This window comes from Serratia bockelmannii (genome assembly GCF_008011855.1).
Classification (GTDB): Bacteria; Pseudomonadota; Gammaproteobacteria; order Enterobacterales; family Enterobacteriaceae; genus Serratia; species Serratia bockelmannii.
Map to the genome: position 1 here is coordinate 1 of NZ_VOUX01000004.1, position 57462 is coordinate 57462.

Below are 57462 nucleotides of genomic sequence, written 5' to 3' on the forward strand. Positions count from 1 at the left end.
CTGAAATACAAAACGCCCGATGAGGTTCATCGGGCGCTATCAGGCTGAAAAGTGTCAACCTATATCAGGACTAGTCATCAAGAACTTACTGGAACAGGTTCAGGTGTTCTTTGGCGTAAGCTTCGAAATCGGTGCAACCGCCGATGTGCTTCTCATCCAGGAAGATCTGCGGCACGGTTTCAACCGGTTTACCGACGGTTTTTTCCAGATCGGCCTTGGTGATGCCTTCCGCGTGGATGTCAACGTAACGGAAGTTGAAATCGTCGCGTTCTTCAGTCAGTTTTTCCGCCAGTTCTTTAGCGCGGACACAATAAGGACAGCCAGGACGCCCGAAGATTACTGCAAACATGCAACGCTCCTTAATTGGATTTTCAATAAATGGTTCGCTATTGCAACGACATCCCGTCACCGAAAAAGTCATTACCTGCGTCAGATGGCGCCTACTATGCCCGTTGAGGCCATGAAAAAAAAGCAGGAATTACCTGTTAATCTGATTCATGTAACCAATTAGTCAGCCGGGGCTGTCGCCGTCGGCGGGAATTCACTACACTGGGGGCAGACCTTCTGGAGAAGAAAAATATGCGTTCATTCGGTGACTTACCACGCCCGGTGCTGGTGTTGGAAGGGCTGGGTATCGTGATGTTGGTGCTGGCCTACCTCAGCATTCACGGCCACCTGCAGCTGCCTGGCTGGCTGGCATCGCAGCAGGCGGCGGTCGGCATGATTTTCCTCGGCGTGGCGTTGATGGTGCCGGCGGCGTCATTTCTGGTGTGGCGCGTGGTGCAGGGCTTTGGCCCGCTGATGCGCGGCGGGTTGCCGCCGGAAAACGATCGCCGCAAACCGCGAGATGCGGATGCATCGAAAGATAATCAGGACCGCGATCCGCGCGCCTGAGTGCCGCGGCCGCTAACCCGCCTGCCGGGCAGGCGTTGGCTTTTGGGGTGACGAGTGAAAATTGCCATTCTTTCTCGCGACGGAACGCTCTATTCATGCAAGCGGCTGCGTGAAGCGGCGGAAGATCGCGGGCACAGCATCGATATCATCGATCCGCTTTCCTGTTATATGAACATCAACCCGGCGGCGCCGACCATTCACTATCGCGGCCGCCAGCTGGAACGCTATGACGCGGTGATCCCGCGCATCGGCTCCGCCATCACCTTTTACGGCACCGCGGTGCTGCGCCAGTTCGAGCTGCTTGGCAGCTACCCGCTCAACGAATCCGTGGCCATTACCCGAGCTCGCGATAAGCTGCGTTCGCTGCAACTGCTGGCGCGGCAGGGCATCGATCTGCCGATCACCGGCTTTGCCCATTCGCCGGACGACACTGGCGACCTGATCGAGCTGGTCGGCGGCGCGCCGCTGGTGGTCAAGCTGGTGGAAGGCACGCAGGGTATCGGGGTGGTGCTGGCGGAAACCCGCCAGGCGGCGGAAAGCGTGATCGACGCCTTTCGCGGGTTGAATGCCCATATCCTGGTGCAGGAATACGTGCGCGAGGCGCAGGGGCGCGACGTGCGCTGCCTGGTGGTGGGCGGCCGGGTGGTGGCCGCCATCGAGCGGCAGGCGAAGCCCGGCGAGTTTCGCTCCAACCTGCATCGCGGCGGCACCGCCCGCAAAGTGACCATCACCGCCAGGGAGCGGGCGATTGCGGTCAAAGCGGCGAACACGCTGGGGCTGGACGTCGCCGGGGTGGATATCCTGCGCGCCGAGCGCGGCCCGCTGGTGATGGAGGTCAACGCGTCGCCGGGGCTGGAAGGGGTGGAGACCACCACCGGGTTGGACATTGCCGGCATGATGATCGAATACATCGAGCAGCGCGGCCGGCCGGGGTTCCGCCTGAAATCGGGCGGCTGACGGTACGCGCGTTGCGCTTTTCCCGCCGAGCAATATCTTAATTAGTGAATTAAGCCGCATTGATCGTGGCGTATCGGGTGAATATTCCGTAAGCTATGCGCCTTTTCGCGTTTTGAATATTGTGAGGCTGGTTATTATGGATTCACTCATTGTCCCCGATTTGGCGCTGTTGCGGCGCTGGCTGGATCAGTCGGGCATTTCTTTCTTTGAGTGCGATTCCTGCCAGGCGCTGCACCTGCCGCACATGCAGAACTTCGACGGCGTGTTCGACGCCAAGATAGATCTGGTGGACAACGTCATCCTGTTCTCCGCGCTGGCCGAGGTGAAGCCGACCGCGCTGATCCCGCTGGTGGCGGACCTGAGCCAGATCAACGCCAGTTCGCTGACCATCAAGGCCTTTGTCGACATTCAGGACGACAACCTGCCGAAGCTGATCGTCTGCCAGTCGTTGAGCGTGGCGGTGGGCATCACCTACGAGCAGTTCACTCATTTCATGCAGCAGGGCGAAGAGCAGGTCTCGATGGTGATCCTCGAGGCGCGGGCGAACGATCTGCTGTTTATGGGTGACGAAGAAGAGATCCCCGCTGGCGCCGTGCGTCAGCCGATGCTGCACTGATCCTCGCCGTACCTTAAGCATGCCGTCGCTCCGGCGGCATGCTGCCGTTATTCCCTTCAGCAATAAAATATTCTGCACTTTGGCCTTTGCCGCCCGATCTTTCTCGTCTTTTGTGCCGTTAATGGCGTATCACATAGAGAAAAACTGCATAAAAAATCGATAAATGGCGTTTTTTACCCTGGGGGCTGGCGGGTTGCGATGGCAGCGGCTATGCTGCTGATTCTGCAAAGGGCTTGCGATTTCCCTTGTAACCACGCGAGCAGGGCAGTGCAAAAAGGCGCATGCAATCATATGCATAGCCATTCATTTCGCGGTTGCAACGATTGCGCTCAATCAGGAAAGGTTTTGTATCGCTGCAGATACAAGTTCAATTCTATGATTTACCCTGTTTTGGAGGAAGTTACGGATGGTCACCCAACGTAAAAAGTGGTTATCGGGTGTGGTTGCCGGTCTGTTGATGGCCGCGTCCGTCACGGCGTCAGCCGAAGAGAAAACGCTGCACGTGTATAACTGGTCCGACTATATCGCGCCGGATACCCTGGCCAAATTCCAGAAAGAAACCGGCATCAAAGTGGTGTACGACGTCTTTGACTCCAACGAAGTGTTGGAAGGCAAACTGATGGCGGGCAGCACCGGTTATGATCTGGTGGTTCCTTCATCCAACTTCCTCGAGCGCCAGTCGCAGGCCGGCATCTTCGAGCCGCTCGACAAGAGCAAAATGCCCAACTACAAGAATCTCGATCCCGAGATGCTGAAGCTGGTTGCACATAATGACAAAGACAACAAATACGGCATCCCATACCTGATGGTGACCACCGGCATCGGCTACAATGTCGACAAGGTGAAGGCGGCATTAGGCAAAGACGCGCCGGTCGACAGCTGGGATCTGATCCTCAAGCCGGAAAACCTCGAGAAGCTGAAAAGCTGCGGTGTCTCCTTCCTCGATGCGCCGAGTGAGGTTTACGCCACCGTGCTGCACTACCTGGGCAAGGATCCCAACAGCACCAATGCGGCGGACTATACCGGCGCGGCCAACGATCTGCTGCTGAAGCTGCGGCCGAGCATTCGTTACTTCCACTCTTCACAGTACATCAACGATTTGGCTAACGGCGATATCTGCGTGGCGATCGGCTGGTCCGGCGACGTGATGCAGGCGGCCAACCGCGCCAAAGAGGCGAAGAACGGCGTGAACGTGGCCTATGCGATCCCGAAAGAAGGGGCGCTGACCTACTTCGACATGTTCGCCATGCCGGCGGACGCCAAGAACAAAGACGCCGCGTACCAGTTCCTGAACTTCCTGATGAAACCTGACGTGATGGCGGGCATCAGCAACTATGTCTATTACGCCAATGCGGTGAAAGATTCCACGCCGCTGGTGAAGGCCGAGGTGCGCGAGAACCCGAACGTCTATCCGCCGGCCGATCTGCGCGCCAAGCTGTTCACGCTCAACGTGCAGTCGCCGAAGCTGGATCGTGTCATTACCCGCGCATGGACTAAAGTTAAAAGCGGGAAGTGATGATGGGGGGATACCCCCGATCGTCGGTAAACCGGCAGGCGGGCGCTCCCCGCCTGCACTGCTGTTTTGGGCCACGGCACTCGCCGTGGTTTTGTGCCGCTTTACGCCGGAGAGCACCCCGATTGAACGACGCCATCCCTCGTCCTCAAGCCAAGTCGCAGAAGGTCTTCACCCCTCTGCTGGAAATCCGTAACCTCACCAAAACCTTCGACGGGCAGAATGCGGTCGAAGACGTCAGCCTCACCATCTACAAGGGCGAGATCTTTGCGCTGCTTGGGCCGTCTGGCTGCGGCAAGTCAACCTTACTGCGCATGTTGGCCGGCTTTGAACAGCCGACGGAAGGGCAGATCGTGCTCGACGGGCAGGATATGTCGCACGTGCCGCCGTACCAGCGGCCGATCAACATGATGTTTCAGTCTTACGCGCTGTTCCCGCACATGACGGTAGAGCAGAACATCGCCTTCGGCCTGAAGCAGGACAAAATGCCGCGGGCAGAAATCGCCGAGCGGGTGGCGGAAATGCTGGCGCTGGTGCACATGCAGGAGTACGCCAAACGCAAACCGCACCAGCTTTCCGGCGGCCAGCGGCAGCGGGTGGCGCTGGCGCGCAGCCTGGCCAAGCGGCCCAAGCTGCTGCTGCTGGATGAGCCAATGGGCGCGCTGGACAAGAAGCTGCGCGATCGCATGCAGTTGGAAGTGACCGATATTCTCGAGCGCGTCGGCGTCACCTGCGTGATGGTGACGCACGATCAGGAAGAGGCGATGACTATGGCGGGGCGCATCGCCATCATGAACCGTGGCAAGTTCGTGCAGATCGGCGAGCCGGAAGAGATCTACGAGCATCCGAATAGCCGCTTCAGCGCCGAATTTATCGGTTCGGTCAACGTCTTCGACTGCGTATTGCAGGAGCGCCACGACGATGCGCTGATCCTGCAAAGCCCCGGATTGCGCCATGCGATCAAAGTAGATCCGGACGCCTCGGTGGTGGACGGCGTGCCGATCCAGGTCGCGCTGCGGCCGGAAAAGATCCTGCTGTGCGAACAGGTGCCGGAAGACGGCTGCAACTTCGCGGTAGGGGAAGTGGCGCACATTGCCTACCTGGGCGATCTGTCCATTTATCACGTGAAGCTGCACAGCGGGCAGATTATCAGCGCCCAGCTGCAAAACGGCCACCGTTTCCGCAAGGGGATGCCGACCTGGGGCGATGAAGTGCGTCTGTGCTGGGAAACCGACAGCTGTGTCGTGTTGACGGTGTAGCGGAGCTGCTGAGGAGTAACCCATATGACCCTGCTTTCTGAACGCACGCCGGAGCCGCCGGCCAAAACGCCCGGCACCCTCAAGGCGCTGTTCCACCGCCTGCTGATGGCTCACGGCCGCAAGCTGGTGATCGCATTGCCGTATTTATGGCTGACGCTGCTGTTCATGCTGCCGTTCCTGATCGTGTTCAAGATCAGCCTGGCGGAGCTGGCGTTGGCGGTGCCGCCTTACACCGAGTTGATGAGCTGGGTGGACGGCAAGCTGAACATCGCGCTCAACTTCGCCAACTACCTGCAACTGACCGACGATCCGCTGTATATCGACGCCTATCTGCAGTCGCTGCGCGTGGCGGCGGTCTCGACGCTGTGCTGCCTGATCATCGGCTATCCGCTGGCCTGGGCGGTGGCCCACAGCAAGGCGTCGACTCGCAACATTCTGCTGCTGCTGGTGATCCTGCCTTCCTGGACCTCGTTCCTGATCCGCGTCTATGCCTGGATGGGGATCCTGAAAAACAACGGCATTCTGAATAACTTTCTGATGTGGCTGGGGGTGATCGACCAACCGTTGGTGATCCTGCACACCAACCTGGCGGTGTATATCGGCATCGTTTATTCCTACCTGCCGTTTATGGTGCTGCCGATCTACACGGCACTGATCCGGCTGGATTACTCGCTGGTGGAGGCGTCGCTGGATCTGGGCGCCCGGCCGCTGAAAACCTTCTTCAGCGTAATCGTGCCGCTGACGCGCGGCGGCATCATCGCCGGTTCGATGCTGGTATTCATTCCGGCGGTAGGGGAGTTCGTGATCCCGGAGCTGCTCGGTGGGCCAGACAGCATCATGATCGGCCGCGTGCTGTGGCAGGAGTTCTTCAATAACCGCGACTGGCCGGTGGCTTCGGCGGTCGCCACCATCATGCTGCTGTTGCTGATCGTGCCAATTTTGTGGTTTCACAAACACCAGAACAAGGAAATGGGGGGGCAGGAATGAACAACTTGCCGGTAGTGCGTTCACCGTGGCGCATCGCCATCCTGACGGTCGGCTTTACCTTCCTGTATGCGCCGATGCTGATGTTGGTGATCTACTCCTTTAATAGTTCCAAGCTGGTGACGGTGTGGGCCGGCTGGTCCACGCGCTGGTATACCGAACTGTTTCACGACTCGGCGATGATCAGCGCGGTGGGGCTCAGCCTGACCATCGCCGCCGCCTCCGCCACCGCCGCGGTGGTGCTGGGCGCCATCGCCGCCGTGGTGATGGTGCGGTTCGGCCGCTTTCGCGGTTCGACCGGCTTTGCGTTTATGCTGACTGCGCCGCTGGTGATGCCGGACGTGATCACCGGCCTGTCGCTGCTGCTGCTGTTCGTGGCGATGGGGCACGCTTTCGGCTGGCCGTCGGAGCGCGGCATGTTCACCATCTGGCTGGCGCATGTCACCTTCTGTACCGCTTATGTGGCGGTGGTGATCAGCTCGCGTCTGCGCGAGGTGGATCGCTCGATTGAAGAGGCGGCAATGGATCTGGGGGCGCCGCCGCTGAAGGTGTTCTTCGTTATCACCTTGCCGATGATTGCGCCGGCGCTGATCTCTGGCTGGATGCTGGCGTTTACCCTGTCGCTGGACGATCTGGTGATTGCCAGCTTCGTCTCCGGCCCGGGCGCCACTACGCTGCCGATGCTGGTGTTCTCCAGCGTGCGTATGGGGGTGAATCCGGAAATTAACGCACTGGCCAGCCTGATCCTGCTGGTGGTGGGCATTCTCGGCCTGATCGCCTGGTGGTTTATGGCGCGCTCGGAAAAACAGCGATCGCGTGAATTGCAGCGGGCGGCCCGTAGCTGAATCGTAACAAACCTGCTATTTTTGCAATCAATAAGTATTGCAACTAACTACCTGACTTTACATGCGCCATCTGTATTGGTGGCGCGTCGTAGCGGAACACGGATATGTCAGACATGCTGAAAAGCGGGCAGGGAATGAGATCGACTTCGGATGCGCCGGTGCCGGTGATGGTGGCGGGCACCGCCATGGTGGCGATCAAGTGTATCAGCGTGGTGTTGTTGTTGGGCGAACTGGGCGTCGACGGCGCACAGGAGTTCGTTAACACCAGCGCGCAGGCGTGGGATTCTACCTTTATCTTTCTGGCCGGCCTGATGCTGCTGTGCCTGCAAATCAGCTGTGGCTTTGCGGTGATGCGCGGCCGCAACTGGGGACGCTGGGGCTATGTGGTCTGCCAGTGCATCGTGGTGCTTTACCTGCTGTTGGCCACCATTGGCAGCGTCTTCCCCGAGGTGTTCACCGTGGAGGGGGAAACCAGCGGCCAAATCCTGCACGTTCTGATCCTGCAAAAGATCCCCGACGCGGTGATCCTGGCGTTGCTGTTCGTTCCTGCCGCCAGCCGCCGCTTCTTCACCGTGCGCAAGTGAGATTTTAGGCGTGCGGAGTGGTAAACTCTGCGCCCTTAATTCGTCATCCTGAACTTCACGGTAATCTTCATGCATTGCGCTTTGTATACGGCGGGTACCTGCCGTTCCTGTCAGTGGCTGGAAAAGCCCTATCCGCAGCAACTGGCTGACAAACAGCATCACCTGCACTCGCTGCTGGCCGGGCGCGACGTCGCGCAGTGGCTGCAGCCGATGGCGGGGGAGCTGAGCGCATTTCGCAATAAAGCCAAGATGGTGGTCAGCGGCAGCGTGGAGCGCCCGCTGCTCGGCATGCTGCACCGCGACGGCACGCCGGTCGATCTGAGCGACTGCCCGCTGTATCCCGCCGGCTTTGCGCCGATGTTTGCGGTGCTGAAAAGCTTCATCGCCCGCGCCGGCCTGACGCCGTATAACGTGGCGCGCAAACGCGGCGAGTTGAAATACCTGCTGCTGACCGAAAGCACGCTCGACGGCGGCGTGATGCTGCGTTTCGTGCTGCGCTCGGAAACCAAGCTGGCGCAGCTGCGCGCTGCGCTGCCGTGGCTGCAGCAGCAGCTGCCGCAGCTCAAGGTGATCTCCGCCAATATTCAGCCGGTGCACATGGCGATCATGGAAGGGGAGCGCGAGATCGCGCTGACCGAACAGCAGGCGCTCGAGGAACAGTTCAATCAGGTGCCGTTGTTCATCCGCCCGCAAAGCTTCTTCCAAACCAACCCGCAGGTGGCCGCCGATCTGTACGCCACCGCCCGCGACTGGGTGCGCGCGCTGGGTATCGACAGCATGTGGGATCTGTTCTGCGGCGTCGGCGGTTTCGGCCTGCACTGCGCGCAGCCGCAAACGCGGCTGACCGGCATCGAAATCAGCGCGGAAGCGATCGCCTGCGCGCGCCAGTCGGCGCAGCGGTTAGGGTTGTTGCACGTAGATTTTCAGGCGCTCGACTCCACCCGCTTCGCCACCGCCGAAGGCCAGGTGCCACAGCTGGTGCTGGTTAACCCGCCGCGGCGCGGCATTGGCCAGGCGCTGTGCGACTACCTGAGCCGGATGGCGCCGGACTATATTCTCTATTCCAGCTGCAACGCCGAGAGCATGGCGAAAGATATCGAGACGTTGCCAGGGTACCGCATCGAACGGGTGCAGCTGTTCGACATGTTCCCGCATACCGCGCACTACGAAGTGCTGACGCTGTTGGTGCGGCGTTTATAAAACATAAGGCCCGGTTATCCGGGCCTTATTGCTTATTGCGGGAACCACTTGTCGTTGATGGCCTTGTAGGTGCCGTCGGCCTTGATGGCGTCCAGCGCGGCGTTCAGCTTGGCCAGCAGCGCCTGGTTGTCGGGGCGCACCGCGATGCCGAGGCCGGTGCCGAAGTATTGTGCATCGGTGATGTGCTCGCCGACCGGCGCCAGCTGCGGGTTGGTTTTCAGCCACTCGTTCACCACGGCGGTGTCGCCGAACACGCCGTCGATACGGCCGTTTTTCAGCTCCAGAATGGCGTTCTGGTAGCTGTCGTAAGAGACGGTGTTAATCTCCGGGTGCTTGTCCTGCATGTATTTCTGGTGGGTGGTGCCGTTTTCCATGCCGAGCTTTTTGCCTTTCAGATCCGCCAGCGAGCTGAACTTGCCTTTTTGCGCGATCACGATCGCCGAGTTGGCGTAGTAAGGCTGGGTGAAAGCGACCTGTTTGCTGCGTTCCGGCGTGATGTCCATACCGGAAATCACCGCATCGTATTTCTTGAATTTCAGCGCGGCGATCAGGCTGTCGAACGCCTGGTTGGTGAAGGTGCACTGCGCCTGCATCTGTTTGCACAGCGCGTTGGCCAGATCGATATCGAAGCCGACGATCTGGTTGTTGGCGTCCAGCGATTCGAACGGCGGGTAGGTGGCGGAGGCGGCGAAGCGGATGGTCTCGGCCGCGGTGGCGTTAAAGGTCATCCCGGCCAACATCGTCGCGGCAAGCAGCAGTTTTTTCATGCGTAGAGCTCCTGTCTGGATCCTGAAAGTGATTATTCGCTATCGTTTGTTTTTACTGGTAATCGCCAGAGTTTTTTGCGTGTGCGCCTGCTGATAACCCTGCCATTGAGTGAATTAAAATGCAATATAAATGATTAAATATTGCCGCAGAGATAAAAAAAGCCCCGCACGATGGCGGGGCTCATGGGGAGAGGCGGTCTCAGTTGCGGCGCTCAAACGCCAGCGCGCGGCGCTCCACCAGCCGCATCAGCAGCGTCAGCAGGCCGTTGACGCACAGGTACACCAGGCTCGCGGCGCCGAACACCATGACGTCGTAGGTGCGGCCATACATCAGCTGGCTGTAGCCCATCACTTCCATCAGCGTGATGGTGTAGGCCAGCGAGGTGCTTTTGAACACCAGCACCACTTCGTTGGAATAAGACGATAGCGCGCGTTTGAAGGCGAACGGCAACAGGATGCGCAGCGTTTGCCGGCGCGACATGCCCAGCGCTTCGCACGACTGCCACTGCCCGGCGGGAATGGCGCGCACCGCACCGTAGAACAGCTGCGTGGTGTAGGCCGCGCTGTTCAGCGCCAGCGCAATCATCGCGCACAGCCAGGGCTGCGACAGCAGGTTCCACAGCCACGGGTAGTCGCGGATCGCCGGGAACTGGCCGGGGCCATAGTAGATCAGGAAGATCTGCACCAGCAGCGGCGTGCCGGTGAACAGCGTCACGTAGATCTTGACCAGCGGCGTCAGGATCGGCGTTTTCAGCGTCAGGATCACCGTCAGCAGCAGCGACAGCAGCAGCGCGACGATCAGCGCGGCGACGGTCAGGGTTAGGCTGGTGTGCAGCCCTTTGAGGATTTCCGGTAAATACTCAATCATCAGACCGGCCCCCGCTCAAAGCGCGTGGCGCGCAGCTCAATGCGTTTGATGACGTATTGGCTGAACAGCGTCACCAGCAGGTAGATGGCCGCCGCGATCACATACCAGGTAAAAGGCTCCTGGGTGCGGGTGGCGATGCTCTTGGTTTGCAGCATCAGATCGTTCACGCTGATCAGCGACACCAGCGCGGTGTCTTTCAGCAACACCAGCCACTGGTTGCCGAGGCCGGGTAGGGCGTGGCGCCACATCTGTGGCATGATCAGGCGAAAGAAGATCGCCGCCTTGCCCAGTCCCAGCGCCTGGCCGGATTCCCACTGCCCCTGCGGCACCGCTTTGAGCGCGCCGCGCAGCGTCTGCGAAGCGTAGGCGGAATAGAGCAGGGCCAGAGCGATCACCCCGCACAGGAACGGACTGACTTCGAAATTGTCTATCGCCAACTGAATCGGCAACTGGAACAGACCGAGGTTGAGGGTAAAGCCGTCGGAGAGCATCAGCAGCAACTGCGACGAGCCGAAATAGATAAACAGCACCACCAGGATTTCCGGCAGGCCGCGCAGCACGGTCACCCAGGCGGTGCCGAGCCAGCTGACCGCTTTCCAGCGGGACGATTCCCATACGGCGAACAGCATCGCCAGAATCAGCCCGAGGATCAGGGCGCAAACGGCAAGGCCGACGGTCATGCCGGCGGCGCTTGCTAAAGGTTGTAATTCATTCATCGGGGCGTATTACTGCTGGAACCATTTTTTGTAGATGGTTTCATAGGTCCCATCCTGCTTAATCTTGTCCAGAGCGGCATTGAACTTGCCCTGCAGATCGGTATTCTTCTGGCGCACCGCGATGCCGAGGCCGGTGCCGAAGTAGTCTTTATCCGTCACTTTGGTGCCCACTGCCGCCAGCGCGTCATTCTGCTTCAGCCACTCGTTGACCACCGCGGTATCGCCGAACACCGCATCAACGCGGCCATTCTTCAGATCTAAAATGGCGTTCTGGTAGCTGTCGTAAGGCACGGTGGTGATTTCCGGGTGCTTGTCGGTCAGGTATTTCTGGTGGGTGGTGCCGTTTTGCACGCCCACCTTCTTGCCTTTCAGCGCCGCCACGTCGGCGATTTTGCCTTTCTGCGCGATGAACAGCGCCGAGTTATCGTAGTACGGCTTAGTGAACAGCACCTGCTTTTCACGTTCTGGCGTAATGTCCATGCCGGCCATGACCGCATCGAAACGCTTGAACTTCAGGCTAGGGATCAGGCTGTCGAACGCCTGGTTGGTGAAGGTGCACTCGGCCTGCATCTCTTTGCACAGTGCGTTGGCCAGATCGACATCAAAACCCTGAATCTTGTTGCTGGCGTCAATAAATTCAAATGGAGGATAGGAGGCTTCGGTAGCGAAACGGATGGTTTCGGCTGCGGAGGCGGAAACGCTGATGCCGGCCAGAACGGCGGCGATTATTAGTTTTTTCATCGCAAAATCCCCAAATTACAGCAAGTTAATTGTTAGTGTGATAAGTAGTTGGCAAACTCGGTGGTCTGTGGCTGCGCAAAGTGGCTGCTGTCGCCTTGCTCCACAACGTGGCCGTTTTCCATGTACACCACGCGGCTGGCGGTCTTGCGCGCCACTTCCACTTCGTGGGTGACGATCACCTGCGTGATGCCGGTGCCGGCCAGTTCGCGAATGATGCTAACGATCTGAGCGGTGATTTCCGGATCCAGCGCCGCAGTCGGTTCATCGAACAGCAGCACCTGCGGTTCCATCATCAGGGCGCGGGCGATCGCCACGCGCTGCTGCTGGCCGCCGGAAAGGTGCAGCGGGAAGCGATCGGCGAAGTCGGTCAGGCGCAGACGCTTGAGCAGCTTGTCGGCGCGCTCCATCGCCTGAGCTTTGGTCAGACCCAGTACGCGGCAAGGTGCCTCGATCAGGTTCTGGACCACAGTGAGGTGAGGCCACAGGTTGTATTGCTGGAAAACCATGCCGACGTTTTGACGCAGTTCGCGAATGGCTTTCTCGCCCGGCGCCTGTTTGAAGTCGAATTGGTTGCCGGCGATCTGCAGTTGGCCCGAACGCGGCATTTCCAGCAGGTTTAGCACCCGCAGCAATGAGCTTTTCCCGGCGCCGCTTGGGCCAAGCAGCACCAGGGTTTCCCCAGCTGGACAATCCAGCGTGATGTCAAACAGCGCCTGGTGAGCGCCGTAATAGCAATTGATACCGTTAAGTTGAATACTCATGCGCCAGAATTGAATAGACATTGATGCCGCAAATGTTAACTTCCACAGAATACTTATGCAATCTTTGTGCGTTAAAATTTATGAGTGTGCGGCGGGAAAGTAAAAGATTAGCACAAGATACCGCGACTCAGGCCGAGGGAGGGGATTTGTGGCGCAGGCTGTGATATCGGTAGCGAAATTTTTTCTATTGGACGAAATTTGAGCTGTTGACTGACGGCGGGGATGACCGACGCGGCAAGCCCGCGTCGGCCTGGGTATCGCGGGTTACTGGTTTTCCAGCACCTGGCGCACGCTGCCGTTGGTGGCATGTGCTGGAACATTCAGGTAGCGAATATCATCAACCACCCAGCAGGTACCTTCGCGCACCATCAGCACTTCGTCCTGCCAGTTCACGGTGCTGTTGGCGTCTTTTTGATAGCTTAAGTCGACGCGCAGCGGAATATTTTTCGCATCGGTGTTAGGAATGGTCGAGGCGCTGGCGACGGAGGCGCTGCTTGGCCCTTGCGCATTGCCGGAGAACAGATCGCCGGTTATCTGATGCTTGCCCGGATTTTGAGCGGCGCTGACCAGATCCTGATACAGCACTTTGCTCAGATAAGGCTGCAGCTGCGCCAGGCGGTTGCTGTCCGGCAGGCTGGAGCCTTGCTGGATGCGCAGGTCATAGAACTTTTGCGCGACCGTATCCGGGCCGCCTTCCACACAGCTGCCGCTGCGGGTGCCGATATCCTTGTATGCCGGTTCCACCGTGGTACAGGCACTCAGCAACAGCGCTAAGGGTAAAACAGCCGCAATCGTTTTTGTTTTCATCTTATTACCTTATGTGAAAGTCTCTACCATGAAGACCGATAGCTTACAGTATAAATGCGTTTTTTGGCCTTGCATTCGTACTGCGTGCCATTGATTAAGCGAACATAACGCCAATCTTCTGGTCATAGATACGTTGAATTAATCAAACAAGGAGTTCTGATGCAGCTTTCAACTACCCCGACCCTGGAAGGGTTCACCATCACCGAATACTGCGGCGTCGTCACCGGCGAAGCGATCCTCGGCGCCAACATTTTTCGTGATTTCTTCGCCGGCGTGCGCGATATCGTCGGTGGCCGCTCGGGCGCTTATGAGAAAGAGCTGCGCAAGGCGCGCTTGATTGCGTTCGAAGAGCTGGAAGATCAGGCAAAAGAGCTGGGCGCCAACGCGGTGGTCGGCATTGATATCGATTATGAAACCGTAGGTAAAGACGGCAGCATGCTGATGGTGACCGTCAGCGGCACCGCGGTGAAAGTCAGCCGCTAACGCCATTCCCTGCGCCCCGGCCGTTCCGCCGGGGCGACATCCTGTAGGTTCATCCCACCTTGTGCTGCTCGACGATCGGGCGGTGTTCCTGCGGTTTCACCGGCGCCGGCGCTTGGCGATGCGGCATCGGCTGAACGGGCGGCTGATGGATCTGCGGCGCCGGGGCAGGATGCGGCATGATGCGCGCTTGCGGCACTGCCAACGGGCTTTCTATCGTCGGATGCTGTGGCGCTGCCGGTTCACGAACTATCGGCGGCGCAGCGTGCGGCGCGACCTGAACCTGTGGCCGCACGGCGGATTGATGCACTGGCGCGGCGGTCTGCATCGGAGGCGTCCGTACCGACGCAGCATGCACGGCCATCGGCTGCTGCGCGTGGGGCGCTGCCGGCGCGGCATGTGTGAACGTCGGCATGCTCCTCGGTTGTTGCACATGGGGCGCGTTGACCGACTGTTGCACGTGCGGCGCGGCCGCTACCGGCTGGGTGTGTGCAAAGGTTGGCAGGGTCATCGGCGCATGGGCCGCAGGCGCGACGCGCGGCTGCGCGTTAGGCGTCGGCGGGTTGAAATGCGGCGTCGGTGCGGCGGTCGTATTGTTGTAGTTATTCACTGTATGGGTGCTGCGATTCACATTGTTCACGTTGTTATATTGATTGATGTTGGTGACGCGATTCACCACGGTGGTGGAATGCGATACGTAGGGCGCATCGCGGTAGACCACCGGTTGGCGTCGATCGTCCCAGCGCATATCCCAGTTGTGCCAGCCGCTGTTGTGCTGATTGAACAATGAGGCGACCGCAATGCCGACACCGAAGCTGATCACGCCGGCCGCCAACATGTCGCTGCCGCTGTAGCCCGAAGGTTGATACCGATAGCTCGGATAGGCTGGGATCGGCGTGCCGTAGGCCACCCAGGGATCGTAATGCGGGACGTAAACCGTATCCGGCTGGCTGGGTTCGATGACGATGGTTTCGCCCGGCGCCGCTACCACGCGCTGGCGATAGGGCTGCTGCTCAACGTAACGGGTGGTGGGGGCCACGACGATGCGCTGCTGCGGGGTGTTTTTCAGCGTGCCTTGGCTGGCCGCCCGTTGACGCATCACCTGAATGGCGTTCATCACGTCGGTGGGATCGTTCAGGTAGGCGCTGCCCAGGGCGGTGGTCCAGGGGATGTTTTTCGCCATTTGATCGAGCACGTCGGGGAATTGCACCAGGCCGCGCACGCTGGGATCCCAGGGCTGAGCGTCGGCCGCCGAGCTGAGCGCCGCCGGTTGCAACCCGCGGTTTTGCGCCAGCCAGGCATCCGCGGCGTTGATTTGGTCAGGATAACCCGCGCCGGCCAACACCTGCGCCAGCAGCTTGTCGGGGAACAGCGCCATCGGGCTGACCAACTGGTACAGCTGGTCGGCAGTCAGCGGCGTATAGGCCGGCGTACTGGCACTCGCGATGGGCGCGGCCGGGGACGGTGCGCTTGCCCCCATCGCGTCAGCGACTTTTTGCCGATCGCAGCCGCTGAGCGGCAGCATGGCGGCACAGAGCAACCAGGACAGATAGCGTGGCGTCAACATGTTCGACTCCGCTCTTTCGGCGCAGATGATACTTTGAGACTATCATGGGCGGGAAAGGCCGCCAGTCGGGAGCAACACTCGCTTGCACATCGGCGTTGTCTGTCATCATTTCTCGACGAACGTGATGATTGGATACAGGTCAATCGCGTCGCGTTACATCTCACGGACGTCAATCAGGAGGATAAGTGAAAATTTGGCCAGGGATCATCGCCGCCGCGCTGTTGGCGGGATGCCAAAATCCGCAGCAGGAGACGCTCGTCGATCGTGGCGCTTACCAGCTCGAAACCTTGCATCAGGCGCAGGGCGCCGATCGGCGCATTCGGTTTCTGGTGATGCACTATACGGCGGAAGACTTTCATTCATCGCTGAAAACGCTGACCGATGAACACGTCAGCGCACACTACCTGTTGCCGGCGCATCCGCAGCGCGAACACGGCAAACCGACGGTGTACCGGCTGGTGCCGGAAGCGATGCGCGCCTGGCATGCCGGCGCCAGCGCCTGGCGCGGCCGCAGCAACCTCAACGACACCTCGATCGGCATCGAAATCGTCAACAAGGGGTTCACCCGCAGCATGCTGTTCACCCATTGGCAGCCTTATACGGCGGAGCAGATCGCCGTGCTGATCCCGCTGAGCCGCGACATCATCCAACGCTATGGCATTCAGCCGCAGGACGTGGTGGGGCACAGCGACATCGCGCCGCAGCGCAAACAGGATCCCGGCCCGCTGTTCCCCTGGCGGCAGCTGGCGCAGGCCGGCATCGGCGCCTGGCCGGATGAACTGGACGTGCAGCGGTTGCTGGCGGGGCGCGATCGCCATGCGCCGGTACCGATGGCGCCGCTGCTCGAAAAGCTGGCGCGTTACGGCTACGCGATCGACCCGTCGTGGGATGCGTGGCAGCAGCGCAATGTGCTGGCGGCATTTCAGATGCATTTCCGGCCCGACGATGTTCGCGGTAAGCCGGATGCAGAGAGTGAGGCGATTATCGATGCGCTGCTGGTGAAGTACGGCGCGGCGCGTTGATTACAGGCCGTGCAGTTTGCCGTGATCTTTCAGCCAGCGGGCGGTGCGCGCGATGCCTTCTTCCAGCGAGACGATCGGCTGATAGCCCAGCTCTTGCTGCGCGCGGGTGGTATCGAGCGTGAGGTCGAAGTTGAGTTTGGCGACGCCGTAATGGGTCAGCACCGGCTCCTTTTCGCTTTTGCTGCCCAGGCGCTCCATGCCGCGCGCCATCATGTCTAGCATCGGGTAGGGGACGGAGCGGATGCGGCACTTCATGCCCAAATCGTCGATCAACTGCTGCACCACGGTGCGAAGCGGACGCGGCTGCTGGTTGGTGATGTTGTAGGCGCGGCCGGACGGCGTATCTTCTTTTAGCGTCGCCAGCCACATGGCGTGCACCGCGTTCTCCAGATAGGTCATGTCCACCATCGCCGCGCCGCCGCGCGGCAGCAGCAGGTTGCCGTAGCGTTTGATCATCTGCAGCAACCGCGGCAGCATCACCTTGTCGTGCGGCCCGAACAGGCCCTGCGGGCGCAAAATGGTGAAATGGGTCTGCGGATTGGACAGCGCCAATTGCTGGATCACCTGCTCGCCGGCGGCCTTGCTGCGCGCGAACTCGTTGGCGTAACGCTGCGGGCGAAAGTCTTCGGTTACGTTGCGGTGATGGTGGTAGTCGAAATAGATCGCCGGGGAAGAGATGTGAATGAACTGCGCCACGCCATAGGCCGCCGCCCATTCGCCGAGGCGGCGGGTAGCGCGGACGTTGGCCAGTTCGAAGGCTTCTTCGGTGCCCCAGGGCGAGGTAAAGCTGGAGCAGTGCCACAGCACATCGACGTCCGCCAGCATCGCTTTGGCCTGCGAAGAGATCAGGTTGGTGAGATCGGCATGAATGAACTCCGCGCCCATTTTTTCCAGCAGGCCGCCCATCGCCTGGTTGCGGCCAGTGGCGCGCACTTTGATGCCCTGGCGGCGCAGATATTCAACGGCGTTACGGCCTAACCCACTGGTGGCACCGGTGACCAATACCTTCATAACGGACTCTATTCTCACCCAAAATCGGAATACCGGCGGGCGCTTGCGGCGCTCCCAGCAAATAAGATGCCATTCTTCCGTGATTTCGTGCGCTATGCAATCGGAAAGCCCCGAAGCACAGCGGCAAACTGTGCGGTTGATCGACAAATGAACGGCATTCAGCGCTGTTGGCGGTCCAGGTTCTCGGCCAACGTCGCGATGCGCTTCGCCATGCCGCGAAAAATGAACAGGTGTGCGGGCATCATGGCGAACCAATACAGCAGCCCGCTGAAGCCGGCCGGATGCCACCAGGCGCGCACGTCCAGCGTGCGGCGATCGCCGTGATCGGTGATGCTGAAGCTCAGCCGCCCCAGCCCCGGTGCCTTCATGCCGAACAGCAGCGCCAGTTGCCGCAGCGGCTTCAGCGTGATGACTTTCCAGCCGTCGATCTCGTCGCCCAGCGCCAGGGTCGCGCGCGCCGGGCGGCCGTAGACCACCCCGTTGCCGATCATGTCGTCCATGCGAGCGCGGATCCGCCACAGAATATTGGCGTAGAAATAGCCTTCTTCGCCCCCCAGCTGCTGCACCGTTTGCCACAGGGCCTGGCTGGAGGCGGCGGTGTCCAGCGAACAACCGGCCTGTTTTGGATAGTAACCGTAGCCGGGGCGCCAGCGGGCCCGCGCCGCCGGATCGTAGCCCCAGTCGGCGGAATCGACCACCTCCTGTTCGCGCTGCAGCGTGGTGGCGACCGCCTGATCAAAGGTGTGCAGCCGCTGCGGGATCAGGGCCTGCAGCGGCCGGCCGTCGGCGGGCAGATCGTGCTTCAGCCCCTGGATCAGCGCGCGGGCGATCGGCGTCGGCACCGAGGTGATCAGGCTGATGAACCACACCGAAATCAGCCGCGTCGGCAAAGGGATCGGGATCAGCCAGCGCCGCTTGCCGCTGAGGGCGATAAAGCGTTTGAACATATCCTGATAGCTGAGGTACTCCGGCCCGGCAACGTCGAAGATGCGGTGTTCCTGCGCCGGGTGCGCCAGCAGATCGGCCAGATAAACCAGCAGGTTCTCCAGCGCCACCGGCGACGACTTCGAGCGCACCCAGCGCGGCGGCGTCAGCACCGGCAGGTTATAGACCATGTCGCGCATCACTTCGAACGCCGCAGAGCCGGGGCCGACGACGATGCCGGCGCGCAGCTCGGTCACCGGCACGCCGCTCTGGCGCAAGATCTCGCCGGTCAGGCGGCGGGCCGCCAGGTGCGGTGAGCTGTCGTCGTTCGGCTGCAGCGCGCCGAGGAAGATCACCTGTTTGACGCTGGCATTGCGCAGCGCGTGGCGCAGGTTTTCCGCCGCCTGGCGCTCCTTCTCGATAAAGTCGTCGCCGTCGCCCATCGCATGCACCAGATAGTAAAGCGTATCGATTTCCCACAGCGCCGCGCTCAGGGTTTCCGGGCGGTACAGATCGACATACAGGCAGTTGACCTGCGGCCAGTTCTGCTCCTGCAGCCACTCGATGCGCCGCGCGGCGGCGGTAATCTGGTGCCCCTGTTCGATCAGGTGCGGGATCAGGTTCTGGCCTATATAGCCGCTGGCTCCAAGAACCAGTACGCGTTGGGGTGTCATCGGGCCGCCTTGTGCGGTAGAGGATTGGCAGAACGACAGGATGCCAAATTCAGGGTTTAAATGCACATTTTGTATGGGTATAAGTCGGTTGCATCCATCCTGGCGCAGGTTCACACTACGCGCCCCTTATCGCACGAAAAACCGGATGCCATGAAGCTCAATGTGATTTGTTACGCCCTGCTGGGCCTGGCGCTGATCGCCAGTGTGTTCTCGCCGCATCCGGTGTGGATGTGGTTGTTGCTGGCCAACCTGCTGACGTTTCTGATCTACGGCGGCGATAAGCTGGCGGCGCGCAAAGGGTGGCGACGGGTGCCGGAGGCGACGCTGTTGCTGTTCGGCGCGCTGGGCGGCTGGTTGGGCGCGCTGCTGGCGCAACAGCTGTTTCGCCACAAAACCCAGAAGCAGCCGTTTAAAACCTGGTTCATCCTCAGCGTGGCGCTCAATCTGGCGGCGGTGCTGGGGCTGTGGTACTGGGTTTACGGCCGCTGGATCTTCTGACTACAGCAGCAGCGGCAGAGTCGCGCTGGCGGTGGCCTGCATCGCCTGAGCGTAGGCGGGATCGCGCTGAGTCAGTTCGGCGATCATCAACTCCACCAGCAGCATGGCGCCGACCTTGGCCGGCAGGGCGCCAGCGGTCAGCGGCCCTTCCGGTTTAGCCGCCACCAGCAGCGTATCCGCCATCTTGGCCAGCGGGCTGCGTTGGGTATTGCTGACGGCGATCACGCGTGCGCCGCGCCCTTTGGCCAACGTCACCGCATGCAGCACGTCCTTGGTTGAGCCGGAGCTGGAGATGACGATCAGCAGATCCCGCTCACTCAGCGAGGCTGCATTCATCGCCGCCCGGTGCATGTCGCTGAACAGCTGCGCCGGTTTGCCGAGGCGCAACAGCTTGTAGTGCAGGAAGTCGCCGATGATGGCGCTGGCGGCGACGCCGTAAATCTGCACCGAAGCGCAACGCTGTAGGCTGTCCGCCGCCTGTTGCAGCGCCTGCGGATCCAACAGCGCGCCGGTATCCCGCAGCGCCTGTACGCTCTCTTCCACCAAATTTTCCGCCGCGCTTTGGCGCGTCGCCGCTTCCGGCTGGCTTTGTTGCAAGCTGAGGGCCAGCGCCATTTTAAATTCGGTATAGCCTTTGCAGCCGAGATGGCGGCACAGCCGTGTGACGCTGGCTTCGCTGGTGGCGCTTTCACGCGCCAGTTCGGTGATGGTCAGGTAAACGGCGCGGGAAGGCTCCGCAAGAAGATAGTTGCCGAGCTTTTGCAGCGTGGGGCTGTACCCCGCCAAATCCTGCCGCAGCCGCAATAACAAGTTGCCTGTATTCATCACGTTACCTTTCTGAGTATTCCCGTTTCTATTGTGGCGGAAAGACGCCGCGGCTCGCCAGTGAAATCGACGGATTGTGAAGCCGATCATCGTTATGAATAAAATTTTCATTAAATTAATTTTAATGTGGTAAAAATTTTCATCATAAAAATGATGTCGGGGGAAAATTTATGTCAACACCAGAATTGCCGCGCTCCGGCGGTTGGTTCGAAAAAGCCCAGCTGTTCGGCAAGTCGTTCATGCTGCCGATCGCCGTGCTGCCGGCGGCCGGCCTGCTGTTGGGGATCGGCGGTGCGCTGTCCAATCCCAATACCGTCGAGGCGTATCCCTTCCTCGATGTCGGCTGGTTGCAAAGTATATTTACCGTGATGGCCAGTGCCGGTGCTATCGTGTTCGCCAACCTGGCGGTCTTGTTCGCGGTCGGCGTGGCGGTGGGGCTGGCCAAAAGCGACAAGGGCACGGCGGGGCTGGCTTCGCTGATCGCCTATCTGGTAATGAACGCCACCATCAATGCGCTGTTGAAAATCAACGGTACGCTGGCCACGCAGAACGCGGGCGCGGTGGGGCAGGGAACGATTCTCGGGATCCAGACGTTGGAGACCGGGGTGTTCGGCGGAGTGGTCATCGGTTTGGTGACCTGGTATCTGCACGGCCGCTATAACAAGATAGCGCTGCCACCGTTCCTGGGTTTTTTTGGTGGCTCGCGCTTTGTGCCGATCGTCAGCTCGCTGGCGGCGATGGCGGTCGGTGCCCTGATGACGGTGGTGTGGCCGCATTTCCAACAGTTGATCTTCGGCATGGGCGGTCTGGTAGACGCCAGCGGCTATCTCGGGACCTTTATCTACGGCTTCGTATTGCGCATGCTCGGGCCGTTCGGCCTGCATCACATCTTCTATCTACCGTTTTGGACCACCGCGCTTGGCGGCAGCGAAGTGATCAACGGACAGCTGGTGGAAGGCACACAACGCATTTTCTTCGCCCAGTTGGCCGACCCGAATACTCAGCAGTTCTACATTGGCACGGCGCGTTTCATGTCCGGCCGTTTTATCACCATGATGTTCGGCCTGGTCGGCGCCTGCCTGGCGATGTACCAGAGTGCGCGTCCCGAGAACCGCAAACGCGTCGGCGGACTGTTGCTGTCGGCGGCGCTGACCTCGTTTCTGACCGGCATCACCGAACCTATCGAATTCTCGTTTCTGTTTGTCGCGCCGGCGCTGTACGTGGTGCACGCGCTGTTCGACGGCCTGGCGTTCATGATCGCTCACATCCTGCATATCACCATCGGCCAGACGTTCTCCGGCGGCTTTATCGATTTCATGCTGTTCGGCGTGCTGCAGGGTGAAGCGAAAACCCACTGGATGTACGTCCCGCTGGTCGGTGTGCCTTGGTTCTTTCTGTACTACTTCACGTTCCGTTTCCTGATCCTGCGCTTCAAATTTAAAACGCCGGGGCGCGAGGCGGAAACTGCGCCGGAAGCGGTGATGACGGGCACCGAACGCTCGCAGCAGGTGCTGGCGGCGCTGGGCGGCAAAGAGAATATCGTCGAACTGGATTGTTGCGCCACGCGGTTGCGCGTGACGGTGAAGCAGAGCCGGTTGCTGGACGAAAGCGGGCTGAAGGCCAGCGGCGCACGGGCGGTTATCGTTCGCGGCAACGGTGTTCAGGTGATCTACGGCCCGCACGTCACCATCATTAAAAACGAAGTCGAGGAGTTGTTGGATTTATGACGCTTTCCATTTTGCAGCAGATTGAGGGGCGCCTGGTGGTGTCTTGCCAGGCGCTGGACGACGAGCCGCTGCACAGCGATTTTATCATGTCGCGCATGGCGCTGGCGGCCGAGCAAGGCGGCGCGGCGGCGATCCGCGCCAACGGCGTCGAAGACGTCAACGCTATCATGCGCACGGTGGCGCTGCCGGTCATCGGCATCATAAAGCGCGATTATGCGGGCAGCGACGTGTATATCACGCCGACCCTGCGCGAAATCGATGAGTTGATGGCGGCGGCGCCGCAGATGATCGCGCTGGACGCCACTGGCCACCCGCGGCCGGGGGAGTTGCAGCTGGCGGCGTTGGTCGCCGCGATCCGCGCCAGGTATCCCCGGCTGTTGCTGATGGCGGACATCGCCACTCTGGAGGAGGCGCAAGAGGCCGCCAGGCTGGGCTTCGACTGTGTGGGCACCACGCTGTACGGCTATACCGCTGAAAGCCGGGGCGCCCGATTGGCGGATAACGATTTCAGCTTTCTGCGTGCGGTGCTGGCGGCGGTATCGGTGCCGGTCATCGCCGAAGGCAATGTCGAAACGCCGGCGATGGCCGCGCGCTGCCTGAGGTTGGGGGCGCATGCGGTGGTGGTAGGGGGCGCCATTACCCGCCCGCAACAGATCACCCGCCGCTTTGTCGACGCCATCGGCGGGCGATAAGAGGCTCCTCGGCGCACCGGGGAGGGAAATCAGGCGTGCTGCTGAAGAAACTCCCGCCACAGCTCAACTACCCGCTGCAGATCCTGACGGCTGACGTCGAGGTGGGTCAGAATGCGTGTCAGCGGGCCGCTGCTGATCAGCACGCCACGTTCGCGCATCCACGGACCGAGTTTGGCCGCCAGCGCCGGCGGTTGGCGCAGGTACAGCACGTTGGTCTGCGCGCCGGGTTCGGCGATCTCTACGCCGATCTGCCGCAGCTGCTGCTCCAGCCAGACCGCGTTGTCATGGTCTTCGCGCAGCCGCGCGACGTTATGCTCCAACGCGTAAAGACCGGCCGCCGCCAGGATGCCGGCCTGACGCAGCCCGCCGCCCGTCATCTTGCGCCAACGCAGCGCGCGCTGAATAAAGGCCTCGCTGCCGCACAGCAGCGATCCGACCGGCGCACCCAATCCTTTTGACAGGCAAATGGTGAAGGTGTCGCAGTATTGCACGATCTCTTTCAGCGGCAGGTTCAGCGCCACGGCGGCGTTAAAGATGCGTGCGCCGTCGATATGCAGCGTCAGCTGCCGCTCGCGGGTAAATTGCCACGCCTGCTGCAGGTAGGCCTGCGGCAAAACTCGGCCGCTGATGGTGTTTTCCAGGCTCAGCAGCCGAGTGCGGGCGAAGTGGATATCGTCGGGTTTGATAGCGGCGGCGAGCTTGTCCAGCGGCAGCGTGCCGTCCGCGTCAGCCTCGATTGGCTGTGGCTGGATGCTGCCCAGCACCGCTGCGCCGCCGGCCTCGTATTTATAGTTGTGCGCCTGTTGGCCGACCAGATACTCGTCGCCGCGCTGGCAGTGGCTCAGCAGCGCCACCAGGTTGGCCTGGGTGCCGCTGGGAAAAAACAGCGCCGCCTCTTTGCCCGACAGGCGCACCGCCTCGGCCTCCAGCGCGTTGACCGTCGGGTCATCGCCATAGACGTCGTCGCCGACCTCTGCCTGAGCCATCGCCTGGCGCATGGCGGCGCTGGGGCGGGTGACGGTGTCGCTGCGTAGATCGATAAGCATAGGGTTCCTGCAATATAAGGGAGAGGAAAAGGGTACATGGCATCATATACCCTTTATTTCACCGGGGCAGCTTGCTTAGCGCAGCCAGTTGGTTTTCGCCAGCTCGACCACTTCGTCGCCGCGGCCGTTGATGATGGCGCGCAGCATGTACAGGCTGAAGCCTTTCGCCTGTTCGAACTTGATCTGCGGCGGCATCGCCAGCTCTTGCTTGGCGGTGACCACGTCCAGCAGCGCCGGGCCGGGATGCGCCAACATCTCCTGCAGCGCGCCGTCCAGATCCGACGCTTTTTCCACGCGGATGCCCTTGATGCCGGCGGCGTTGGCGATCGCCGCGAAGTCCGGATTATGCAGATCGGTGCCGTCGGTCAGGTAGCCGCCGGCCTTCATCTCCATCGCCACGAACCCCAGCACGCTGTTGTTGAACACCACGATTTTCACCGGCAATTTGAGCTGCGCCAGCGACAGGAAATCCCCCATCAGCATGGTGAAGCCACCGTCGCCGCACATGGCGATCACCTGTTTATCCGGCGCGGTGGCCTGGGCACCTATCGCCTGCGGCATGGCGTTGGCCATCGAACCGTGGTTGAACGAGCCGAGCAGGCGACGCTTGCCGTTCATTTTCACGTAACGGGCGGCCCACACCGTCGGCGTGCCGACGTCGCAGGTGAAGATGGCGTCGTCGCTGGCGTACTGGCTGAGCTGCTGCGCCAGATATTGTGGGTGGATCGGCTGGTCGTCGTTGGCGGTCGCCAGCCCGTCGAGATCCTTACGCGCGTTGCGATAATGCTCCAGCGCCTTGTCGAGGAACGCCCGGTCGCGCTTGGGCTCCAGCTGCGGCAGCAGGGCGGTGAGGGTGGTGTGGATATCGCCCACCAGCGCCATATTGACTGGGCAGTGCGCGCCGATGCTGCCGGGGTTGATGTCGATCTGAATGATGTTGGCGTTGGTGGGGTAGAACGCGCGATAGGGGAACTGGGTGCCGAGCAGCACCAGCGTGTCGGCGTTCATCATCGCGTGGTAGCCGGAAGAGAAACCGATCAGCCCGGTCATGCCGACGCTGTAGGGGTTGTCCCATTCGATATGCTCTTTGCCGCGCAGCGCGTGCACCACCGGCGCCTGCAGCAGCTCGGCCAGCTTGACCACTTCATCGTGCGCGCCGGCGCAGCCGCTGCCGCACATCAGGGTGATGTTCTTCGCCTTGTTCAGCGTTTCCGCCAGCTTGTTCAACTCGCTCATCGGCGGCTGCACCAGCGGCAGCGCCGGGGTATGCCAGGTCAGCGTCGCGTCTTCCGGCGCCATGCGCAGCGCCACGTCGCCCGGTAAGACGACCACCGAGACGCCGCGATTGAGGATCGCCTTGCGCATGGCGATCTCCAGTACGCGCGGCAGCTGTTCAGGGTTGGAGACCAGTTCGCAATAGTGGCTGCATTCGCGGAACAGCTCCTGCGGATGGGTTTCCTGGAAGTAGCCGCTGCCGATTTCGCTGGAAGGAATGTGTGCGGCGATCGCCAGCACCGGCACATGGTTGCGGTGACAGTCGAACAGGCCGTTGATCAGATGCAGGTTGCCGGGGCCGCAGGAACCGGCGCACACCGCCAACTGGCCGGTGAGCTGGGCTTCGGCACCGGCGGCGAAGGCGGCCACCTCTTCATGGCGGGTGCCCAGCCATTCGATGGTGCCCATGCGGTGCAGGCTGTCGCTGAGGCCGTTGAGCGAATCGCCGGTTACGCCCCAAATGCGTTTTACGCCGGCTTGATCCAGCGTTTTGGCGATCAGTGTGGCTACGGTTTGCTTCATGGTTCCCCCAAACATGGTTTGAAAAACGATGTGGACTCGATCCGGTGAGTGTCAGCAGAACAACTGCAAGCATAGCTTACCGGCTGTGGACGAGATGCGGTTAGGAAGGGTAAAGAGCGTAGGACGGGAAGCAGTGTAACTGGGCTGGCCACGGGGAACTTGCCGATAAATGCCCCATCGCGGCGATGGGGCCAGGGGATCACGCCAGCGTGACGTCACCCTGCAACTGGCAACTGCAGGCCAGCACGTAGCCTTGCGCTATCTCTTCCGCGCTCAGCGTCATGGTGCTGGTGGTGGTGTAGTCGCCCTCGAGGATGCGGGTTTTGCACGAGCCGCACACCCCGGCGCGGCAGGCGGCGTTGACCGGCAGGGCATTGGCCTCCATCGCCGCCAGCAGCGTGCTGCCGACCGGCACGCGGAATTCGCGCAGCGGGCGCGCGGCGCGCAGCGTCAGTCCTTCGGTGGTGTCGGCCTGCGCCGTCGGCGTGTGGAACTGCTCTTTATGGAAATGCTCGGCCGGCACGCCGAGCCGGCGGCACAGCTGCTCCACGTGGTCCATGTAGGGTGCAGGGCCGCAGGTCATCACCGTGCGTTCGGCGATATCCGGCGCCGCCTGCCGCAGCGCATGTTCATCGATACGGCCGCTGAGGTAGCCGGGTTGCAGATCCTGCTCGGCCATCAGCGTCAGGCGCAGCTGCGGATAGGCGGCACACAGCGCGCGCCATTGATCGGCGAAAATCGTGTCGGTGGGGGTGCGTACGTTAAAGATCACGGCGATATCGCAGGCCGGACGGTTAGCGGTCAGCCAGCGGCACATCGAGACGATCGGCGTCACGCCGCAGCCGGCGGCCAGCATCAGATAACGATCGGCCGGGTGGCGCTCGCAGCTGAATTCGCCCTGCGCGTCGGACAGCCACAGCGTGTTGCCGGGCTTGACCTCTTGCGTCAGCCAGCGCGACCCGATGCCGTCCGGCAGGCAGCGCACGCTGATGCTGAGAAAGCGGCTCTGGCCGGGCGAGGAGGAGAGCGTATAGGCGCGCAACGTCTCCTCGCTGTTGCGAATGCTGACCAGCGCGAACTGGCCAGCCTGGTAAGGGTAGAAAACGTCGCAGATCAGGTTCAGCGTCCAGACGTCGGCGGTTTCACGCTGGATGGAATGCACCTGCATGCGGTTCGGGCAAAGCGGAGTGGGTTGAGTCATCGGGGCACCTCAAAAAACAAAGGGGCCGGCGCAGGCGGCCCCATAACGTAACGGCATCAGGCGAGCAGCGCTGCAATATCCTGCTCGACGGTGGTGATCGGACGCAGGCCGAATTTCTCGTTGAGGATCGCCATCAGGTTGTCGGTCAGGAAGCCCGGCGCGGTCGGGCCGGTGACGATGTTTTTCACCCCCAGCGACAGCAGCGTCAGCAGAATGACGATCGCCTTCTGTTCAAACCACGACAGCACCAGGCTGAGCGGCAGCTCGTTGACGCTGCAGCCGAGCGTATCCGCCAGCTTGACCGCCAGCATGATGGCGGAGTAGGCGTCGTTGCACTGGCCGACGTCCAGCAGGCGCGGCAACCCTTCTAGCGTGCCGAAGTCCAGCTTGTTGAAACGGTACTTGCCGCAGGCCAGCGTCATGATCAGGCAGTCTTGCGGCACGCTGCGGGCGAAGTCGGTGAAGTAGCTGCGCTCGTCGCGGCTGCCGTCGCAGCCGCCCACCAGGAAGACGTGGCGCAGTTTTTTCTGCGACACCAGGTCGATGACCGTGTCGGCGGCGTTCAGCAGCGTCTGGCGGCCGAAGCCAACGGTGATCAGGTGCTCAATCTCGGTGTAAGGGAAGCCGTTCATGCCCTGAGCCTGGCGGATCACGGCGCCGAAGTCGTCGCCTTCCAGATGGTTGACGCCCGGCCAGCCGACGATACTGCGGGTCCAGATGCGATCGCCGTAGTTGCCGACGTTAGGATCGATGATACAGTTGGAGGTCATCACGATCGGGCCGGGGAATTTGGCGAATTCCGTCTGCTGGTTCTGCCAGCCGCTGCCGTAGTTGCCCACCAGATGTTTGAATTTTTTCAGTTCCGGATAGCCGTGAGCCGGCAGCATTTCACCGTGGGTGTAGACGTTGACGTTTTGCCCTTCGGTTTGTTCGAGCAGCATGCGCAGATCTTTCAGATCGTGGCCGGAAATCAGAATGGCTTTCCCGGCCACCGGGCGCACGTTGACTGCGCTGGGCTGCGGATCGCCGTAGGCCTGGGTCTCACCGCGATCGAGGATCGCCATCACGTTGAAGTTCATCTTGCCGATGCCCATGGCGTTGTTCAGCAGGGTGTCGACGTCGCGTGGCCGGGTGCCGAGCCAGGCCATAAAGGCGTGGTAGTCGGCATAGAGTTGCTCGTCGAACTGGCCGAGCACGTGCGCGTGTTCCATATAGGCCGCCGCGCCTTTCAGGCCGTACAGGCACAGCATGCGCAAACCGTGTACGTCGTCGCCGACCTCGGCCTTGTCGCTGTTGAGGGCAAACTGCGCCGCCTGCTGCAGCAGCGCAGGCATATCGTTGCCGGCCAGCTGCAGCGCCGCCATCGGGTGATCGACGCGCACGCCGGCATCCAGCAGCCGGCAACGGGCGGCCAGCGAGTCGCGCAGCAGCAGGGTTTCCCGCGCGTAGCCGATGATGCGCTGGGAGTCGAAGTTGACGTTGGTCAGGGTGGAGAAGAAGGCGCGCGGGGCGAAGCTGTCGATCTCGTGGTCGACGATGCCCAGCGAACGCGCCTGCAGCGCCCAGGCGGAGAGTCCCTGCAGCGCCGCCACCAGCAGATCCTGCAGATCGGAGGTTTCCGCCGTTTTGCCGCACATGCCCTGAGCATACGCGCAGCCGTTGCCTGCCGGGGTACGGATGGTTTGTTCACATTGCACACAGAACATAGTCGCTTCCTTTTATTTTTAAAGTTGCATTTGTAATGCTTGTTTAAAAGCATAGATCGGCGATCGGGGTTGCAAAAGGCTTTTGTGCGACTACTGCGGGCAAGTTTGATTTAGCGCAATTTTGCCGTGCGGATGGGAATTATTACGCTTTGGGGGCCGGCCGGCCCCCAGGGAAAAGGATCAGGAGAACAGGGCGATCAGCACCGGCGCCAGCAGGCTCAGCAGGAAGCCGTGTACGATGGCGGGCGGCACCATGTCCAGCCCGCCGCTGCGCTGCAGCACCGGCAGGGTGAAGTCCATCGAGGTGGCGCCGCACAGGCCGAGGGCGGTGGAACGGCTGCGGCGCACCAGCGTCGGGATCAGCATGATCGCCACCAGCTCGCGCGCCAGATCGTTGAAGAATGCGGCGCTGCCCATCACCGGGCCGTAGGCGTCGGTAATCAGAATACCCGATAGCGAATACCAGCCGAAGCCGGAGGCCATCGCCAGCCCGGCCTTGACCGGCAGCCCCAGCAGCTGAGCCGCCAGCGCGCCGCCGGCCAGCGACGCGACGGTCACCACCAGCGCCACCAGCGTGCCGCGGCGGTTGAGCACGATCTGGCGCAGCGTCATGCCGCTGTTACGCAGCTGAATGCCGACCAGCAACAGCAGGAAGATCAGCGCATATTCGCTGCCTTTATGGGCGAACTGCAGCCATTGCCACTGCGTCAGGCCGAGCAGGAAGCCGCCGAGCACCACGCCGCACAGCTTGAGCGACTCCAGCGCCATGTGCACGCGTGAAGGTAACTTTTCCTGTTTATGGCTGCTGCGCCACGGCATGCGCCGCTCCAGCAGCGCCAGCAACAGCAGGTTGGCGCAGAGAATACAGAAGAAGAACACCGCGCTGTACTGGAAGATCAGCACCAGGTTGCTGCTGAGATCCTCCATAAACGCCAGGCTGATACCCATGAAAAACAGGATCACGTACACCATCCAGCTGAGCAGCCGGTTGATCAGCACCAGCAGCGGGCGATGGCGTAAGGGAATGAGGTAACCGACAATCAGCGGTAACAGAATAATCAACAGTCCTGAATACATGGTGCAGCTTGTGTCCTTGAGTTTTGAAACGCGCCGAACGGCGGCGAGGAGCACACGCTAACCAAAAGCCCGGCCGGAGTAAAGCGGCAGATTTGACGTTGGCCGCTTGACCTGCAAGGGGTTTTTTGACCATGCTCTGTGAAGGTCACCTCATTGAAGAGGCGACGGCGCGCACGGGAGGCGGCGGATGTTCTTGGAGCGTATCGAAATTGTAGGTTTTCGCGGCATTAACCGGCTGTCCCTGATGCTGGACGACAACACGCTGTTGCTCGGTGAAAACGCCTGGGGTAAATCCAGCTTGCTGGATGCGCTGACGCTGTTGCTGGCGCCGGAGCAGAAGCTGTATCGGTTTGAAGCGCACGATTTCCATTTCCCCCCCGGTGAAGAGTCGGCCAAAGAGCGCCACCTGCAGGTGGTGTTCACCTTCTGCGAAAAAGACATCGGTCATGCGCACCTACCGCGTTATCGCCACCTGACGCCGCTGTGGGTCAAGGGCGAGGATGGCCTGAGCCGCATTCATTACCGCTGCGAGGGCGAGCTGGCCGACGACGGCACGGTGTGCACCTGGCGCGGTTTTCTCGACGCCGACGGCAATGCCTTTCAATTGCACCATATCGAACAGCTGGCCCACGCCATCATCCGCATTCATCCGGTACTGCGCCTGCGCGACGCGCGCTTTATTCGCCGCCTGCGCCCCAGCAGCCTCGGCGATGAACGCAAACCCGATACGCAGGCGTTGGCGCAGCAGCTGGATCAGCTGACGCGCGAGCTGGTGCGCAATCCGCAGAAGCTGACCAACGGCGAGCTGCGTCAGGGGCTGGCGGCGATGCAGCAGCTGCTGGAGCACTATTTTGCCGAGCAGAGTTCGCAGGTGGCGCGGCCACGCCGCCGCGGCGGTGAACCGGAGCAGGACGCCTGGCGTGCGCTGGACGGCATCAACCGCATGGTGGCCGAACCGAACAGCCGCAGCATGCGCCTGATCCTGCTGGGCATGTTTTCCACCCTGCTGCAGGCCAAGGGCGACGTCAAGCTGGATCCGCACGCCCGGCCGCTGCTGCTGGTGGAAGACCCGGAAACTCGCCTGCACCCGATCATGCTGTCGGTGGCCTGGGGGCTGCTCAATCAGCTGCCGCTGCAGCGCATCACCACCACCAACTCCAGCGAATTGGTGTCGCTGGTGCCGGTGGAGCACGTCTGCCGGCTGGTGCGCGAGTCGGGCCGGGTCGCGACCTACCGTCTCGGGCCGCGCGGGTTGAGCGCCGAAGACGGGCGGCGCATTGCGTTTCACATCCGTTTCAACCGGCCGTCGTCGCTGTTCGCCCGCTGCTGGCTGCTGGTGGAGGGCGAAACCGAAGTGTGGCTGCTGAACGAGCTGGCGCGCCAGTGCGGCTACCATTTCGAGGCGGAAGGGGTGAGGGTCATCGAGTTCGCTCAGTGCGGCCTGAAGCCGCTGCTGCGCTTCGCCCGCCGCATGGGCATCGAGTGGCATGCGCTGGTGGACGGCGATGAGGCGGGCAAAAAGTACGCCAACACCGTACGCAGCCTGCTGGACAATCATGAAGACAACGAACGCGATCGGCTGACCGCGCTGCCGGCGCCGGACATGGAACACTTCATGTTCCGTGAAGGGTTCGCCCCGGTCTATCACCGAATGGCGTCGGTGCCGATCAACGCGCAGATGCCGGTGCGCAAGGTGATCCTGAAAGCGGTCCACCACTCGTCGAAGCCGGATCTGGCGATCGAGGTCGCGATGCAGGCCGGCGAATGGGGCACGGACTCGGTGCCGCCGCTGCTGAAGAAAATGTTCTCACGGGTGATCTGGCTGGCGCGCGGCCGGGCGGACTGACGGCCCGCCGGGCGTTATCGGGCGCAGAAATGCGCCGCCAATCCCTGTTCCAGCTCGTCCAGCAACTGATAGCGACGGCGATACTCGGCGCGCTTCTTGCTGGCAACCTCTTCGATAGGTTTGCGGGCGATGCGTTCGGGCAGCAGGAAATAGCCGCTGTCGAGCGGTTTGGCGCCCATCGACAGCCAGAACTGATCGTAATCGGCGTGCAGTTGATCCTTCTTCTTACTCTGGTAACGCCAGTTTTGATAGATATGGGTGGCATTGCCGACGGCTACGATCTGGCGTATGCCGAGGTGCCGCGCCAGCGTGCAAATGCCTTCCAGCACCAGCCGTTTGGGGAACAGACCGTGGCACTCTTTGGTGGTGTGCTGGATCTCGGCGTGCGGCACCTCATGGTTCGCGCCCTGCAGGCCGCCGATGAACAGCGTCGGCTGCTGCTGATAATGCATCAGCGCAAAGGTGATCTCCGCCAGCATCACGCCGTTGGCGTTGCGCAGCAGCAGCGTGGCTTCCCCTTCCTTATTCAGTTTGTCGATCGCCGCCAGTTCCAGCGTGATCGGCGCTTCGTTTTTGCCCATCGCGCGGGCCAGCACGAAAGGCTGTGGGCCGAGGTGGCCGAGACGCATCTTTAGCGGCATGCGCTGCACGATGAGATCGTAATGATCGCGCAGGGCGAACAGGCATTCGATCTTGCTCATGTTGGCTGCCAGGTAGGGGCGATGCAGCTTGCACGGCAGGTTCGGCTGCGCGCTCAGGATCTCCTCCAGCAGCGGGTTGCTGGCCAGGGTGCTGAGCAGGCCGCTGGTGGTGCGCCAGTTGAGCAGCGAGCGGCCGAGAAACTTCAGGCGAAACGAGGTTTTTTTCCAGGCGTTGCTTGGCGCCTTTTCGCCATTGATCAGCGCCGTCATCAGTTGCCAGCCGTTAAGCGGCCGGGCGGAGGTGAGTGGGTAGCTGAGCTGTGACATGATGAAATCCTTGGCTGTGTTGAATGGCGCTATTTCATCAAGGCTTCACTAAACGAGAGTTCAATGCTGAACTGTAACCAGGCGTGTCTCCACATTGTGTTGAGCTAAGGTTTAGTTATTCCCTACGGTGCGTGCTAATTTAGCTCCGCCGCCGCAATGGGCGGTCGATATTCACAAGCACAGGCAGGTCAATTTTGACAGGGTTTAAAGGACACAAACGCCGCTGGATACTCGCACTGGCGGTGATTGCGGCGATTGCCGCGGCGGCCGTTTGGCACTTCCGCCATCCGGCGCCAACCGCTTTCAAAACGGTAAAGGTCACCAAGCGCGATCTGCAGCAGAACGTGTTGGCGACCGGCCAGCTGGACGCGGTGCGCAAGGTTGACGTCGGCGCGCAGGTCAGCGGGCAGTTGGAAAAGCTGTATGTCGAGATCGGCGACAAGGTGAAAAAAGGCCAGTTGCTGGGGGTTATCGATCCGCAACAGGCGCAGAACAGCATTCGCGAAGGCGAGGCGACGCTGCGCGAGCTGCATGCGCAGCTGCTGCAGGCACAGGCCGAGCAGCAATTGGCGGCGGTCACGCTGCAGCGCAACCAGGCGCTGGCCAAACTGCAGGCGGTATCGCGTCAGGATCTGGATCAGGCGGCGACGCAGTTGGCGGTGAAGAAAGCGCAGGTGGGCACCATCAATGCGCAGATCGCCCGCAACCAGGCCAGCCTGGATACCGCCAAGATCAACCTGGCCTACACCCGCATCGAAGCCCCGATGGACGGCGACGTGGTGCAGATCACCACGCTGCAGGGCCAGACGGTGATCGCGGCGCAACAGGCGCCGAACATTCTGACGTTGGCGGATCTCGGCACCATGCTGGTGAAGGCGCAGGTCTCGGAGGCCGACGTCATTAACCTCAAACCGGGTCAGAAGGCCTGGTTCACGGTGCTGGGCGATCCGACTCGGCGCTTCGACGGCGTGCTGAAAGACATTCAGCCGACGCCGGAAAAGGTCAATAATGCCATCTTCTATTATGCGCGTTTCGAAGTGCCCAACCCGGAAAGGCTGCTGCGCTTGCAAATGACGGCGCAGGTGCATATTCAGCTGGCCGGCGTCGAGCAGGCGCTGGTGATCCCGCTGGCGGCGTTGGGTGACCAGATCGCCGACAATCGCTACCACGTCTCGGTGCTGAAACAGGGCAAGGAAGAGAAGCGTGAGGTGGCTATCGGTCTGCGCAACAATATCGATGTGCAAATCCTCAGCGGGCTTGAGGCGGGCGATGAGGTGATTGTCAGCCGCGGCGGCGTGGAGGCCGGCTGATGGCGGCGCTGTTACAGCTGAGCGGCATTCGCCGCAGCTACCGTTCCGGCGAGCAGACGGTGGAGGTGCTGAAGGGGATCAGTCTGAGCATCGACGCCGGGGAAATGGTGGCGATCATGGGGGCCTCCGGCTCCGGCAAATCGACGCTGATGAACATTCTGGGCTGTCTGGACAAGCCGAGCGCCGGGGTCTATCGGGTGGCCGGACAGGATGTGGCGACGCTGAGCGACGATGCGCTGGCGCAGCTGCGGCGCGAACATTTTGGCTTTATTTTCCAGCGTTATCATCTGCTGCCGCACCTGAGTGCGGCGCATAACGTCGAGGTGCCGGCGGTGTACGCGGGGCTGGGCAAAGCGGCGCGGCGCGAACGGGCGGAGGCGCTGTTGCGGCGCCTGGGGCTGGGGGAGCGCGTCAACTACCGGCCGAGCCAGCTTTCCGGTGGCCAGCAGCAGCGCGTCAGTATCGCCCGCGCGTTGATGAACGGCGGGCAGGTGATCCTGGCGGATGAACCGACCGGCGCGCTCGACAGCCACTCCGGCGAAGAGGTGATGGCGATCCTCAAACAGCTGTGCGCCCAGGGCCACACGGTGATCCTGGTGACCCACGATCCAGCGGTGGCGCGCCAGGCGGAGCGGATCATCGAGATCCGCGACGGCGAAATCATTGCCGACTCGCGTCCGGCGCCGCCGGAGGATACCCAGGCCAAGCCGCTGGCGCTGGCCGCCGCGGCGCCTTCCTGGCGGCAGATGGGCGGCCGCTTTCGCGAAGCGCTGGTGATGGCCTGGCGTGCGATGGCGGCCAACAAGATGCGCACCGCGCTGACCATGCTCGGCATCATTATCGGCATCGCCTCGGTGGTATCGATCCTGGTGATCGGCGACGCCGCCAAGCAGATGGTGCTGGCGGACATCAAATCCATCGGCACCAACACCGTCGACATTTACCCCGGCAAGGACTTCGGCGACGACGATCCTACCTACCGGCAATCGCTGAAATACGGCGATCTCGATGCGCTGCGCGAACAACCGTATATCAGCGCGCTGTCGCCGAGCATCAGCAGCAGCATGCGGCTGCGGCTGGGTAACGTCGACGCGGCGGCCAATGTCAACGGCGTCAGCGAACAGTTCTTCCGCGTGTACGGTATGAGCTTTACCCAGGGCGTCGGCATCGATCCGCTGCAGGTGCAGTCTCAGGCGCAGACGGTGGTGATCGACGCCAATACCCAACGGCGGCTGTTCCCGCACCAGAAAAACGTGGTGGGCGAGGTGATCCTGGTGGGCAACATGCCGGCGACGGTGGTCGGCGTGGCTAAAGAGAAGCAGTCGATGTTCGGCAGCAGCAAGACGCTGAACGTGTGGGTGCCTTACAGCACCATGGCCAACCGGCTGATGGGCAACAATTATTTCGACTCGATCACCGTGCGCATTCGCGACGGCTACGACAGCAAGGAAGCGGAACAGCAGCTGTCACGCCTGTTGACGCTGCGCCACGGCAAAAAGGACTTCTTCACCTATAACATGGACAACCTGGTGCAAACCGCAGAGAAAACCACCCGCACGCTGCAGCTGTTCCTGACGCTGGTGGCGGTGATTTCGCTGGTGGTCGGCGGCATCGGCGTGATGAACATCATGCTGGTGTCGGTGACCGAGCGCACGCGCGAGATTGGCATCCGCATGGCGGTGGGCGCCCGTTCCGGCGACGTGTTGCAGCAGTTCTTGATCGAGGCGGTGTTGGTCTGCCTGGTGGGGGGCGCGCTGGGGATTACGCTGTCGTTCGCCATCGGCCTGGCGGTGCAGCTGGTATTGCCGGGCTGGCAGATCAGCTTCCCGCCGGCGGCGTTGCTGAGCGCGTTCCTCTGTTCCACCGGTATCGGCGTGGTGTTCGGCTATCTGCCGGCGCGCAATGCCGCGCGGCTGAATCCGATCGATGCGCTGGCGCGCGAGTAAGTAAAAGGCATAAAAAATGCCAGTCACACGGCGGCTGGCATTTTTATCGCAGTCAGGGTCAATGCAGCGCGACGCTGCCGGAAGCGTTTAGGACAGCGCCTCGCTTTCCACCGGCACAATAAGACTGGCATGGTTCCCTTTTGGCCCTTGATGCACGTCGAAGCTGACCTGCTGGCCTGCCTTCAACGTTCTGTAACCATCCATCTTGATGGTGGAGTAATGCGCGAAAATATCTTCGCCACCGCCGGCTGGGCAGATGAAGCCAAAGCCTTTGGCGTTGTTAAACCATTTAACAGTACCCGTCTCCATGCTTTTACATCCCTCGCAACGCTATTTTAAGTGAGATGAATAACTGAATTCGCACCCGCCGTAGGCGGGTAGCAGGGTGGACAAGGGGTGGTTAAAAGACCACCAGCCACGAATTTACACTCTAGAGCAAATGATCGGGGCGTCAAGGGATCGGCTTTTGTCGGCGGGGAGCAGTTCACCAAAGTTTGAAGCAGGTAACGCTATTGCCACGATTCAGTCACAATTGGCCCGTTTTTTTGCGCACGTTACAGTGCGGCGGGACGATGCCGAAGATGATAAAATAGTAACTATCCCCACTTTGAATAACCGAAACCTGCCCCCATATCAGAGGGCAGAGCAGAGAAGATGAGCAGCGATGGGCAATAACAACGACTGGCTAAATTTTGAACACTTGGCCGAAGAAAAACAAATCGATGCGGTAAAACCGCCGTCTATGTATAAAGTTATACTTAACAACGACGATTACACACCGATGGAATTTGTGATTGACGTTCTGCAAAAGTTCTTTTCTTATGATATTGAACGCGCAACGCAACTGATGCTCACGGTCCACTATCAAGGCAAGGCGATCTGTGGTGTTTTTACCGCCGAGGTGGCGGAAACCAAAGTCGTCCATGTGAACCGGTACGCAAGGGAGAACGAGCATCCGTTGCTTTGTACGCTGGAAAAAGCCTGAATAAGGCAATCTATTGGGGAGGTGCTTATGCTCAATCAAGAACTGGAACTCAGTCTCAACATGGCTTTCGCCAGGGCGCGTGAGCACAGACACGAGTTTATGACCGTGGAGCACCTGTTGCTGGCGTTGCTGAGCAACCCTGCCGCGCGAGAAGCGCTTGAGGCATGTACGGTGGATCTGGCCGCGTTGCGCCAGGAGCTGGAAGCCTTCATCGAACAAACCACACCGACGCTGCCCGCCGGCGAAGAAGAGCGCGACACTCAGCCGACGCTCAGCTTCCAGCGCGTGTTGCAGCGTGCGGTCTTCCATGTGCAATCTTCCGGCCGCAGCGAAGTGTCCGGCGCCAACGTGTTGGTGGCCATCTTCAGCGAGCAGGAGTCGCAGGCGGCTTATCTGCTGCGCAAGCACGACGTCAGCCGTCTCGACGTGGTGAACTTCATTTCACATGGCACGCGTAAAGACGAGCCGGGCCAAGCGCCGAATGCGGAAAACCCGGTGAACGAAGAGCAGTCCGGAGGGGAAGACCGTATGGAAAACTTCACCACCAACCTCAATCAGTTGGCCCGTGTGGGCGGCATCGATCCGTTGATCGGCCGCGATCGTGAGCTGGAGCGCGCGATTCAGGTGCTGTGCCGTCGTCGTAAAAACAACCCGCTGTTGGTCGGCGAATCCGGCGTGGGCAAGACCGCCATCGCCGAAGGCCTGGCCTGGCGTATCGTGCAGGGCGACGTGCCGGAAGTGATGGCGGACTGCACGCTGTATTCGCTGGATATCGGTTCACTGCTGGCCGGCACCAAATACCGCGGCGACTTCGAGAAACGCTTCAAGGCGCTGCTCAAGCAGCTGGAACAGGATCAGAACAGCATCCTGTTCATCGATGAAATTCACACCATCATCGGTGCCGGTGCGGCTTCCGGCGGGCAAGTGGATGCCGCCAACCTGATCAAACCGCTGCTGTCGAGCGGCAAGATCCGGGTGATCGGCTCGACCACCTACCAGGAGTTCAGCAACATCTTCGAAAAGGATCGCGCTTTGGCGCGCCGTTTCCAGAAGATCGATATCACTGAACCGACGGCGGAAGAGACCGTTCAGATCATCAACGGCCTGAAGACCAAATATGAAGCGCATCACGACGTGCGTTATACCGCCAAGGCGATCCGCGCCGCGGTGGAGCTGTCGGTGAAATACATCAACGATCGTCATCTGCCGGACAAAGCGATCGACGTGATCGACGAGGCGGGCGCCCGCAGCCGACTGATGCCGGCCAGCAAGCGCAAGAAAACCGTCAACGTGGCCGATATCGAATCCGTGGTGGCGCGCATCGCTCGTATCCCGGAGAAAACCGTGTCGGCCAGCGATCGCGACGTGCTGAGAAACCTGGGCGATCGTTTGAAGATGCTGGTATTCGGCCAGGATCAGGCGATCGAAGCGCTGACGGAAGCCATCAAGATGAGCCGCGCCGGTCTGGGCCACGAGCGCAAGCCGGTCGGTTCCTTCCTGTTCGCCGGGCCGACCGGGGTCGGGAAAACTGAGGTCACCGTACAGTTGGCCAAGGCGATGGATATCGAGCTGCTGCGTTTCGACATGTCCGAGTACATGGAGCGGCATACCGTCAGCCGTCTGATCGGCGCGCCTCCGGGCTATGTCGGTTACGATCAGGGCGGGCTGCTGACCGATGCGGTGATCAAGCATCCGCATGCGGTAGTGCTGCTCGATGAGATCGAGAAGGCGCACCCGGACGTGTTCAACCTGCTGCTGCAGGTGATGGACAACGGCACGCTGACCGACAACAACGGCCGCAAGGCGGACTTCCGCAATGTGATCCTGGTGATGACCACCAACGCCGGGGTGCGGGAAACCGAACGCAAATCGATCGGTCTGGTGCAGCAGGACAACAGCACCGACGCGATGGAAGAGATCAAGAAGGTGTTTACGCCAGAGTTCCGCAACCGTCTGGACAACATCATCTGGTTCAACCATCTGTCTACCGAGGTGATCCAGCAGGTGGTCGACAAGTTTATCGTCGAACTGCAGGCGCAGCTGGATGCGAAGGGCGTCTCGCTGGAAGTGAGCGACGAAGCACGCGACTGGCTGTCGGTGAAGGGCTACGACCGTGCGATGGGCGCTCGTCCGATGGCGCGCGTCATGCAGGAAAACCTGAAGAAACCGTTGGCCAACGAGCTGCTGTTCGGTTCGCTGGTGGATGGCGGTTCCGTGAAGGTCGAGCTGGACAAGGACAAGAAACAGCTGACCTACCACTTCCTCAGTGCCGCCAAGCGCAAGGCGGACGAGGGTGCGGTGCATTAAGGCCGCTTCAGGCAAAGAAAAAGCGATGCTTCGGCATCGCTTTTTTTTATGGGTGAGATTCACCGTACAACAGAAACGAGTGAGCCCTCTCAGTTTACCTGCGCACCTGCAACCCGTTGTGTAACGTCGCTGCGGGGGTAAACGGAAAGGGCTCCCGAGGGATTACATCCTCGATGCCGCCAGCATGTGGCGCGCGGTGAGCCGATTAACGGCTACGGAAGACAATGCGGCCTTTGCTCAGGTCGTACGGGGTCAGCTCTACAGTGACTTTGTCGCCCGTCAGGATGCGGATATAGTTTTTACGCATTTTACCGGAGATGTGTGCGGTTACCACGTGCCCGTTTTCCAATTCAACGCGGAACATGGTGTTCGGCAGCGTATCAAGAACGGTGCCCTGCATTTCAATATTGTCTTCTTTGGCCATCGAATCCTCTAGGTCTAACTACCTTAGTTTTTAACCGGCAAGATAATGCCGAAAAACCCCCATTATGTAAAGATGTGTCGGTGAACATTGCACCGTTTCCATCAATTAGTTTACTGGAGAGGGCGGTTCAACCGGCTGTGGGGATATGACTTGCGGCGCCCAGCACGCCGACGTCAAAGGCCGCCGTTGAAGGGTGCTGAGCTGCTGCAAAAATTGACGGCGCGGAATTTCACGCGCGCCAAGGCGGGCAGTGTGAGCGTTCAGCACCTGGCAGTCAATCAATTCCCCGCCATTAGCGGCAAAATGGCGGCAAAAGGCCATCAATGCGCATTTTGAGGCGTTGGTGACGCGGCTGAACATCGATTCGCCGCAGAACAACGCGCCCTGCGCCACGCCGTACATGCCGCCGACCAGTTGATCATCCTGCCATACCTCCACCGAGTGCGCGTAGCCGAGGCGATGCAGATGCTGATAGGCACGCTGCACCTCCGGGCCGATCCAGGTGCCTTCATCCGGCCGGTGGGCGCAGGCGGCAATCACCGTGGCGAAATCGTGATTGAGCGTGATGCGAAACGGATCGTGGCGCAAAAAGCGTTTCAGACTGCGGTTGAGATGAAATTCGGCAGGGAACAGCACCGCACGCGGATCGGGTGACCACCACAGAATCGCTTCCCCCGGCGAGTACCAGGGGAAGATGCCGCGCTCGTAGGCTGCCAACAGTCGCGGCGCCGTGAGGTCGCCGCCGATCGCCAGCAGGCCGTTGGGATCGCGCAGGGCGCCCTCAGGCGAGGGAAACGCCAGCGACTGGGGGGAAAGCTTAACGATGCGCATACAAGGTCTCTGCGTCCTCTACGGGCCGATTACGGCGCCAGGTTGCTGATACGGTTGCGAAAGCGTGCATAGCGGCCCTGCTGGCGCATCAGGGTGGCGTGATCGCCCTGTTCGACAATTTGGCCGTCATCCATTACGCAAATGCGGTCGAGATGTTCCAGGCCGTACAAACGGTGCGTCACCAGGATCAGCGTCTTGCCCTGACAATGCCGGCGCAGCAGCGCCAGGATCTGCTGTTCGGTTTCGGCGTCCAGCCCTTCGGTCGGTTCGTCAAGCAGCAGCAGCGGGGCCGGATGCAGCAGCGCGCGGGCGATACCCAGTCGGCGCTGTTCGCCGCCGGACAGCTGCCGGCCGCCTTCGCCCAACCAGGCGTTCAGCCCGCCGTCGCTGTCCAGCAATTTGCCCAGCCCAACCTGCTGCAGTACGTCACTCAGGCGAGCGTCGTCGGCATTCGGTGCGGCCAACCGCAGGTTTTCCCGCAGCGTATCGCTGAAGATATGCACTCGCTGGCTGACGACCGTGGTCATCCGACGCAGCGTGGTTTCATCATAATCCTCCAGCGGTTCGCCGTTGAGCAGAATGTTGCCGCCGTCGGTGCGCCAGGCGCGGGTCAGCAGCTGCAGCAGGGTGGACTTGCCGCAGCCGGTGCGGCCGAGCAAGGCGATGTGTTCGCCGGCCGCGACCTCGAGCGTGACGTCGCGCAGCACCGGCTGCGGCTGATCGGGATAGGTGAAACTCAGCTGCTGCAGGCTGAGCTGAGCGCGATCGGCCGCGGCCGGGCCGGCCGCCGGGAAGGTGACCTCCGGCTGACGATCGATGATCTGTTTGACCCGCGTGGCGGAGGCAATCACCTGGCCGAGGTGCTGGAAGGCACCGGCGACCGGCATCAGCGCTTCGAACGACGCCAGTGCGGCGAAGACAAACAGCGCGATCAGGGCTCCGGGCTGGGTATCGCCGCCGATGCCGGCGGCGGTCAGCCACAGCAGCAGCGTCACCGTCAGACCGCTGGCGAGGATCATCAGCGCCTGCGCCTTGCCGCTCAGCGAGGCCTGCTGCCACTGGCGGCGTTGCCACAGCAGTTCGGTGGCGTTCAGCGTCTGGCGGAAGTCGTTGACGGCGCCGAACACCACCAGCTCCGCCTGCCCCTGCAGCCAGGCGGTCAGGTCGGTACGGTATTGGCCGCGCAGCGCGGTGAGTTGGCCGCCGATCGGTTTGCCGGCGCGGTAGAACACCGGCGGCACCAGCAGCAACAGCAGCAACAGAATGCCGCCCAACGTCAGGGCGAGCGCAGGATCCAGCCAGCTCAGGCCGTAGGTGACCACCAGGATCACCACCGCCGCGCTGATCAGCGGCGAGATCACCCGCAGATAAAGGTGATCCAGCGTGTCCACGTCCGCCACCAGGCGGTTGAGCAGGTCGGCCTGGCGAAAGCGAGCGATGCCGCCCGGCGCCAGCGGCAGGATCTTGCTGAAGGTGAACACTCGCAAGTGCGACAGCACGCGGAAGGTGGCGTCGTGGCTGACCACGCGCTCGGCGTAGCGCCCGGCGGTGCGGAAGATCGCCGCGCCGCGCACGCCGGCGGCCGGCAGCATGTAGTTGAAGGTCAGCAGGCCCGCCAATCCGGCCAGCGAAGAGGCGGCCAGGAACCAGCCGGAAAGCGCCAGCAGGCCGATGCTGGCCAGCAGGGTGACGATCGCCAAAAGGATGCCCAGGCTAATCAGCAGGCTATGGCGGCGATACAACGCCAAAAACGGCAGCAAAACGCGCATGATTAAAGCTCCCCGCGGCGATGGGCGATCAGAGTGGCGAACAGGCCCGGCTGGGCGCTGAGGGTGGCGTAATCGCCCTGTTGCACGATGCGCCCGTTATCCATCACCCAGATCTGATCGTAGTCTTCGGTGTCTTCCAACTGGTGCGTGACCAGTAGGGTGGTTTGCTGATGCGAAGCGGCATTCAACGCCTGCATCACCCGTTGTTCGCTGTGGGCATCGAGACTGGCGGCCGGTTCATCCAGCAGCAGCAAGCGGCGCGGGCCGATCAGCGCCCGGGCGACCGCCACGCGCTGCGCCTGGCCGACCGACAGGCGGGCGGCGTTGTCGCCTACTTCGGTGTCGAGCCCCTGCGGCAGATACGGCAACAGTTCGCTGACGTAGGCGAGTTCCACCGCCTGCTGCAGCTGCGCTTCGTCGGCCTGCGGGCAGCCCAGCAGGATATTGGCGCGCAAGGTTTGCGCTGGCAGGTGTGGGTTCTGACCGACCCAGCTCAGCTGTTGCCTCCAGTTTTCTGCGGACAGTTCACGCAGTTCGATGCCGTTGACGGTCAACGAGCCGCGGTAGGGCAGGAAGCCGAGCAGCAGATTGAGCAGCGAGCTTTTGCCGGCGCCGCTCAGCCCGACCAGCGCTACGCGCTGCTGCGGTTGCAGGGTGAAACTCAGCGGCCCGGCCAGCAGTACGCCGTTCGGCGACAGGATTTCCAATGCGTTCGCCTGCAGCCTCAGCGGTTGATCGGCGAGCAGTTGCCGCGTGCCGTTGCCCATCTGCTCGCCTTCGGCGCTAAGGAAGGTTTCCAGCGCTTCCGCCGCGCCGACCGCCTGCGCCTTGGCATGGTAGAAGGTGCCGAGATCGCGCAGCGGTTGGAAAAACTCCGGCGCCAGAATCAGCACCAGAAAACCGGAAAACAGCGTTACGCCGAGGCCATAGCTGCCGAAGTTGAGTTCGCCGAGGTAAGAAAAGCCGAAGTACACCGCCACCACGGCGATGGAAATCGAAGCGAAGAACTCCAGCACGCCGGAAGAGAGGAAGGCCATACGCAGCACTTCCATGGTGCGGCTGCGGAAGTCTTCGGAGGATTTGGCGATCTGCGCCGTTTCGGCCTGCGCGCGGTCGAACAACCGCAGGGTGTCCAGGCCGCGCAGGCGGTCGAGGAAGTTGCCGCTCAATCGCGCCAGCGCCACGAAGTTGCGGCGGTTGGCGTCGGCGGCCCCCATGCCCACCAGCGCCATAAACAGCGGGATCAGCGGCGCGGTCGCCAACAGAATCAAACCGGCGGCCCAGTTGATCGGGAAGACGGCGATCAAGATCAGCAGCGGGATAAACACCGCCAGATACATCTGCGGTAGATAGCGCGAGTAATAGTCCTGCATATCCTCGATCTGCTCGACGATGATGCTGGCCCAACTGCCCGCCGGTTTGCCCTGGATCCAGGCCGGGCCGAGCTGCTGCAGTTTATCCAGCACCTGCTGGCGCATGCGCTGACGGATCACCTGGCCACACAGGAAACCGACCCGTTCCCGCAGCCAGCTCAACAGCGCCCGCAATGCGAACGCGACGGCCAGCCAGATAAACGAAGGGATCAGCTGTTCGCGCGGGGTATGTTCGATGATCAGGGCGTGCAGCAGGCTGGCCAGCAGCCACGCCTGCGCCACGATCAGCAGGCCGCTGAACAGCCCCAACAGCATGGAAAGGCGCAGCCAACGCTGCGCCAACGAACTCTGGGTTTTAAGCCAACGGGTTAACTGTTGCTGTCTGTTTTTTTTCATCAGATATGCGTCTGCGTCGCCGGTGCCCGTTTGTTACAGGCTGGGTTAACGTACTGTTAAATAATAGTGTTTGGCGCAATCGGCGACAAACAAGCGAGGTCCCATGTTACCTCGTCACCCGGCAGACTGAAAATAATAAAGCGTCCAAATGTGGCTATAACAGACGCGTTACCGGCTATTTGACTTGCTCACTCGTGGCCTCGGCTTCCAGAGCGGCGCGCACCGACGCTCGCTCTGCGATCCGCGTCACATAATGCTGGAGCGGTGGCCACTCGCTCAGCGAAATCTCGAAGCGCGCCATCCAGCGCAACACGGTAAACAGATAAGCGTCAGCGACGCTGAAATACGTTCCCAATAGGTAAGTTTGTTGTGCCAACGCTTGCGCGAGATAACCCAATCGCCGTCTCAACTTGTCGCGCAGCAACGCCTTGGCATCTTCGGGCAGGGCATCATTGAACAAGGGGGCGGCACCGGCATGGATCTCGCTGGTGATGAAATTAAGCCATTCCTGCAGCCTTACCCGCTCAAAGGCCGTCGGTGGCGGTGCCAGCCGGCTCTCTGGGCGCTGGTCGGCGAGGTATTGAACGATGGCGGGGCCTTCGGTGATCACGTTGCCGTCGTCCAGCTGCAGGGCGGCGACGTAACCTTTTGGGTTGATGCGATAGAAATCCTCACCGTCGGCGCAGCGCTTGCTGCGATTGTTTACCCTGACCAGGGTGAAAGGGATCGCTAATTCCCGCAGGACGATATGTGGGGCCAGCGAGCAGGCATCGGGAGCAAAATACAGCTTCATGCTATTTCCTTGTGGGTCAATGAGAACGCTTGCCACAGCATGCCGATGCGGGCACCGGCGGGGAAATGGAAATTTCAGAAAGCCGCTATTAACTCAGCGACTGGCCAGGGTTTGCTCCTGTTCGCGCAGGTAATTCAGCAGGGTTTGGACGGGGGGCTGGGTCACCGCCTCGGATGAGCAGGCCAGGCCGAAACGACGATAAACCGGCGCAACGAGCGGTAGAGCGCAAACTCCGAGCGCATCGGGCGGGATCACCGACGCGGGCATCAGCGCAACGCCCGTGCCTTCTCTGACCAGCGTCAACGCCGTTTGCCAATCGCTGACGGTGGCGCGGATATCGGCCAGTGCCAGGCCCGACTGCTGCGCCAAACTTTGCGCATTCACATCACATCCGCCGGTCGCCAGGATGAAAGGCAGCCGGAACAGGGCATCCAGCGCCACCGGCCGCCGCGCTCGCGCCAGCGGGTGCGCGCTGGGCACGACCGCTAACCAGGTGTCTTCCCCCAAAGGGAAACACAGCCGCTCCGGTGCCGGATTGAGCACCACGCCGATGTCTGCCGTTGCCGATGTTAACCAGCTCTCCACTTCGTGGTCGGTGCCCTCGAGCGTAATCAGCTCAATGTCGGGATACAGACGGCGAAACTTGCGCAGCAGCGGCGGCAACAGCTTGCTAAATGCCGACGGGAAACTGGCCAGGCGTATTTTGCCCGCGTGCGCGTTACCGGCTTGCTGCGCGCATTGTTGAATGGCCCGCAGTCCTTCCAACATCGTGCGGGCATGGGCGACGATCTGCAGGCCGCTTTGGGTCAGGACGACATTGTGTGGCTGGCGCACCAAAAGCCGGGTGCTCAGCATCGTCTCCAGTTGAGCGATGGCCTGGCTGGCGGCAGACTGCGTCATGCCGCAGAGCGCCGCAGCCTGAGTGATGGTGCCGTTGTCGGCGACGGCAACCAGCAAGCGCCAGTGAAGAAGATTATGCATCGGCGTGCATCCTCCTGGGGGCTGAAGACAAAAAAAGCGGCTCGAGAGCCGCTTTTTGCTGATGAAGAGAACGTCTTAGCAGACTTCTGCGCCGGCGATGCCGTCCAGGTAACGCTCTGCGTCCAGCGCCGCCATACAGCCGGTGCCGGCGGAGGTGATTGCCTGACGGTAGATGTGATCCATCACGTCGCCAGCGGCGAAGACGCCGGGGATGGTGGTTTGGGTCGCATTGCCGTGAATGCCGGACTGCACCTTGATGTAGCCGTTTTCCAGCTCCAGTTGGCCGCCGAAGATGCCGGTGTTCGGGCTGTGGCCGATGGCGATGAACACGCCGGCCAGTTCCAGTTCACGGGTTTCGTTTTCCGCTTTGGTGCTGCGGATACGCACGCCGGTCACGCCCATTTCATCGCCCAGCACTTCGTCCAGCGTATGGTCGGTGTGCAGCACGATGTTGCCGCTTTTCACTTTTTCCATCAGCCGGTCGATCAGGATCTTCTCTGAACGGAAGCTGTCGCGGCGGTGGATCAGGTGAACCTCGGCGGCGATGTTGGACAGGTACAGCGCTTCTTCAACGGCAGTGTTGCCGCCGCCGACCACGGCGACTTTCTGGTTACGGTAGAAGAAACCGTCGCAGGTCGCACAGGCGGAAACGCCTTTGCCCTTGAAGGCGTCTTCGGAAGGCAGGCCAAGGTAGCGGGCGGAGGCACCGGTCGCAATGATCAGCGCGTCGCAGCTGTATTCGCCGCTGTCGCCGAACAGGCGGAACGGGCGCTGCTGCAGATCGACGCTGTTGATATGATCGAAGACGATCTCAGTCTGGAACTTCTCCGCGTGTTCGCGCATGCGCTCCATCAGCGCCGGACCGGTCAGGCCTTCGGCGTCGCCCGGCCAGTTTTCCACTTCGGTGGTGGTGGTCAGCTGGCCGCCTTGCTCCAGACCGGTGATCAGCACCGGGCTCAGGTTGGCGCGCGCCGCGTAGACGGCGGCGGTGTAACCGGCCGGGCCGGAGCCCAGAATCAGTAATTTGCTATGTTTAGCCGTGCCCATGAATAACCTCTTTATTCCACAATGGCGGACAATGAAGCCGATTGTAGGGAAAATGGCGCAGTAAAAAAAGCGCCGGGCGACGTTGTTAACGATTTGTATGATAGTTGTCGCCTATTAATGCGCCCGCTGTCGGCAAATCGTACGCCGAACGCAGAAATTTACCTTATCAAAGCCGCATTCGGCTACCGAATCGCCAACCGCGCAAAAACGGCGCATTCTGCGACTTCAGCCGCTCCCTACCGGGGTTTATCTGCCAGCGATTCATAACCAAAAATGGGATGCAGACTTTTCATGACGGTACGTTGTTCTGATTTTGCTTCTTTTACTTTGACAATCCGCTGCGCATTTGCGAAAACATCATAGGAAGAAGAAATTATCCCCGTAACACCAGCAAATCGTACGTATTTGCGCCGCGAGGCGGCAATGCGCGGTGGATGTGCGGAGCAGGGCGCGCAAGCGTTTGCTGATTTTTTCTCGACCTAAACGTCGTTGCCGGCGTCGCGCGGGGTTGGACAGACAGGCTGCGCGGCGTGGAATGATGGTAGTGAAGAAGCATATGACAGGCATCGGGTCTTCGCTTGGAACGAACCCTTACACATTGACGTTGGCTAGGGTGTGGCAAGTGCACGGAAGAAAATAAGAGAGACAATAATAATGGCAGACAACAAGAAACGCCCGGGTAAAGATCTCGACCGTATCGACCGCAACATCCTGAATGAGCTGCAGAAGGATGGGCGTATTTCGAACGTCGAGCTTTCGAAGCGCGTGGGGTTATCCCCGACACCATGTTTAGAACGCGTGCGCCGTCTCGAGCGCCAGGGTTTCATTCATGGCTATACCGCATTGCTTAACCCGCATTATCTGGATGCGTCCCTGCTGGTTTTCGTGGAGATCACGCTGAACCGTGGCGCGCCGGATGTGTTTGAGCAATTCAACTCGGCAGTGCAGAAGCTTGAAGAGATTCAGGAGTGTCATCTGGTTTCCGGTGATTTCGACTACCTGTTGAAAACCCGCGTACCGGACATGTCGGCGTACCGCAAACTGCTGGGCGAAACCTTGCTGCGTTTGCCGGGGGTCAACGACACCCGTACCTACGTAGTGATGGAAGAAGTGAAACAGAGTAACCGTCTGGTTATCAAAACACGGTAAGGTGCAGGTGCAAAACCTGATTAAATTGGTTACACTCCTGTTTATTCATACAGTTTCGGCGCCGGGGAAGCTTCTCGGCGCTGTTGCTATGTCAGCTAACAGGAACCTGGAGAGCCTTTCTTGAGCCAGGAATATACAGAAGATAAAGAAGTTACCCTGAAAAGACTCAGCAGTGGCCGGCGTTTGCTGGAGGCTGCGCTTATCGTGGTAGCGATTTTTGCCGTTTACCTCATGGCTGCGTTGGTCAGTTTCAATCCGTCTGACCCAAGCTGGTCGCAGACCGCGTGGCATGAGCCGATTCACAATTTGGGCGGCGGTGTTGGGGCCTGGTTGGCCGACACGCTGTTCTTCACCTTCGGGGTGCTCGCCTACGCGATACCGCCGATCATGCTGATCCTGTGCTGGGCAGCCTATCGCCAACGCGGCAACAAAGACTACGTCGACTATTTCGCGCTCTCCCTGCGCCTGATCGGTACCTTGGCGTTAGTGCTTACCTCCTGCGGGTTGGCGGCGCTGAACGTTGACGATCTCTATTACTTCGCTTCCGGCGGCGTGATCGGCAGCCTGCTGAGCAACGCCATGTTGCCGTGGTTCAACGGCATCGGCGCTACGCTGGCGCTGCTGTGCGTGTGGGCGGCGGGGCTGACGCTGTTTACCGGCTGGTCCTGGCTGGTGATCGCCGAGAAGATCGGCGGTGCGGTGTTGGGCGTCGCGACGGTGATGACCAATCGCTCACGCCGCGAAGATCGCTATTTCGAGGATGACGAGCGTTACGTTGACGACGAGCCTGAGCAGGCAGGGAAGGGCGCCGCTGCAGCGGTTGCGGCGACCGCCGCCGGAGCCGCGGCTGCCGATGACGACGTGCTGTTCTCCGCACCCTCGGTCACCGAAATCGCCAAAGAGGCGGGGGAAGACGCCGCCGATCCGTTGCTCAGCGGCCTGCGAGCCGACGATAGTGAGGTTGAAGCCGACGCCGCGCCAATCGCGCCGGCGGCTTCGCCTGCACCAGCGGTGAAGGCAGAGATCCACGAGCCCGTTGCCGCGCCGATCGCCACACAGGCGCCGTCGGTAACGGTGGCGCCGGCCGCGCCGGCCTCGGTCAATCAGCACCCGGTGAGCCCCCCGGCGCAAGACGCCACGCCGCCGCTGTATTCCTTCGAAATCCCGGAAGAAACACCAGCGCCTAAGGCGACGCGGCCTGTCGATCCTTATCAGGATGACGATGAGCCGCGCCTGGGCAATTGGCAAGAGCCGGCCCCGCAGCCGGCAGCGCGTTCTCCCTTTGATTTTACCGCCGCGCAGCGCGACAGTGCCGACGTCAGCGGAGCAGATGGTTTCAGCGCCGCCGGCGCCAAGCCACAACTGGATACGGCAGCCGCTGCCGCTGCGGGCGCCGCGGCGGCGACCTTTATGCCGGCCTTCACGGCGACCAGCGACGGCAATTCTCAGGTTAAACAGGGTATCGGCCCTGAGTTGCCGCGGCCGAATCCGGTGCGTATTCCGACCCGTCGTGAGCTGGCTTCCTACGGCATCAAGCTGCCTTCGCAGCGTGCGGCCGAGCAGGAACAGCGCCAGGCCGAGGTGGAGCCTCAGCAGCCGACGGCGGTGAGCCCGCAGGAAGAAGAGGCGCTGCAGGAAGCTGCGCTGCGTCAGGCGTTTGCCGAGCAGCAAAGCCAACGCTACGGCGAAAGCTACGCGCCGGAGCAAGATGACGAGAGCGCCCTGCAGGAAGCTGAGCTGAGCAAGGCGTTTGCCGAACAGCAGAGCCAACGTTATGGCGAAGGTTATCAACAGAACGACGAAGAGGCGCTGCAAGAGGCCGCGCTGCGCCAGGCGTTCGCCGAGCAGCAGCAGGCACGCTACGGCCAGCAAGAACCGGCCCCGCAGGCGCCGGCTGCCAGCCCGGTCGATACCCGCAATGCTTTCAGCTTCTCGCCGATGGCGGATTTAGTGGACGATGGCCCGAGCGAGCCGATGTTCACGCTGTCCCCGCAGCTTGAAGAGCGCATTGAACAGCAAAGCGAGCAAGAGGACGACGTGCCGTTCGGCCAGTTTGAGCCTGCGGCGCCGGCTGCCCAGCAACCGCATGCGCAGCCGCAACAATACCAACAGCCGCAGCAGCAATCTTATCAGCAGCCGCAGCAACAACAGCAGTATCAACAGCCGTCGCAGCAGCAATATCAGCAGCCACAGCAACCGGTGCAGCAGCAGCCTCAGCAAGCTCCGGCTGAGCCGCACCCGGCGATGGACAGCCTGATTCACCCGTTCCTGATGCGCAACGATCAGCCGCTGCAGAAGCCGACCACGCCGCTGCCGACGCTGGATCTGCTGACCGAAGCGCCGAAAGAGGTGGAGCCGGTCGACTCCTTCGCGCTGGAACAGAAAGCGCGCCTGGTGGAGGCCAGTTTGGCCGATTACCGCGTAAAAGCCGACGTGGTGGATATCCTGCCGGGGCCGGTCATCACCCGCTTCGAGCTGGATCTGGCGCCGGGCGTCAAAGCGGCGCGTATTTCCAACCTGTCGCGCGATCTGGCGCGCTCGCTGTCGACTTCGGCGGTGCGCGTGGTGGAAGTGATCCCCGGTAAGCCTTATGTCGGTCTGGAACTGCCGAACGCCAAGCGGCAAACGGTGTACCTGCGCGAAGTGCTGGACTGCCCGGCCTTCCGCGACAATCCGTCGCCGCTGTCCATCGTATTGGGTAAAGACATCTCCGGCGAACCGGTGGTGGCCGATCTAGGCAAAATGCCGCACTTGCTGGTCGCCGGTACCACCGGTTCCGGTAAATCGGTCGGGGTCAACGCCATGATCCTGAGCATCCTGTATAAGGCCACGCCGAAAGAAGTGCGCTTTATCATGATCGACCCGAAAATGCTGGAGCTGTCGGTTTACGAAGGTATTCCGCACCTGTTGACCGATGTGGTCACCGACATGAAAGACGCCGCCAACGCGCTGCGCTGGTGCGTGGGTGAGATGGAACGCCGCTACAAACTGATGTCTGCCCTGGGCGTGCGTAACCTGGCCGGCTACAACGAGCGTGTCGATCAGGCCGAAGCGATGGGGCGTCCGATCCCGGATCCGTTCTGGAAACCGACCGACAGCATGGACATCACGCCGCCGGTGTTGGAGAAAGAGCCGTACATCGTGGTGATGGTCGACGAATTCGCCGACCTGATCATGACGGTTGGCAAGAAGGTTGAAGAGTTGATCGCTCGCCTGGCGCAAAAAGCGCGTGCGGCGGGCATCCACCTGGTGCTGGCGACCCAGCGTCCTTCGGTGGATGTGATCACCGGCCTGATCAAGGCCAACATTCCGACGCGTATCGCCTTTACCGTGTCGAGCAAGATCGACTCCCGCACCATCCTCGATCAGGGGGGCGCCGAGTCCTTGCTGGGTATGGGTGACATGCTCTATCTGGCGCCGAACTCCTCGATCCCGGTGCGTGTACATGGCGCATTCGTGCGCGATCAGGAAGTGCACGCGGTGGTCAAGGATTGGAAAGCGCGCGAGCGGCCCCAATATAAAGAGGGCATTCTCAGCGGCGGCGAAGATGGCGAGGGCGGTGCCGGTGGCGGGATGGACGGCGACGAAGAGCTGGATCCGTTGTTTGACCAGGCGGTGGATTTCGTGGTGGATAAACGCCGCGCCTCCATCTCCGGCGTACAGCGCCAGTTCCGCATCGGCTATAACCGTGCCGCGCGCATCATCGAACAGATGGAGGCGCAGGGCATCGTCAGCGAGCAGGGGCACAACGGCAACCGCGAGGTGCTGGCGCCGCCGCGGCACGATTGATGGTCGCTTAGCCATTGCAATTCAATAAGAAAGGGCCGCTTAAGCGGCCCTTGTGCAAAGAAGCGTAAACCCGTTTCTTCTCGGAACATTGGCCTACCGGCCGATCGCCGGCTTCAGGTAAAGTAACGGAGTAAAGGGTTGATTGACCCGCACGGCGTCGCCCTGCGGTTAACGCATTTCATAAGGTATCTGGAATAATGAAAAAACTGTTAGTTGCCTGCTGTCTGCTTTCGGGATTCGCTTCTACCTCCGTGCTGGCCGATGCCGCACAGGATCTGCAAAGTCGCCTGGCGAAGGTGAACAGTTTCCACGCCAGCTTCTCGCAAACCGTGACCAGCGCTGAAGGCGCCGCGGTGCAACAGGGTGAAGGCGAGCTGTGGGTGAAGCGGCCGAACCTGTTCAACTGGCACATGACGTCACCCGATGAGAGCGTGCTGGTTTCCGATGGCCAGACCCTGTGGTTCTACAACCCGTTCGTCGAGCAGGTGACGGCGACCTGGCTGAAGAACGCCACCGGCAATACGCCGTTTATGCTGATTACCCGCAATAACGCCAGCGACTGGAAGCAGTACAACGTGAAGCAAAAGGGCGATGATTTCGAGCTGACGCCGAAATCCGCCAGCGGCAACCTGAAGCAATTCGCCATCAGCGTGACCAACAGCGGTACCATCCGCAGCTTTGCCGCGGTGGAGCAGGATGGCCAGCGTAGTGCTTATACGCTGAAAAGCCAGCAGAACGTTGCCGCCGATCCGGCCAAATTCAAATTTACCCCGCCGAAGGGGGTGACGCTGGACGACCAGCGCCAGTGAGGTGCAAGTGAGTAATAATCTGTCGCTCGATTTTTCCCAGAATGAGTTCCAGCCGTTGGCCGCGCGTATGCGGCCGACCACGCTGGCGCAGTATATCGGCCAGCAGCACCTGCTGGCCGCCGGCAAGCCGCTGCCGCGCGCCATCGAGGCCGGGCAGCTGCACTCGATGATTTTATGGGGGCCGCCGGGCACCGGGAAGACGACGTTGGCAGAGCTGATCGGCCGTTACGGTCAGGCGGATGTCGAACGGATCTCCGCCGTGACCTCCGGCATCAAGGAGATCCGCGAGGCGATCGAGCGGGCGCGGCAAAATCGCGACGCCGGCCGCCGCACCATCCTGTTCGTCGACGAAGTGCACCGTTTCAATAAGAGCCAGCAGGACGCTTTCCTGCCGCACATCGAAGACGGCACCATCACCTTTATCGGCGCCACCACCGAAAATCCGTCGTTCGAGCTGAACTCGGCGCTGTTGTCCCGCGCCCGCGTTTACCTGTTGAAGGCGCTGACCGCCGAAGATATCGGCCAGGTGCTGGATCAGGCGATGAGCGACAAGGCGCGCGGCTTTGGCAATCAGAACGTCGAGCTGCCCGCGGAAACGCGCCGCCTGCTGTCGGAGCTGGTGGGCGGCGATGCGCGCCGGGCGCTGAACAGCCTGGAAATGATGGCGGACATGGCGGAGATCGATGCCAAAGGCATGCGGGTGCTGACGCCGGAGCTGCTCAAGGAGGTGTCGGGCGAGCGCAGCGCGCGCTTCGACAACAAGGGCGACCGTTATTACGACCTGATTTCCGCGCTGCATAAATCGGTGCGCGGTTCGGCACCGGACGCGGCGCTGTATTGGTATGCGCGCATTATTACCGCCGGCGGCGATCCGCTCTATGTGGCACGCCGTCTGTTGGCGATTGCCTCTGAAGACGTGGGCAACGCCGATCCGCGCGGCATGCAGGTGGCGATCGCCGCCTGGGATTGCTTCACCCGCGTGGGGCCGGCAGAGGGCGAGCGCGCCATCGCGCAGGCGATTGTTTACCTGGCCTGCGCGCCGAAGAGCAACGCGGTTTACACCGCGTTCAAGGCCGCCATGCGCGACGCCAAAGAGCAGGCCGATTATGACGTGCCGGAGCACCTGCGCAACGCGCCGACCAAGCTGATGAAGGAGATGGGGCTGGGGGCGGAGTACCGTTACGCCCACGACGAACCCAACGCCTACGCCGCCGGCGAGAACTATTTCCCGCCCGAAATGGCCAAGACACGCTACTATCAACCGACCTCGCGTGGGCTTGAAGGGAAAATCGGCGAAAAGTTGGCATGGCTGGCTGAGCAGGATCAAAATAGCCCGACAAAACGCTACCGCTAGCGAGGCCGTTGCGGTAAGGTTAGCGGGTATCACTCTTCTTTTATGCGGCTATAAATCAGCCGCATAGAACAACAACACTTCTTTCAATAACAACAAGCACAGGATTAGCATGCTCGATCCCAATCTGCTGCGTAATGAGCTAGACGCAGTCGCCGTCAAACTGGCTCGCCGAGGCTTTAAACTCGATCTGGATCTGCTGCGTTCGCAGGAAGAACGCCGCAAAGTTCTGCAGGTAGAAACTGAAACGCTGCAAGCGGAACGCAACTCCCGATCGAAATCCATCGGCGCGGCCAAAGCGCGTGGGGAAGACATCGAGCCGCTGCGTCGCGAAGTGAACGAGCTGGGTGACAAGCTGGATGCCGCCAAGGCAGAGCTGGATACGCTGCAGAGCGAGATCCGCGATTACGCTTTGACTCTGCCTAACCTGCCGGACGACGCCGTGCCGGATGGTAAAGACGACAGCGAAAACCTGGAAGTGACCCGCTGGGGCGAACCGCGCCAGTACGACTTCGCGGTGCGCGATCACGTCGATCTGGGCGAAATGGCCGGCGGGCTGGATTTTGCCGCCGCGGTTAAGCTGACCGGCTCGCGCTTCGTGGTGATGAAAGGGCAAATCGCCCGCATGCACCGTGCGCTGTCCCAGTTCATGCTGGATCTGCACACCGAGCAGCACGGCTACCTGGAGGCCTATGTGCCTTACCTGGTCAACCACGCCACGCTGTACGGTACCGGCCAACTGCCGAAGTTCGGCGAAGACCTGTTCCATACCCGTCCGCTGGAAGAAGAAGCCGACAGCAGCAACTACGCGCTGATCCCAACGGCGGAAGTGCCGCTGACCAACCTGGTGCGCGACGAGATCGTCGAAGAGGAAACTCTGCCGCTGAAGATGACCGCGCACACGCCATGCTTCCGTGCGGAAGCCGGTTCTTACGGCCGTGACACCCGCGGTTTGATCCGCATGCACCAGTTCGACAAGGTCGAAATGGTGCAGATCGTCCGTCCGGAAGATTCGATGGATGCCCTGGAAGAGCTGACCGGCCATGCGGAAAAAGTGCTGCAGCTGCTGAACCTGCCTTACCGCAAGGTGCTGCTGTGCACCGGTGACATGGGCTTCGGCGCCTGCAAGACCTACGATCTGGAAGTGTGGCTGCCGGCGCAGAACACCTACCGCGAGATCTCGTCCTGCTCCAACATGTGGGACTTCCAGGCGCGCCGCATGCAGGCTCGCTGCCGCAGCAAGGCCGACAAGAAGCCGCGTCTGGTCCACACGCTGAACGGTTCCGGCCTGGCGGTCGGCCGTACGCTGGTGGCGGTGCTGGAAAACTACCAGCAGGTCGACGGTCGCATTCAGGTGCCTGAAGTGTTGCGTCCTTATATGGGCGGCCTGGAATACATCGGCTAAACGGCAAACTACGAGAAAAAAGCGCCTGCGGGCGCTTTTTTTATGTTGAGAATTCAGTCTGTCGTCAGCGCGTAAGCCTGTTGAATGTAGTCCGCAAGATGTTTGCTTTTCACCTCGCCGGACGAGTGGAGCTTGATGTGCCGCCGATACTGGCCGTTGCCTTCGAGCTGATGATGGCTGTCTGCCATCCGGTAGCCGTGGCCGAACTCCACCGTGACGTGATTGCGGTAGGCGAAAACGCCGCAGAAAAATTGAGTATGCGAGAACATGATGCCGCCGTATTTGACCGATTCGGTGACGCCACTGCCGCTCGTCGCGGCGATCCGACGTACCTGCTGCACAATGGCCAGCAGCTCACCGTGCGTGCTGCCGATATCCGCCAGCAGGGCTTCTACCGCCGCATCATTTGCGTGATCCATCTTGCCTCCTCATCGTTAAATCCGCTCTGCGCTGAGCATAGCGCTTTTTCAGCCGGTTAGCCGGAAACAAATCGTGCGGTGGAATGATAAGAGGCGATTGACTTTTTTATCGCCAGTGGCATGATGCGCGCACTCTCATTGCGCGTTCGGTCACAATTTCACTATGTCCGCATACTCCCGCCCAGTGCTCCTATTGCTCTGCGGCCTTTTGCTGCTCACGGTATCCATTGCCGTTTTGAATACGTTAGTGCCGCTTTGGTTAACCCATGCTCAGCTGTCAACCTGGCAGGTGGGAATGGTCAGCTCCTCTTATTTCAGCGGTAACCTGTTGGGCACGTTGGTGGCGGGCAAACTGATCCAGCGCGTCGGTTTTACCCGCAGCTATCATCTTTCTTGCCTGGTGTTCGCCGCCGCGACCGCCGGCATGGTGCTGTCGATCGATTTTTGGAGCTGGCTGGGCTGGCGTTTCTTCGCCGGCGTCGGCTGCGCCTGGATCTGGGTGATCGTGGAGAGCGCGCTGTTGCGCAGCGGTAACCTGAGCAACCGCGGCCAGCTGCTGGCGGCCTATATGATTGTCTATTACCTCGGTACGGTGACCGGGCAATTGCTGTTGAGCATGACCTCGACCGAATTGCTGCACGTGGTGCCGTGGGTGACCGCGATCGTGATCAGCGCCATGCTGCCAATGCTGTTTGCGCGGGTCAACCGCCATGAAGACGAGCCGCAGCAGGCGGCGGTGTGGACAATGTTAAGACGTCGCAGCGCGCGCCTCTGCATCAACGGCTGCATCATTTCCGGCATCGTGCTCGGTTCTCTGTATGGTCTGATGCCGCTGTATCTCTCCCATCAGGGCATGAGCGACGCCAACGTCGGTTACTGGATGGCGCTGCTGGTCAGCTCCGGCATCGTTGGGCAATGGCCGGTCGGACGCCTGGCCGATCGTTATGGGCGCCTGCTGGTGCTGCGCATTCAGGTGTTCGTGGTGATCCTCGCCAGCGTGGCGATGCTCGGCAACTACGCTATGGCGCCTTCGCTGTTCATCCTCGGCTGCGCCGGCTTTACCCTGTATCCGGTGGCGATGTCCTGGGCCTGCGAGAAGGCGCTGCCGCACGAACTGGTGGCGATGAACCAGGCGCTGTTGATGAGTTACACCATCGGCAGCCTGCTGGGCCCGTCGATGACGGCGCTGCTGATGCAAAACTACTCCGACCGTGTGCTGTTCGTGATGATCGCCGCCGTAGCGCTGGTTTACCTGCTGATGCTGTTGAAAAAGCAGAAGCCGGATCACCACCACACGCCGTTCGCCGCCGCCTGAGCATAAAAAAACCGGCCATGAGCCGGTTTTTTCTTTTGGCGTGCGCCAATCAGTAAATCACTTTGTGACCGTAGCTTTCCAGGATGCCTTTGACGCGATCCATGGTCTCGGCCTTCGGCGGATGTACGCCGTCCAGTTTGTACTCTTCCCCCATCGCTATCCATTTATGCTTGCCCAGTTCGTGGTAGGGCAGCAGCTCGATTTTCTCGATGTTGGTCATGTCCTTGGTGAACTCGCCCAGCAGGTGTGCCGATTTGTCATCATCTGACCAGCCCGGCACCACCACGTAACGGATCCAGGTGCGTTGGTTACGTTTCGCCAGGTAGCGGGCGAATTCCAACGTGCGGTGGTTGGAGACGCCGACCAGATTCTGGTGGATATCGTCGTTCATCTGTTTCAGATCCAGCATCACCAGATCGGTGGTGTCCAGCAACTCGTCGATCACCGGATCGTAGCGGCGCACGAAGCCATTGGTGTCCAGGCAGGTATT

At 61.0% G+C, this 57462-nt stretch carries 52 protein-coding genes (1 of these 52 only partly in view); 25 read left to right on the forward strand and 27 right to left on the reverse strand.

What is annotated here, in order from left to right; all coding sequences use genetic code 11:
* Positions 1-85 precede the first annotated feature (85 nt).
* Positions 86-349, reverse strand: coding sequence for a GrxA family glutaredoxin (locus FOT55_RS07410; RefSeq protein ID WP_004938676.1), 264 nt, complete (start codon positions 347-349; stop codon positions 86-88).
* A 230-nt stretch (positions 350-579) separates the two neighbouring features.
* Between FOT55_RS07410 and FOT55_RS07415 the strand changes: the two genes are divergently transcribed.
* The 9 genes from FOT55_RS07415 to rlmC all read left to right on the forward strand — a co-directional run bounded on the left by FOT55_RS07415 (position 580) and on the right by rlmC (position 8852).
* Entirely contained in the window at positions 580-894 is a 315-nt protein-coding gene (locus FOT55_RS07415; RefSeq protein ID WP_147823309.1) for a YbjC family protein, read from the forward strand.
* A 54-nt stretch (positions 895-948) separates the two neighbouring features.
* Positions 949-1851: a 30S ribosomal protein S6--L-glutamate ligase gene (gene rimK, locus FOT55_RS07420; RefSeq protein WP_025302234.1), complete on the forward strand. Its 903-nt coding sequence runs from the start codon at positions 949-951 to the stop codon at positions 1849-1851.
* A gap of 136 nt (positions 1852-1987) precedes the next feature.
* Positions 1988-2467 carry a type III secretion system chaperone family protein gene (locus tag FOT55_RS07425; protein ID WP_004938666.1) on the forward strand — a complete coding sequence of 160 codons (480 nt, stop codon included), beginning with the start codon at positions 1988-1990 and terminating at the stop codon, positions 2465-2467.
* A 406-nt stretch (positions 2468-2873) separates the two neighbouring features.
* A complete protein-coding gene (gene potF / locus FOT55_RS07430) occupies positions 2874-3983 on the forward strand; it encodes a spermidine/putrescine ABC transporter substrate-binding protein PotF (RefSeq protein ID WP_043137777.1) in 1110 nt (369 codons plus the stop codon).
* A 122-nt stretch (positions 3984-4105) separates the two neighbouring features.
* Positions 4106-5239 (forward strand): putrescine ABC transporter ATP-binding subunit PotG, encoded by a 1134-nt coding sequence (gene potG, locus FOT55_RS07435; protein ID WP_043137773.1) that lies wholly within the window; start codon positions 4106-4108, stop codon positions 5237-5239.
* A gap of 24 nt (positions 5240-5263) precedes the next feature.
* Entirely contained in the window at positions 5264-6226 is a 963-nt protein-coding gene (potH, locus tag FOT55_RS07440; protein ID WP_038629107.1) for a putrescine ABC transporter permease PotH, read from the forward strand.
* Complete coding sequence (gene potI, locus FOT55_RS07445; protein ID WP_025302238.1) at positions 6223-7068, forward strand: putrescine ABC transporter permease PotI; 846 nt, start codon at positions 6223-6225, stop codon at positions 7066-7068. The genes potH and potI overlap by 4 nt, the downstream gene beginning before the upstream one ends.
* Positions 7069-7172: 104 nt before the next feature.
* Complete coding sequence (locus FOT55_RS07450; RefSeq protein ID WP_049205956.1) at positions 7173-7652, forward strand: YbjO family protein; 480 nt, start codon at positions 7173-7175, stop codon at positions 7650-7652.
* Positions 7653-7721: 69 nt separating this feature from the next.
* A complete protein-coding gene (rlmC, locus tag FOT55_RS07455) occupies positions 7722-8852 on the forward strand; it encodes a 23S rRNA (uracil(747)-C(5))-methyltransferase RlmC (protein ID WP_049207976.1) in 1131 nt (376 codons plus the stop codon).
* A gap of 32 nt (positions 8853-8884) precedes the next feature.
* Here the strand turns inward: rlmC and artJ (FOT55_RS07460) are convergent, their stop codons facing one another.
* From artJ (FOT55_RS07460) to FOT55_RS07485, 6 genes are all read right to left on the reverse strand, one after another.
* Positions 8885-9619, reverse strand: a complete 735-nt coding sequence (gene artJ / locus FOT55_RS07460) for an arginine ABC transporter substrate-binding protein (protein ID WP_015377297.1) — start codon at positions 9617-9619, stop codon at positions 8885-8887.
* Positions 9620-9818: 199 nt separating this feature from the next.
* Positions 9819-10487, reverse strand: a complete 669-nt coding sequence (gene artM / locus FOT55_RS07465) for an arginine ABC transporter permease ArtM (protein ID WP_147823310.1) — start codon at positions 10485-10487, stop codon at positions 9819-9821.
* Positions 10487-11203, reverse strand: a complete 717-nt coding sequence (gene artQ, locus FOT55_RS07470) for an arginine ABC transporter permease ArtQ (protein ID WP_025159684.1) — start codon at positions 11201-11203, stop codon at positions 10487-10489. The genes artM and artQ overlap by 1 nt, the downstream gene beginning before the upstream one ends.
* Positions 11204-11212: 9 nt before the next feature.
* The gene (gene artJ, locus FOT55_RS07475) at positions 11213-11944 is read right to left on the reverse strand and encodes an arginine ABC transporter substrate-binding protein (protein ID WP_049295325.1); all 732 of its coding nucleotides are present in this window, start codon (positions 11942-11944) and stop codon (positions 11213-11215) included.
* 32 nt (positions 11945-11976) lie between these two features.
* Positions 11977-12705 (reverse strand): arginine ABC transporter ATP-binding protein ArtP, encoded by a 729-nt coding sequence (artP, locus tag FOT55_RS07480; protein ID WP_142590589.1) that lies wholly within the window; start codon positions 12703-12705, stop codon positions 11977-11979.
* A 264-nt stretch (positions 12706-12969) separates the two neighbouring features.
* Complete coding sequence (locus FOT55_RS07485) at positions 12970-13512, reverse strand: lipoprotein (RefSeq protein WP_049205965.1); 543 nt, start codon at positions 13510-13512, stop codon at positions 12970-12972.
* Positions 13513-13671: 159 nt separating this feature from the next.
* Between FOT55_RS07485 and FOT55_RS07490 the strand changes: the two genes are divergently transcribed.
* Positions 13672-13995 (forward strand): heavy metal-binding domain-containing protein, encoded by a 324-nt coding sequence (locus FOT55_RS07490; protein ID WP_004928400.1) that lies wholly within the window; start codon positions 13672-13674, stop codon positions 13993-13995.
* Between the two features lie 49 nt (positions 13996-14044).
* On the opposite strand, the gene FOT55_RS07495 is transcribed toward FOT55_RS07490, so the two are convergent.
* Positions 14045-15559, reverse strand: coding sequence for a DUF3300 domain-containing protein (locus FOT55_RS07495; protein ID WP_147823311.1), 1515 nt, complete (start codon positions 15557-15559; stop codon positions 14045-14047).
* 185 nt (positions 15560-15744) lie between these two features.
* Here FOT55_RS07495 and FOT55_RS07500 point away from each other — a divergent pair, with 185 nt between their 5' ends.
* Positions 15745-16581, forward strand: coding sequence for an N-acetylmuramoyl-L-alanine amidase (locus FOT55_RS07500; protein ID WP_147823312.1), 837 nt, complete (start codon positions 15745-15747; stop codon positions 16579-16581).
* On the opposite strand, the gene FOT55_RS07505 is transcribed toward FOT55_RS07500, so the two are convergent.
* Both FOT55_RS07505 and FOT55_RS07510 read right to left on the reverse strand, forming a co-directional pair.
* Positions 16582-17592: an NAD-dependent epimerase/dehydratase family protein gene (locus FOT55_RS07505; protein WP_004928393.1), complete on the reverse strand. Its 1011-nt coding sequence runs from the start codon at positions 17590-17592 to the stop codon at positions 16582-16584.
* 158 nt (positions 17593-17750) lie between these two features.
* Entirely contained in the window at positions 17751-19190 is a 1440-nt protein-coding gene (locus tag FOT55_RS07510; RefSeq protein WP_147823313.1) for a DUF2867 domain-containing protein, read from the reverse strand.
* A 150-nt stretch (positions 19191-19340) separates the two neighbouring features.
* Between FOT55_RS07510 and FOT55_RS07515 the strand changes: the two genes are divergently transcribed.
* Positions 19341-19688, forward strand: a complete 348-nt coding sequence (locus FOT55_RS07515; protein ID WP_025302248.1) for a DUF1294 domain-containing protein — start codon at positions 19341-19343, stop codon at positions 19686-19688.
* Here FOT55_RS07515 and FOT55_RS07520 read toward each other — a convergent pair whose 3' ends face one another.
* The gene (locus FOT55_RS07520; protein ID WP_025302249.1) at positions 19689-20516 is read right to left on the reverse strand and encodes a MurR/RpiR family transcriptional regulator; all 828 of its coding nucleotides are present in this window, start codon (positions 20514-20516) and stop codon (positions 19689-19691) included.
* 167 nt (positions 20517-20683) lie between these two features.
* Between FOT55_RS07520 and FOT55_RS07525 the strand changes: the two genes are divergently transcribed.
* Positions 20684-22240, forward strand: a complete 1557-nt coding sequence (locus tag FOT55_RS07525) for a PTS transporter subunit EIIC (protein WP_025302250.1) — start codon at positions 20684-20686, stop codon at positions 22238-22240.
* The gene (locus FOT55_RS07530; RefSeq protein ID WP_147823314.1) at positions 22237-22932 is read left to right on the forward strand and encodes an N-acetylmannosamine-6-phosphate 2-epimerase; all 696 of its coding nucleotides are present in this window, start codon (positions 22237-22239) and stop codon (positions 22930-22932) included. The genes FOT55_RS07525 and FOT55_RS07530 overlap by 4 nt, the downstream gene beginning before the upstream one ends.
* 29 nt (positions 22933-22961) lie before the next feature.
* Here FOT55_RS07530 and ltaE read toward each other — a convergent pair whose 3' ends face one another.
* From ltaE to FOT55_RS07555, 5 genes are all read right to left on the reverse strand, one after another.
* Complete coding sequence (ltaE, locus tag FOT55_RS07535) at positions 22962-23978, reverse strand: low-specificity L-threonine aldolase (protein ID WP_147823315.1); 1017 nt, start codon at positions 23976-23978, stop codon at positions 22962-22964.
* Between the two features lie 75 nt (positions 23979-24053).
* A complete protein-coding gene (gene poxB / locus FOT55_RS07540) occupies positions 24054-25775 on the reverse strand; it encodes a ubiquinone-dependent pyruvate dehydrogenase (protein WP_025302253.1) in 1722 nt (573 codons plus the stop codon).
* A gap of 199 nt (positions 25776-25974) precedes the next feature.
* Positions 25975-26976, reverse strand: coding sequence for an NADH oxidoreductase (gene hcr, locus FOT55_RS07545; protein ID WP_147823316.1), 1002 nt, complete (start codon positions 26974-26976; stop codon positions 25975-25977).
* A 56-nt stretch (positions 26977-27032) separates the two neighbouring features.
* Entirely contained in the window at positions 27033-28682 is a 1650-nt protein-coding gene (gene hcp / locus FOT55_RS07550; protein ID WP_147823317.1) for a hydroxylamine reductase, read from the reverse strand.
* Between the two features lie 180 nt (positions 28683-28862).
* Complete coding sequence (locus FOT55_RS07555) at positions 28863-29759, reverse strand: LysO family transporter (protein WP_004928363.1); 897 nt, start codon at positions 29757-29759, stop codon at positions 28863-28865.
* 187 nt (positions 29760-29946) lie between these two features.
* Between FOT55_RS07555 and FOT55_RS07560 the strand changes: the two genes are divergently transcribed.
* On the forward strand, positions 29947-31605 hold the full coding sequence (locus FOT55_RS07560) for an ATP-dependent endonuclease (protein WP_025302257.1): 1659 nt from the start codon (positions 29947-29949) through the stop codon (positions 31603-31605).
* Positions 31606-31619: 14 nt separating this feature from the next.
* On the opposite strand, the gene FOT55_RS07565 is transcribed toward FOT55_RS07560, so the two are convergent.
* Positions 31620-32573, reverse strand: coding sequence for a VirK/YbjX family protein (locus FOT55_RS07565; protein ID WP_141997699.1), 954 nt, complete (start codon positions 32571-32573; stop codon positions 31620-31622).
* A 194-nt stretch (positions 32574-32767) separates the two neighbouring features.
* Here FOT55_RS07565 and macA point away from each other — a divergent pair, with 194 nt between their 5' ends.
* The gene (macA, locus tag FOT55_RS07570; RefSeq protein WP_025302259.1) at positions 32768-33883 is read left to right on the forward strand and encodes a macrolide transporter subunit MacA; all 1116 of its coding nucleotides are present in this window, start codon (positions 32768-32770) and stop codon (positions 33881-33883) included.
* Positions 33883-35829, forward strand: a complete 1947-nt coding sequence (gene macB, locus FOT55_RS07575) for a macrolide ABC transporter ATP-binding protein/permease MacB (protein WP_147823318.1) — start codon at positions 33883-33885, stop codon at positions 35827-35829. Before macA ends, macB begins: the two co-directional genes overlap by 1 nt.
* An 87-nt stretch (positions 35830-35916) precedes the next feature.
* Here macB and cspD read toward each other — a convergent pair whose 3' ends face one another.
* Positions 35917-36138: a cold shock-like protein CspD gene (gene cspD / locus FOT55_RS07580; RefSeq protein WP_004928349.1), complete on the reverse strand. Its 222-nt coding sequence runs from the start codon at positions 36136-36138 to the stop codon at positions 35917-35919.
* A gap of 355 nt (positions 36139-36493) precedes the next feature.
* On the opposite strand from cspD, the gene clpS reads away from it, so the two are divergent.
* A complete protein-coding gene (gene clpS, locus FOT55_RS07585) occupies positions 36494-36814 on the forward strand; it encodes an ATP-dependent Clp protease adapter ClpS (RefSeq protein WP_004928347.1) in 321 nt (106 codons plus the stop codon).
* Between the two features lie 27 nt (positions 36815-36841).
* Positions 36842-39121 carry an ATP-dependent Clp protease ATP-binding subunit ClpA gene (gene clpA / locus FOT55_RS07590; RefSeq protein ID WP_025302261.1) on the forward strand — a complete coding sequence of 760 codons (2280 nt, stop codon included), beginning with the start codon at positions 36842-36844 and terminating at the stop codon, positions 39119-39121.
* Between the two features lie 205 nt (positions 39122-39326).
* Here clpA and infA read toward each other — a convergent pair whose 3' ends face one another.
* The 7 genes from infA to trxB all read right to left on the reverse strand — a co-directional run bounded on the left by infA (position 39327) and on the right by trxB (position 46735).
* The gene (gene infA / locus FOT55_RS07595; RefSeq protein ID WP_002211347.1) at positions 39327-39545 is read right to left on the reverse strand and encodes a translation initiation factor IF-1; all 219 of its coding nucleotides are present in this window, start codon (positions 39543-39545) and stop codon (positions 39327-39329) included.
* 105 nt (positions 39546-39650) lie between these two features.
* Positions 39651-40376, reverse strand: a complete 726-nt coding sequence (aat, locus tag FOT55_RS07600; protein ID WP_147823319.1) for a leucyl/phenylalanyl-tRNA--protein transferase — start codon at positions 40374-40376, stop codon at positions 39651-39653.
* 29 nt (positions 40377-40405) lie between these two features.
* Positions 40406-42145: a heme ABC transporter ATP-binding protein/permease CydC gene (gene cydC, locus FOT55_RS07605; protein ID WP_147823320.1), complete on the reverse strand. Its 1740-nt coding sequence runs from the start codon at positions 42143-42145 to the stop codon at positions 40406-40408.
* Between the two features lie 2 nt (positions 42146-42147).
* Positions 42148-43914 (reverse strand): heme ABC transporter permease/ATP-binding protein CydD, encoded by a 1767-nt coding sequence (cydD, locus tag FOT55_RS07610; protein WP_147823321.1) that lies wholly within the window; start codon positions 43912-43914, stop codon positions 42148-42150.
* Between the two features lie 175 nt (positions 43915-44089).
* Positions 44090-44707, reverse strand: a complete 618-nt coding sequence (gene gstA, locus FOT55_RS07615; protein ID WP_049204244.1) for a glutathione transferase GstA — start codon at positions 44705-44707, stop codon at positions 44090-44092.
* 93 nt (positions 44708-44800) lie between these two features.
* The gene (locus tag FOT55_RS07620; protein WP_147823322.1) at positions 44801-45688 is read right to left on the reverse strand and encodes a LysR family transcriptional regulator; all 888 of its coding nucleotides are present in this window, start codon (positions 45686-45688) and stop codon (positions 44801-44803) included.
* A gap of 75 nt (positions 45689-45763) precedes the next feature.
* Positions 45764-46735 carry a thioredoxin-disulfide reductase gene (gene trxB, locus FOT55_RS07625; protein WP_049204246.1) on the reverse strand — a complete coding sequence of 324 codons (972 nt, stop codon included), beginning with the start codon at positions 46733-46735 and terminating at the stop codon, positions 45764-45766.
* Positions 46736-47389: 654 nt separating this feature from the next.
* On the opposite strand from trxB, the gene lrp reads away from it, so the two are divergent.
* From lrp to serS, 5 genes are all read left to right on the forward strand, one after another.
* Positions 47390-47884 (forward strand): leucine-responsive transcriptional regulator Lrp, encoded by a 495-nt coding sequence (gene lrp / locus FOT55_RS07630; RefSeq protein WP_004928318.1) that lies wholly within the window; start codon positions 47390-47392, stop codon positions 47882-47884.
* Positions 47885-48004: 120 nt separating this feature from the next.
* Positions 48005-51673 carry a DNA translocase FtsK 4TM domain-containing protein gene (locus tag FOT55_RS07635; RefSeq protein WP_147823323.1) on the forward strand — a complete coding sequence of 1223 codons (3669 nt, stop codon included), beginning with the start codon at positions 48005-48007 and terminating at the stop codon, positions 51671-51673.
* A gap of 197 nt (positions 51674-51870) precedes the next feature.
* Positions 51871-52482: an outer membrane lipoprotein periplasmic chaperone LolA gene (gene lolA, locus FOT55_RS07640; RefSeq protein WP_015377319.1), complete on the forward strand. Its 612-nt coding sequence runs from the start codon at positions 51871-51873 to the stop codon at positions 52480-52482.
* 67 nt (positions 52483-52549) lie between these two features.
* Positions 52550-53836, forward strand: coding sequence for a replication-associated recombination protein A (locus FOT55_RS07645; RefSeq protein WP_164067994.1), 1287 nt, complete (start codon positions 52550-52552; stop codon positions 53834-53836).
* 109 nt (positions 53837-53945) lie between these two features.
* Entirely contained in the window at positions 53946-55238 is a 1293-nt protein-coding gene (gene serS, locus FOT55_RS07650; RefSeq protein WP_147823325.1) for a serine--tRNA ligase, read from the forward strand.
* A gap of 53 nt (positions 55239-55291) precedes the next feature.
* Here serS and FOT55_RS07655 read toward each other — a convergent pair whose 3' ends face one another.
* The gene (locus FOT55_RS07655; protein WP_147823326.1) at positions 55292-55657 is read right to left on the reverse strand and encodes a DUF1801 domain-containing protein; all 366 of its coding nucleotides are present in this window, start codon (positions 55655-55657) and stop codon (positions 55292-55294) included.
* 163 nt (positions 55658-55820) lie between these two features.
* On the opposite strand from FOT55_RS07655, the gene FOT55_RS07660 reads away from it, so the two are divergent.
* Positions 55821-56972 (forward strand): MFS transporter, encoded by a 1152-nt coding sequence (locus FOT55_RS07660; RefSeq protein ID WP_147823327.1) that lies wholly within the window; start codon positions 55821-55823, stop codon positions 56970-56972.
* Positions 56973-57021: 49 nt separating this feature from the next.
* Here FOT55_RS07660 and pflA read toward each other — a convergent pair whose 3' ends face one another.
* A protein-coding gene (gene pflA / locus FOT55_RS07665; protein WP_016928325.1) for a pyruvate formate lyase 1-activating protein crosses the window boundary here: on the reverse strand, positions 57022-57462 show its 3' portion. 300 nt of this gene lie beyond the right edge of the window; 441 of the gene's 741 nt are visible here — the last part of the coding sequence; its start codon lies beyond the right edge, outside the window; its stop codon occupies positions 57022-57024.

Bases quoted from the DNA above. Each gene is read 5' to 3' on its own strand.
- FOT55_RS07410 (WP_004938676.1), bottom strand. From the start codon at position 349: ATGTTTGCAGTAATCTTCGGGCGTCCTGGCTGTCCTTATTGTGTCCGC.
- FOT55_RS07415 (WP_147823309.1), top strand. From the start codon at position 580: ATGCGTTCATTCGGTGACTTACCACGCCCGGTGCTGGTGTTGGAAGGG.
- FOT55_RS07425 (WP_004938666.1), top strand. From the start codon at position 1,988: ATGGATTCACTCATTGTCCCCGATTTGGCGCTGTTGCGGCGCTGGCTG.
- potF (WP_043137777.1), top strand. From the start codon at position 2,874: ATGGTCACCCAACGTAAAAAGTGGTTATCGGGTGTGGTTGCCGGTCTG.
- potH (WP_038629107.1), top strand. From the start codon at position 5,264: ATGACCCTGCTTTCTGAACGCACGCCGGAGCCGCCGGCCAAAACGCCC.
- potI (WP_025302238.1), top strand. From the start codon at position 6,223: ATGAACAACTTGCCGGTAGTGCGTTCACCGTGGCGCATCGCCATCCTG.
- FOT55_RS07450 (WP_049205956.1), top strand. From the start codon at position 7,173: ATGTCAGACATGCTGAAAAGCGGGCAGGGAATGAGATCGACTTCGGAT.
- rlmC (WP_049207976.1), top strand. From the start codon at position 7,722: ATGCATTGCGCTTTGTATACGGCGGGTACCTGCCGTTCCTGTCAGTGG.
- artJ (WP_015377297.1), bottom strand. From the start codon at position 9,619: ATGAAAAAACTGCTGCTTGCCGCGACGATGTTGGCCGGGATGACCTTT.
- artM (WP_147823310.1), bottom strand. From the start codon at position 10,487: ATGATTGAGTATTTACCGGAAATCCTCAAAGGGCTGCACACCAGCCTA.
- artQ (WP_025159684.1), bottom strand. From the start codon at position 11,203: ATGAATGAATTACAACCTTTAGCAAGCGCCGCCGGCATGACCGTCGGC.
- artJ (WP_049295325.1), bottom strand. From the start codon at position 11,944: ATGAAAAAACTAATAATCGCCGCCGTTCTGGCCGGCATCAGCGTTTCC.
- artP (WP_142590589.1), bottom strand. From the start codon at position 12,705: ATGAGTATTCAACTTAACGGTATCAATTGCTATTACGGCGCTCACCAG.
- FOT55_RS07485 (WP_049205965.1), bottom strand. From the start codon at position 13,512: ATGAAAACAAAAACGATTGCGGCTGTTTTACCCTTAGCGCTGTTGCTG.
- FOT55_RS07490 (WP_004928400.1), top strand. From the start codon at position 13,672: ATGCAGCTTTCAACTACCCCGACCCTGGAAGGGTTCACCATCACCGAA.
- FOT55_RS07495 (WP_147823311.1), bottom strand. From the start codon at position 15,559: ATGTTGACGCCACGCTATCTGTCCTGGTTGCTCTGTGCCGCCATGCTG.
- FOT55_RS07505 (WP_004928393.1), bottom strand. From the start codon at position 17,592: ATGAAGGTATTGGTCACCGGTGCCACCAGTGGGTTAGGCCGTAACGCC.
- FOT55_RS07510 (WP_147823313.1), bottom strand. From the start codon at position 19,190: ATGACACCCCAACGCGTACTGGTTCTTGGAGCCAGCGGCTATATAGGC.
- FOT55_RS07515 (WP_025302248.1), top strand. From the start codon at position 19,341: ATGAAGCTCAATGTGATTTGTTACGCCCTGCTGGGCCTGGCGCTGATC.
- FOT55_RS07525 (WP_025302250.1), top strand. From the start codon at position 20,684: ATGTCAACACCAGAATTGCCGCGCTCCGGCGGTTGGTTCGAAAAAGCC.
- FOT55_RS07530 (WP_147823314.1), top strand. From the start codon at position 22,237: ATGACGCTTTCCATTTTGCAGCAGATTGAGGGGCGCCTGGTGGTGTCT.
- ltaE (WP_147823315.1), bottom strand. From the start codon at position 23,978: ATGCTTATCGATCTACGCAGCGACACCGTCACCCGCCCCAGCGCCGCC.
- poxB (WP_025302253.1), bottom strand. From the start codon at position 25,775: ATGAAGCAAACCGTAGCCACACTGATCGCCAAAACGCTGGATCAAGCC.
- hcr (WP_147823316.1), bottom strand. From the start codon at position 26,976: ATGACTCAACCCACTCCGCTTTGCCCGAACCGCATGCAGGTGCATTCC.
- hcp (WP_147823317.1), bottom strand. From the start codon at position 28,682: ATGTTCTGTGTGCAATGTGAACAAACCATCCGTACCCCGGCAGGCAAC.
- FOT55_RS07555 (WP_004928363.1), bottom strand. From the start codon at position 29,759: ATGTATTCAGGACTGTTGATTATTCTGTTACCGCTGATTGTCGGTTAC.
- FOT55_RS07560 (WP_025302257.1), top strand. From the start codon at position 29,947: ATGTTCTTGGAGCGTATCGAAATTGTAGGTTTTCGCGGCATTAACCGG.
- FOT55_RS07565 (WP_141997699.1), bottom strand. From the start codon at position 32,573: ATGTCACAGCTCAGCTACCCACTCACCTCCGCCCGGCCGCTTAACGGC.
- macB (WP_147823318.1), top strand. From the start codon at position 33,883: ATGGCGGCGCTGTTACAGCTGAGCGGCATTCGCCGCAGCTACCGTTCC.
- cspD (WP_004928349.1), bottom strand. From the start codon at position 36,138: ATGGAGACGGGTACTGTTAAATGGTTTAACAACGCCAAAGGCTTTGGC.
- clpS (WP_004928347.1), top strand. From the start codon at position 36,494: ATGGGCAATAACAACGACTGGCTAAATTTTGAACACTTGGCCGAAGAA.
- clpA (WP_025302261.1), top strand. From the start codon at position 36,842: ATGCTCAATCAAGAACTGGAACTCAGTCTCAACATGGCTTTCGCCAGG.
- infA (WP_002211347.1), bottom strand. From the start codon at position 39,545: ATGGCCAAAGAAGACAATATTGAAATGCAGGGCACCGTTCTTGATACG.
- aat (WP_147823319.1), bottom strand. From the start codon at position 40,376: ATGCGCATCGTTAAGCTTTCCCCCCAGTCGCTGGCGTTTCCCTCGCCT.
- cydC (WP_147823320.1), bottom strand. From the start codon at position 42,145: ATGCGCGTTTTGCTGCCGTTTTTGGCGTTGTATCGCCGCCATAGCCTG.
- cydD (WP_147823321.1), bottom strand. From the start codon at position 43,914: ATGAAAAAAAACAGACAGCAACAGTTAACCCGTTGGCTTAAAACCCAG.
- gstA (WP_049204244.1), bottom strand. From the start codon at position 44,707: ATGAAGCTGTATTTTGCTCCCGATGCCTGCTCGCTGGCCCCACATATC.
- FOT55_RS07620 (WP_147823322.1), bottom strand. From the start codon at position 45,688: ATGCATAATCTTCTTCACTGGCGCTTGCTGGTTGCCGTCGCCGACAAC.
- trxB (WP_049204246.1), bottom strand. From the start codon at position 46,735: ATGGGCACGGCTAAACATAGCAAATTACTGATTCTGGGCTCCGGCCCG.
- lrp (WP_004928318.1), top strand. From the start codon at position 47,390: ATGGCAGACAACAAGAAACGCCCGGGTAAAGATCTCGACCGTATCGAC.
- lolA (WP_015377319.1), top strand. From the start codon at position 51,871: ATGAAAAAACTGTTAGTTGCCTGCTGTCTGCTTTCGGGATTCGCTTCT.
- FOT55_RS07645 (WP_164067994.1), top strand. From the start codon at position 52,550: ATGCGGCCGACCACGCTGGCGCAGTATATCGGCCAGCAGCACCTGCTG.
- serS (WP_147823325.1), top strand. From the start codon at position 53,946: ATGCTCGATCCCAATCTGCTGCGTAATGAGCTAGACGCAGTCGCCGTC.
- FOT55_RS07655 (WP_147823326.1), bottom strand. From the start codon at position 55,657: ATGGATCACGCAAATGATGCGGCGGTAGAAGCCCTGCTGGCGGATATC.
- FOT55_RS07660 (WP_147823327.1), top strand. From the start codon at position 55,821: ATGTCCGCATACTCCCGCCCAGTGCTCCTATTGCTCTGCGGCCTTTTG.